General features: G+C 67.7%; 31 protein-coding genes. 13 read left to right on the top strand and 18 right to left on the bottom strand.

Annotated features, from left to right (window positions below):
- Positions 1-219 precede the first annotated feature (219 nt).
- The 6 genes from HFP89_RS10775 to HFP89_RS10750 all read right to left on the bottom strand — a co-directional run bounded on the left by HFP89_RS10775 (position 220) and on the right by HFP89_RS10750 (position 28,402).
- Entirely contained in the window at positions 220-1,323 is a 1,104-nt protein-coding gene (locus HFP89_RS10775; protein ID WP_168717670.1) for a hypothetical protein, read from the bottom strand.
- Positions 1,324-1,401: 78 nt separating this feature from the next.
- Positions 1,402-3,699, bottom strand: coding sequence for a beta-propeller fold lactonase family protein (locus tag HFP89_RS10770; protein WP_168717669.1), 2,298 nt, complete (start codon positions 3,697-3,699; stop codon positions 1,402-1,404).
- A gap of 2 nt (positions 3,700-3,701) precedes the next feature.
- A complete protein-coding gene (locus HFP89_RS10765; protein ID WP_168717668.1) occupies positions 3,702-12,083 on the bottom strand; it encodes a hypothetical protein in 8,382 nt (2,793 codons plus the stop codon).
- A 10-nt stretch (positions 12,084-12,093) separates the two neighbouring features.
- Positions 12,094-13,830: a hypothetical protein gene (locus HFP89_RS10760; protein ID WP_168717667.1), complete on the bottom strand. Its 1,737-nt coding sequence runs from the start codon at positions 13,828-13,830 to the stop codon at positions 12,094-12,096.
- Positions 13,827-14,825: a peptidyl-prolyl cis-trans isomerase gene (locus HFP89_RS10755; RefSeq protein ID WP_168717666.1), complete on the bottom strand. Its 999-nt coding sequence runs from the start codon at positions 14,823-14,825 to the stop codon at positions 13,827-13,829. The genes HFP89_RS10760 and HFP89_RS10755 overlap by 4 nt, the downstream gene beginning before the upstream one ends.
- 17 nt (positions 14,826-14,842) lie before the next feature.
- Positions 14,843-28,402, bottom strand: a complete 13,560-nt coding sequence (locus HFP89_RS10750; protein ID WP_168717665.1) for a beta-propeller fold lactonase family protein — start codon at positions 28,400-28,402, stop codon at positions 14,843-14,845.
- A gap of 462 nt (positions 28,403-28,864) precedes the next feature.
- On the opposite strand from HFP89_RS10750, the gene HFP89_RS10745 reads away from it, so the two are divergent.
- Positions 28,865-29,857, top strand: coding sequence for a serine/threonine protein kinase (locus tag HFP89_RS10745; protein ID WP_168717664.1), 993 nt, complete (start codon positions 28,865-28,867; stop codon positions 29,855-29,857).
- A gap of 634 nt (positions 29,858-30,491) precedes the next feature.
- On the opposite strand, the gene HFP89_RS10740 is transcribed toward HFP89_RS10745, so the two are convergent.
- The 5 genes from HFP89_RS10740 to HFP89_RS10720 form a co-directional block, all read right to left on the bottom strand.
- The gene (locus HFP89_RS10740) at positions 30,492-32,777 is read right to left on the bottom strand and encodes an NADP-dependent malic enzyme (protein ID WP_168717663.1); all 2,286 of its coding nucleotides are present in this window, start codon (positions 32,775-32,777) and stop codon (positions 30,492-30,494) included.
- 423 nt (positions 32,778-33,200) lie between these two features.
- A complete protein-coding gene (locus HFP89_RS10735) occupies positions 33,201-34,223 on the bottom strand; it encodes a class I fructose-bisphosphate aldolase (protein WP_168717662.1) in 1,023 nt (340 codons plus the stop codon).
- 94 nt (positions 34,224-34,317) lie between these two features.
- On the bottom strand, positions 34,318-35,787 hold the full coding sequence (gene pyk, locus HFP89_RS10730) for a pyruvate kinase (RefSeq protein WP_168717661.1): 1,470 nt from the start codon (positions 35,785-35,787) through the stop codon (positions 34,318-34,320).
- Between the two features lie 52 nt (positions 35,788-35,839).
- Complete coding sequence (locus HFP89_RS10725) at positions 35,840-36,883, bottom strand: M23 family metallopeptidase (RefSeq protein ID WP_240956325.1); 1,044 nt, start codon at positions 36,881-36,883, stop codon at positions 35,840-35,842.
- The gene (locus tag HFP89_RS10720) at positions 36,883-37,050 is read right to left on the bottom strand and encodes a hypothetical protein (RefSeq protein WP_168717659.1); all 168 of its coding nucleotides are present in this window, start codon (positions 37,048-37,050) and stop codon (positions 36,883-36,885) included. Before HFP89_RS10720 ends, HFP89_RS10725 begins: the two co-directional genes overlap by 1 nt.
- Positions 37,051-37,201: 151 nt before the next feature.
- Between HFP89_RS10720 and HFP89_RS10715 the strand changes: the two genes are divergently transcribed.
- Positions 37,202-39,568, top strand: a complete 2,367-nt coding sequence (locus HFP89_RS10715; RefSeq protein WP_168717658.1) for a serine/threonine-protein kinase — start codon at positions 37,202-37,204, stop codon at positions 39,566-39,568.
- 81 nt (positions 39,569-39,649) lie between these two features.
- Positions 39,650-40,546, top strand: coding sequence for a GGDEF domain-containing protein (locus HFP89_RS10710; protein WP_168717657.1), 897 nt, complete (start codon positions 39,650-39,652; stop codon positions 40,544-40,546).
- Between the two features lie 48 nt (positions 40,547-40,594).
- On the opposite strand, the gene HFP89_RS10705 is transcribed toward HFP89_RS10710, so the two are convergent.
- Positions 40,595-40,777, bottom strand: a complete 183-nt coding sequence (locus tag HFP89_RS10705) for a CBS domain-containing protein (protein ID WP_168717656.1) — start codon at positions 40,775-40,777, stop codon at positions 40,595-40,597.
- Between HFP89_RS10705 and HFP89_RS10700 the strand changes: the two genes are divergently transcribed.
- Entirely contained in the window at positions 40,776-40,931 is a 156-nt protein-coding gene (locus tag HFP89_RS10700) for a hypothetical protein (protein WP_168717655.1), read from the top strand. The two genes, HFP89_RS10705 and HFP89_RS10700, sit on opposite strands and share 2 nt — an antisense overlap.
- Positions 40,932-40,943: 12 nt before the next feature.
- Here the strand turns inward: HFP89_RS10700 and HFP89_RS10695 are convergent, their stop codons facing one another.
- Positions 40,944-41,333, bottom strand: coding sequence for an MAPEG family protein (locus tag HFP89_RS10695; RefSeq protein ID WP_168717654.1), 390 nt, complete (start codon positions 41,331-41,333; stop codon positions 40,944-40,946).
- A 1,081-nt stretch (positions 41,334-42,414) separates the two neighbouring features.
- On the opposite strand from HFP89_RS10695, the gene proB reads away from it, so the two are divergent.
- Both proB and HFP89_RS10685 read left to right on the top strand, forming a co-directional pair.
- On the top strand, positions 42,415-43,545 hold the full coding sequence (gene proB, locus HFP89_RS10690; protein ID WP_168717653.1) for a glutamate 5-kinase: 1,131 nt from the start codon (positions 42,415-42,417) through the stop codon (positions 43,543-43,545).
- Complete coding sequence (locus HFP89_RS10685; RefSeq protein ID WP_168717652.1) at positions 43,542-44,798, top strand: glutamate-5-semialdehyde dehydrogenase; 1,257 nt, start codon at positions 43,542-43,544, stop codon at positions 44,796-44,798. Before proB ends, HFP89_RS10685 begins: the two co-directional genes overlap by 4 nt.
- A gap of 96 nt (positions 44,799-44,894) precedes the next feature.
- Here the strand turns inward: HFP89_RS10685 and HFP89_RS10680 are convergent, their stop codons facing one another.
- Positions 44,895-45,812, bottom strand: a complete 918-nt coding sequence (locus tag HFP89_RS10680; protein ID WP_168717651.1) for a TraB/GumN family protein — start codon at positions 45,810-45,812, stop codon at positions 44,895-44,897.
- A 295-nt stretch (positions 45,813-46,107) separates the two neighbouring features.
- On the opposite strand from HFP89_RS10680, the gene HFP89_RS10675 reads away from it, so the two are divergent.
- Entirely contained in the window at positions 46,108-46,641 is a 534-nt protein-coding gene (locus HFP89_RS10675) for a phosphoribosyltransferase family protein (protein WP_168717650.1), read from the top strand.
- A 31-nt stretch (positions 46,642-46,672) separates the two neighbouring features.
- Here the strand turns inward: HFP89_RS10675 and HFP89_RS10670 are convergent, their stop codons facing one another.
- From HFP89_RS10670 to HFP89_RS10655, 4 genes are all read right to left on the bottom strand, one after another.
- Positions 46,673-46,900 carry a hypothetical protein gene (locus HFP89_RS10670; protein ID WP_168717649.1) on the bottom strand — a complete coding sequence of 76 codons (228 nt, stop codon included), beginning with the start codon at positions 46,898-46,900 and terminating at the stop codon, positions 46,673-46,675.
- 123 nt (positions 46,901-47,023) lie between these two features.
- Positions 47,024-47,359, bottom strand: a complete 336-nt coding sequence (locus HFP89_RS10665; RefSeq protein WP_168717648.1) for a YegP family protein — start codon at positions 47,357-47,359, stop codon at positions 47,024-47,026.
- Positions 47,360-47,518: 159 nt separating this feature from the next.
- Positions 47,519-47,869, bottom strand: a complete 351-nt coding sequence (locus tag HFP89_RS10660) for a hypothetical protein (protein ID WP_168717647.1) — start codon at positions 47,867-47,869, stop codon at positions 47,519-47,521.
- 111 nt (positions 47,870-47,980) lie between these two features.
- Positions 47,981-48,970 (bottom strand): class I SAM-dependent methyltransferase, encoded by a 990-nt coding sequence (locus HFP89_RS10655; protein ID WP_168717646.1) that lies wholly within the window; start codon positions 48,968-48,970, stop codon positions 47,981-47,983.
- 177 nt (positions 48,971-49,147) lie between these two features.
- Here HFP89_RS10655 and HFP89_RS10650 point away from each other — a divergent pair, with 177 nt between their 5' ends.
- From HFP89_RS10650 to HFP89_RS10625, 6 genes are all read left to right on the top strand, one after another.
- On the top strand, positions 49,148-49,705 hold the full coding sequence (locus HFP89_RS10650) for an ECF-type sigma factor (protein ID WP_168717645.1): 558 nt from the start codon (positions 49,148-49,150) through the stop codon (positions 49,703-49,705).
- Positions 49,702-52,176: a serine/threonine-protein kinase gene (locus HFP89_RS10645; protein WP_168717644.1), complete on the top strand. Its 2,475-nt coding sequence runs from the start codon at positions 49,702-49,704 to the stop codon at positions 52,174-52,176. Before HFP89_RS10650 ends, HFP89_RS10645 begins: the two co-directional genes overlap by 4 nt.
- Before the next feature lie 96 nt (positions 52,177-52,272).
- The gene (locus HFP89_RS10640; RefSeq protein ID WP_168717643.1) at positions 52,273-53,769 is read left to right on the top strand and encodes a right-handed parallel beta-helix repeat-containing protein; all 1,497 of its coding nucleotides are present in this window, start codon (positions 52,273-52,275) and stop codon (positions 53,767-53,769) included.
- A gap of 190 nt (positions 53,770-53,959) precedes the next feature.
- Positions 53,960-54,163, top strand: coding sequence for a DUF3185 family protein (locus HFP89_RS16335; protein ID WP_168717642.1), 204 nt, complete (start codon positions 53,960-53,962; stop codon positions 54,161-54,163).
- Positions 54,164-54,262: 99 nt separating this feature from the next.
- Positions 54,263-55,696: a hypothetical protein gene (locus HFP89_RS10630; protein WP_168717641.1), complete on the top strand. Its 1,434-nt coding sequence runs from the start codon at positions 54,263-54,265 to the stop codon at positions 55,694-55,696.
- Positions 55,697-56,026: 330 nt separating this feature from the next.
- Entirely contained in the window at positions 56,027-57,058 is a 1,032-nt protein-coding gene (locus HFP89_RS10625; RefSeq protein ID WP_168717640.1) for a zinc-binding dehydrogenase, read from the top strand.
- Positions 57,059-57,671: the final 613 nt, after the last annotated feature.

Here is a 57,671-nt window from a genome sequence, read left to right as displayed (position 1 = left end):
CGCGCCGGCAGAGTGGCGCCCGAAGGGCCGCCGCACAAGCACCGTGGGCTGCGTTCCGCTCGCTTGACTTGGCTACGGCCCGTCCTGCACTCGCGCGCCTTGCCCACCGCGCTTGTGCGGCGGCTGACTGGCACCGAACGATCCGCATGGCCCACTAGCGATCTTCGGTGCGCATCGTGGATCTCCGCGCCAGCCTGCTCCTCGAGTCCACCGCCAGGGTCATCGCCCGCGATAGTGATCCAGCGGCGCCTCGTCGCCCTGGCGCTCGGCGCGCTCGCGCCGGCTGACAGGATTCTCGAACTGGATCTCGAGGGTCAGGATCAGGCGCAGGTCGGATCGGCGCTCGCCGCGCTCCTCGTCGTAGGGCCAGGCGTATTCGGGCTGGATTTCGTAGAACAACCAGTCGCGCAGAAACGCGCGACGGTACCGGAAATTGATGAACAGTTCCTCGGCGCGGTACTCCGGCCGGGTGTAGCCGAACGCGCCGAGCTCGCTTCGGATCGCGGTCGTCCGGTTCAGCTGGCGGAAGCCGATCAGCCCGGCCCGCCAGTCGACGCCGTCGGAGACCTCCGAGAAGGTGCCCCGGCCGGTCAGACGAACCAGCGAAAGCGAATCGGGCAGCCACTCCCAGTCGGCCCGCGAGACCGTGCCGAAGCCGTCCTCGCGCTCCCAGAAGGCGGTCTGCGTGAAGCGTGCCAGCGTCGTGTCGCTGAGTCCCCAGGTGTGGCGACCCCGGGCCCGGACCCGGGGATTCAACCCCGAGGTGTTGACCTTGACCGTGCCGTCGAGGTCGAACTGCGTACGGCCGGTCTCCGACAGCAGGAATCGCAGGCCCAGCCGGGTCTGCTCGTCCTCGTCGCGCTGGACATCGGCGAAGCCCACGTCACCCTCGACCGAGTCGTCGCTGGCGATCAACAGTCGAATCCGGTCCGACACCCGCGGCAGGCTCAGGTTGGCCGACACCCGGATGTCGTGGCCGAAATTCTCGGTCTCGTCCCAGATCAGGGAATTGCGCAGGCGGAAGAAGCTGCCGACCGAGGTCTCCTCGGCGGCCCGCGGATCGCCGAAGAAGCCGTCGAACCAGGCCGCCGGCTCGCACAGCTTGCGGCTGAGGTAGGAATGGGTGCGATCCAGCCAGCTTTCCGGGCGGCCCTGCTCGTCGCGGCAGGAGGCCTCCATGATCTCCTCGATGTCCTCGCGGCGCTCCTCGGCGTCGCGTTCCCCCGATTCGTCCTCGGCCTGTGCCAGTGCGACGGTCAGAAACAGCACCGCGCCGAATGCGCATCGGATCGAGGTCGAGAACAGGCGTTGATCGGAGACCATGGCGAGAAACAGGATACCGCAGGACTTCGGCCCTGTCCGCGACGACGCGAACAGGGCCGATCGCCGGATCGGACCGTCTCAGCGGGTCTCGAAGCCGTCGAAGAAGATCACGTCCAGCGAAATCCGACGCAGCACCAGAATCGCGTTGTCCTCGTTGGCAACGACATAGACGTACTCGTTGTCTCCGCTGGCCTCGACGTCGGTGGGGCCGGCCATGAACAGCACCGAGCCCTGGTCGTCGAACATCGTCTGACGCACCACCAGGTCACCGGGCTCGAGGCCGTCTTCGGCCTCCGTAAGGCGCCGGAAGATGGTCAGACTGTCATCGCCGAAACCGGTGACGAAGACTTCCAGCCCGTCCGGCGCCATCGCGATGCCCTGCGGGCCAACCAGTCCGGGCACGTCCTGCGTAGCACCCTCGATGGTCGTCCGAAGGCTCAGCGCTCCGGAAGCATCGCGGTCGAAGATCGTGACTGCATTCTCGCTTTCGGCGCTGACGTAGAGCTGCTCCCCGCCAGGACTGAGCACCAGATCGAACGCACCGCGCAGGCCGCTGATTCCGTCCAGTCCGTCCCGAAGCGCGGTCACGTAACTGAGCCGTCCGAAGTCCTCGCTGCTGCTGTCGGTATCCCGAGCGAACACCTGCACCGCGTTACCGAGGCGCGACGCGACGTAGATCTGCGCGCCGTCCGGCGCTTCGACCAGGCCGGACGGGCCGGTCATGGCAACAACGGTGCCGCCGGAATCCTGCGGATCGTCGACACCGGTCACCTCCGCCTCGAGGAATTCCAGCGCGCCGGTCGTCCCGTCACGCGCGAAGACCGCCAGACCGTTCGAGGCCGCACCCACCGCGTAGACCTGTTCGCCGTCAGCCGAAACCAGCAGTTGGCGTACGCCGCGAAGACCCGCGTTCGGTACGGTGGATTCCGGCGTGCTCATTTCGGAATCGACCTGATTCTGAACGAAGCTCAGCGCACCCGTCGCCGGATTCCGCGCAAACACCGAAATCGCGTCGGCCGTGCGCGCGGCAACGTACACGTTCAGGCCGTCCGGGCTGACCACGACATCCAGCGCACCATCGAGCAACGCATCTTCGAAGCCGGTCGTGGCCGCGGAATACGAGGCGCTGAAGGCGAGCGCATCGGCGCCGCTGTTGCGTCGGAACACGGCCAGGGTATCCAGGCTTTCACTGACGACGTAGGCGTGTTCTCCGTCCGGCGAAAGCGCGATCGCGGTCGGATCGGCCAGGCCGGTGACGTCCCGGCCATTGACCACCTGCTGTTCCACCAGGGCCGCCGGACGGAAGGCCCGATCGATGATCAGCCCCAGGGCACGGTCATCGGTGACCGTCAGGTTGAACGGATTCTCGAAGATCATGTGGAAGCTGCGTGGGGGCAGCGCGCCCGGCGCGTTGAGAATCGGCACCGGCACCACGGCCTCCAGATCGCCGGCCGCGATCGATACCGTGCCCTGCACCGGGGTGTAGTCCACGCCGGGCACCGCGTTGAGCGGCTCGGTGCGATAGCTGATCCTCGCCTCGAAGTCGGAGTTCCTCGACAGGCGCGGTCGGAACACCGCCGCGGCCGTCTGACCGGACGACGGTTCGATCACCGAGACATCGGCAACACGCAGTTCGGGCACGTTGTCGTCATCGATGATCGTGGCCACGGCAGCGTCCCGTGACGGAACGCCGTTCTGGACACCGATGATGTCGAGGAAGAATCGCTCCAGCGGCTCGATCACGCTATCGCCGCAGACCTGAAGAGTGATCGTCTTCTGCATCTCGCCCGGTGAAAAAATGAGTTGCTGATCGTCCTCCGCGATGTAATCGACGCCGGGGCTGCACAGCGCTCCGCCGGTCGCGCCGTTGTCCCGGGTCCGCCAGAACAGGATGACGTCGTCCGGATCGGTGGTGTTGAGCGAAACATCGAACACCACCGGCGTCGTGCCACCGTTGCCCTCGAACACTTCGACATCGGTGATCTCGAGGCTGGGACCGGTGGCGAGATTCTGCGGATCCAGGTCCAGGCGAACGGCCCGACCTTCCGCGCCGATCGTCGTTTCGCCCGCCAGCGCATCGCCGATGAAGACCTTGATCGGATCGCCGGGCCGGCCGCGACCGGCCGGGCGCGGTTCGACGGTGTCCATCGGAATCCGCAATGCATACAAGCTCCCGAGCCGGTCGCTGGAGCCGAGTCGGTAGCGCGCCAGGACCTCCCCGGTGGAGACGAGCCGCAGCTCGATCAGCTGCCCTTCCGGAACCGGATTCCCGAACAGGCTCACCGAGCCGTAGAGCACGTGGTCCGGTGCCTCGATCTTGGCGCTGACACTGCCGACCGCGAGGCACATCACAAGAGACGTAAGGAGTCGTTTCATGATCACTGCCCCGAATATGCGTAGGTCTTGAAGAAGATCAGGATGTCGCTGACGCCCTGGCCGTCACGCTCGCCGCCTGGAATCTCGGTGCCGTTGATGAACGTCTCCAGGCCTTCGTTGGCATCGTTGAGGAACGTCCCTCCCGGAATGATCATCACCCACTTGGTATTCCAGACCGAGCGGCCGACCAGCCGGCTGTCGGATGTGACCTCCGCATCGTCGAAGTTCTGTTCGTCGAAATGGAAGGCCCGGAAGCGACCGTAGCGACGAATTTCCGCCGCCGACCCGGAAAGCGTGTCGGTCAGCGGCGACCAGTCGAAGCGCTCCAGGTCCTGGCTGCTGATCGGGAACGGCACCGGCATGACCTGCTCGACGATCTGCCACTCGCGCGTCCGGAAATCGAAGGCGTCGGGCGCACGCAGCACGTCGGCACCGACCGGGATCAGGTAGATCCGTGGATCATCGGCCAGCGGCAGCTCGGCATAGTTGCCGAACCACGAGCCCAGCGAGCGGATTCGCGTCGCGAACTGGCTGGAGTCGTAACTCGAATCGCCCGGCCCCAGCTCCCAGCCGAAGAAGTTCAACCCGAAGGTGACATTCGTCGGGAACTCGATGATCAGGCCCGGCTGCGGTCCTGCCGATTCGGGTGCGAACGGCCGCGCGTAGCGCCGGAAGTCGGAATAGTCCCAGATATTGTCGACGCGGAGCTCTTCGAGCTTGTCCCGCCATTCGGCGTCGCCCTCCGGTCCGGGTGGAATTCGGAACAACTCTTCTCTCAGTGAGAAGCGATTGGTCTCGACCTGCGGGTTGTTGAAGCCCATCTGGCCCTTGAGGACCTCGAAGTTGAGCCTCAGCTGGGCCAGCTGGCTGGCCAGGCCCGGAGACCCCGGCTGCGGCTGGCCGCCGATGACCGAACCCAGACTCCGCTCGCGAACGATGTCGGTCAGGAAGGACTGACCGGACTCGCCGTCGGTGCCGAGCAGGTTGGTCTCGTAATCGTAGGCCGAGGCCGCCAGGTAGACGTAGCGAGCCGCGAGGTCGAAGGCCGCACGGTACTTCTGCAGCGCGTCGTTGCGGAAGATGCGGAACGCCAGGTCCTGGTACCGATACTCCTGGACTTCCGCCGCGCCGTTCCGGCGGAAGCTCTTCAGCCGTTCCAGCACGCGCAGACCGCGGGCCAGGGTGGCCTTGTAGTCGTTCAGATGCTGCTTGATGGCCTCGGCGCGGGCAAACACTTCGGCCCGAAGGATCGGCTCTTCACGGATCATCTCGTCGATCTCGCCCTTGACGTTGAACAGGTTGAGCTCGGCGTCGTTGATCGCAGTCTCGATGCCCGTGACCTGGCTGACGTCTTCCTTGGCCGCATCGGTCGCATTGGACGCGATTTCCAGGCCGTCGGCGACGGTGTCCAGGGCCAGCTTCACGCCGTTGCCTGCCTGCTTGATGCCGCAGCGGATACCCGAGGTCATGTCCCCACCGGCGGCCAGGCCGGCGATGAACACCCGGGGAATACACTCGACCGTATCCCGGAACGTGAAATCGGTGAACTCACCGATCCGTTTGGCCACGATCGCGCTGTTCTTCATGACCTGGGTCGCAATCGTCAGGTCCTGCAGCTCGTTGCGCTGCTGGATCGTCAGGTTCAGGTTGTCCTGGGTGGTGTCGAAGGTGGCTTCGAGTTCGTCGATCTTGGCATCGATTTCCTGGCGGAGACGGTCGTAGGACACCAGCGACTGGCGCAGCGCGATCCGTGCCTGGAGCATGTTCTGCAGGATTTCCTGGAGCTGCCCGGGCGCCCGACGGGTCCCGGTCCAATCGGTCGGCTTGGTGAACCAGAACCCGAGATCCGGGGATTCGATGGTGGTGTAGGTGACATTGAGCAGGTTGTCGCCGTCCTCGTTCTCGGTCGCCAGATCGCCCAGCGCGCAACCTTCGGCCAGCGGCGAGATCGAGCAGAGCACGCCGTTGCTGCCTTCATACTCCTCGCCCTCGGCGATCGGCGTCCAGTTGAAGAAATCGATTCCGTTGCCGACCGGCGTGTACTGACCGTCGAAACTGTTGACCCGGAACGCGGATTCGCCATCCGCCAGATTCAGGCCGCCGTCGAAATCGAAGGCCGTACCGGCCAGCGCGGGAACGTCGATCAACATGTAGTTGTACAGGTCGGCTCCGTCGTACCCGGCCGGATAGTTCCCGGTCGGACCGATGTCGTCGGAATACGGCGTACCGAAGATCTCGATCAACTGGTTGGCGAAATCGGTCTCCTGGGCGCGCGAGTCGCGATTCAGGTCTTCGACTTCGTTCTGGTTGCGGCGCATCTGGTTGCTGAGTTCGTTGGCGAAATCCCAGACCTCGATGGCATTGGCCAGCGCGCTTTCGGCTCGCTCGAGCACCTGTTCGGTATTGGTCTTGTTGAAGCGGTCCAGCTGGCTGGGATCCATGTCGAAGACCAGCACGCCATCGGCCAGCCCCAGCGGGTTCAGGCCGGCGTCGGCCTCATCGACCTGCTCCTGGATCGTCGCGTACATCGCGCTGATCTCGTCGATCTCGGCGACCGTGCCGCGTTCGACGCGTTCGATGCCGACATGGGTCGGGTCCGGATCTTCCGACGGCAGGATCGAGTTGACCGTGACCCAGTCGAAGTAGGCCGCCATGCCGGATCTCGATCCCCATTCGGACAGCCCCCAGGCCCGGTCCGGGTCGGTGTCTTCATAGCCCTGGAACTGCCCGTTGGGATCCGCGACATATTCGCTGCGGTAGGTCAGATCGACGATCTCGGCACCGGTGCGGGCCTTGGCGGCCGCGGTTTCGGCGAACTGCCGTTCATCGAGAAAATCGACATTGATCGGCGCACCGGCGACGATCAGCGACTCGATCCGTGGATTCCAGCTGTAGAACTCCTCGTTCAGCAGGTTGTAGTAGACGTCGGTCGCGGTCAGGTAATGGCCCCAGGCATCGCCGTGCCCCTGCGGGAACAGGATTCGGGCGTCGTCCTCGTCGAGGAACCCATCGAAGTTCTGGTCGGAAATGTTGTAGCTCTGCGAATACGCGACTTCGCCGTCGCCGGTCGTGAAGTTCCAGAACAGGCGGTTGTAGACCGGCGCACCGGCCACGCCGCCCAGCGATTCGTCCCGCCCGCGCAGCAGGGTCAGCTCCTCTTCCAGCACCGTGGCCATCTGGTTCTGGAAGTTGAAGATCGTCGGGGCCAGCGAGAAATCGCCGTTGCTGGTGGTGATCCCGATGGTCGGATCCTGCGCGTCGGCAAACGCTTCGTTGCCGAGCAGGGTGTAGAAGTCGACGATCCGGGACGCGACCAGCAGGATGGCGTTGTTGGCCGGGCCGAAGTCGATCGGCGGCGTACCCTTGACCGACAGCGCCAGTGCCCGGTTCAACACCGTGGTGTAGGTCTCGATCAGGCCGAGCGAGTTCAGCACGTCGGGATCGTTGGTCAACGGCACCGGACCTTCGTAGCGTTCGCCGAGCTGGACCAGCATGCTGGCGTAGTTGTTGGTCGCGGCCTGGGCGAAATCGCTGACGCGGGCCTCGAACGGATTCAGTCGACCGAGCACACGCTTGACCCAGCCTTCGGCCAGCTGCGGCGACGGATCGACCGGCGTGGCGGTCGGATCGCCGGCGTAGATGCTCCAGTCGCTGTCGTTGGTGCAGGTCGGCAACCCCCGGTAGCGCGCGACGTACCAGTTGTCCGACAGCGTCTGGATGTTGGCGCCCTCGATGCTGATCTCCACCGCCCCCTGCGGATCGGGCGTCGGGAACTGGATCCAGCCGTTGAGCTGGCCGGTGGCCGGATCGGGCAGCGGCAGCGGTGGGTTGCCATCGACGTCGGGATGGAAGAACCACTGGAACTCCAGCGCATCGGGATTGCCACCGAAATCGCCGCTGTGGCGAAGCACGAGCTGTTCATCGAAGATGTTGTCCGGCTCGATGATCTGGATCTGCCCCTGGTACGGCTTGGTGAACGCGGGATTCTCGGAGACCAGGCAACCGACCCGGATGACCTGCAGACTGACCGGCAGCGGATTCAGCGACGCGTCATTGTTGAAGGCCACGGTCATGAACCCGGAGCCCTGCGAGAGTCCGGCGGTCAGCGCCGGCCGGACGCCGACGGCCTGGAACGGCTCCAGCAACCCGTCGTCGTTGCGGTCCTGTACACCGACCAGGACATCGTCGACGGTCACCGGGCGCGACGCATCGCAGGTGCGGATGCGGTTCTCGCCGATCGACGAGGACTCGCAGATCCGGTTGACGCCCTGCGGATTCCGCGACTGCCTGAACAGGGCCTCGATGGCCTGGTCCCAGCTGCAGGCATCGCCCGGGGTGGCGCAGGCGCCGTCGAAGTCGTTCTCGTTGCTGTCGTCACCGTCGTTGATTTCCTTCAACGCGGCCCGGTCGCGCTTCGACAGCACGTTCAGCAACAGGAAAGGTTCGCCGACCCCGCTTTCATCGAAGATTCCCTTGAGCATCAGGCGCCGGTTCAAGGGGTCGTAGGCGAGGCGCTGGCGCACCGAGGCCGGCAGCTTGGTCACCCCATCGGACGAGCCGAGGATCAGGCGGGTGCCATCGGTCTGCAGCGAACTGGCGACGGTGTCCGGCAGCGCGTCGAGGGCGACGGACCGGGGATTGAGCGGATCGATCAGCTGCGCCAGCGTTTCGTCCGGCAACGGATCGGGCCGAGTGTCCTGGATTTCGTCGAACACGACCTCGACGGCCGCCTGGTTGAAGATGTCCGGCAGACCGCGCTTGGGCGTCAGCAGGGTCTCTCCGCTGACCAGCAGCGGCGTGTCGCTCGGCCAGGTGATGTCGTAGCCGACGGTGATCGGATCGCGGGGACTGCCCGAGCCGCCCTGGTCGTTCGGCAGGCGGGCCAGCCACGGAACGCAGGCACCCGGCTCGAGGTCGTTGACGTCGTTGTTGTCGAGGTCCAACTGCCAGCCGGGCTGGGCCGGATAGAAATAGCGAACGTCGCCGCTGCCGGCGGACTTGGCCCACAGCTGGTTCTTGTAGTCCTGGAAGAACGGCGCCGGCGGTTGCGGATCGTTGGCCGCCTGACCCACCACGAAGGTCTCGGCACAGCCCGGCAGCAGGCTGACCGGATACGGCGGCGCGACGGTCGTGCCGGCGGTTCCGTTGAAGCGGAAACTGGTGAATCCGCCACCGATGGCCTCGACCGAATAGACGCGGAACTTCCATTCCGAATCGCCGGCATCGAAGTACTTGACCAGCACGTAGGGATCGGAGGCCGCACTCTGGTCGTCGGCGATCGCCGATCCGAAATCGGAACGCAGCGCGAACACGGCCTCGAACGGCGTACCGGTCGATGACGGCGCCATCAGCGCATGTTCATCATTCGGGTTGTAGCCCGGCAGGCTGCGATCGTTCTGCGAGTAGATCCGGGCCGACGGGAAGATCAGCGGATCCAGGGGCTGCTGGCCGAGCACTTCCCCGCCCTGCTGGCTGGCGATGATGATCCGGTCGGGGTCCAGCGGCCAGAACGGGTCGTAGCGAACGCCTTTTTCCGGCCAGAACACGCCCCTGGACTTGCCGTGGTACCAGGCCACGACCAGTTCGCGCCCCTGGTCCTGGGAACGGCCCGGGTTGATCCGGTTCACCGGGATGATCGCGCCGGTTCGCGACGACCGGCTGTAGGCGGCGTCGGGGCCGACACCATCGTAGTAGGCAAGCTCGTTGACCACGAACCCGGTTCGACCCAGTTCTTCATGGTACGGATCGGTGATCTTCTGGCCGATCTCGACCGGCACGCCGTCGGTGAACAACGGCGTGGACGTCGCCGGCAGCGTGCGAACGATCTCGATGCTGGTCGAATACTGGACCGGGTCCGGTTCCGGTCCGTTGACGTAGACCAGCACCGCCGTCCCGCTTCGCGAGGCATTGAAGACGCCCGAGTCCAGGGTCGGGCTGCTCGAACCCGATTCAGGGTCGACCAGTTCGAGCACGCGCCACTGGCCCGAAGCCGGCTCGGCATTGACCGGCGCGTCGATGATGTGCACCTGGTAGCAATCGATACTCTCGAGATCGCCGCAGGGCTGATTCGGCCAGCCGATGCCGCCCAGGCTGCTGATCCGTGCCGGGTCCTGGAGATCAAGGCCCTGCTGACGCCAGCGGACTTCGATTTCCGGGAACGGCTGGAGCGGAATCAGCCTGGCGTCTTCCCCATCGGCTTTCTGCCAGCTGAAGATCTTCTGGCCGATGGCGTCGAAGGGCTGGCCATTGACCCGGAAGTCCGGCGCGAAAACGACGTTGTCGACTTTCGCCTCCGGTGGTGGGATCAGCGGCACGCCGGCCGTCCACGATTTCTGCTCGAAGAACAGGCCGTCGAGGGTCAGACTGGCCAGGAAGGCATCGGTGCCGCCCAGGGCGGCCACCGTGACGTTCTCCCCGAAGGTCGCCACGTCGCTGAAGGCGCCGGCGACATAGATGTTACCGACGCCGTCGGTCGAAATGGCGGTGCCGCCATCCATGCCGAATCCGCCCGTGAACGCCGGAATCCCGTCGGTCTCATCGAAGAACCCGCCCCCGGTGGCCCAGCGCGGGTTCAGGGCATTGCCGGTGGCCGAGGGCTCCCAGGAGGCAATGAACACATCGTTCATGCCGGCCGCGCTCAGGCTCTCGCCGGCGATATCGAGCGTGCCGGAAAATTCACCGGTCACGTACACCCGACCCTGGTTGTCCAGGGTGATGCCGTTGGCGATCCCTCCCGCCGCACCGGTTGCCGCCTGGCAGGTCACGCCGCTGGTCGAAAGGCCCAGCCTGGCCACGTAGGCGCCGGCCGGCTGGCCCGCGCAGGGTGAGTAGGTCAACGGCGCACTGGTGGACCCGGCCACGTACAGCGACGATCCGTCGGCGCTCAAGGTCATGTCGTTCAGGGTCAGTGCTTCCGGAAGCTCGGTCTGATCGTCACTGACTCGCGGATCCAGCGACCTCAGGTTGCTGACGCTGAAGATCATCGGCACGGACACACCGGTCTTCTCGAACACCACATTGTCGAAGAACCACCAGTCGTACGCGACATTCCATGTAATCCCCCCCACCGTTCTCGTTCCGATTCCGTCGAAGCCTCGACCGGCGAAGCGGAGCTTGAAGCCGGGATGGAAGGCCCTCGGATCGGTGATCGCAAGCGACGAATCACCGGTCAGATCGAACTCCTCACGCGCATCGCCGCCACCCGGGAAGGTGTAGAGCCTATGCCACTGATCGTCCGAGCCCCACCACTCCAGGTATACGTCGTCGTTGGCGTCCGGATACTCCGAATAGATGCCGAACAGGCTCAAGCCGCCGATGCGGTCGTTGAATCCGCGCAGGCCTTCGAGCGAAACGCGGACCTGCTGCGAGTCGGAGGTATCGCGCACGGGAGACTCGACATCGACGTCACCGCCTCGAAGCGCCAGCGCGGGATCCAAGCCCGGGTTGAAGAAATCCGAAGTGATCGCGACCGGAGGGTCCGTCGCAAAACCGAACGAGAAGAGCGTATTCCGGACCGAACCGAACTGCGGATTGCTCGAGGTCCACGGAGAAAGACCATCGAAATTCTCCGAATTGAGGACCGTGGTTCCCCCCTGGGCGAACTGACCGGTGATCCACGCACGCCCGGCGTCATCGATCCGGATCCGGGTGGCCGACTCGATGCCGGTCGCCGTACCTGCCCGATCGACCGCCCACAATGCGTCGCCGGTATCCGAATACCGGGCGATGAACAGATCCCGGCCGGGGCAGTTGTCGTTGTTCAGCGACGGGACTCGCTGGTCTGGATCCGGCTCGACGTCCTGGAAGCTCGCGCTGCACTCGTAGAAGCCCACGGCGACGACGGAATCGGGGATCGGCGGAATCTGCGACCCATCCCCCGGCAAGGTATCCAGCGATGCCGCCCGGTCCGGCCCCGGTCCACCCATCCGCCGAGCCCAGCGCCAGTCGCCGACCGGATCGATCCGGGCGATGAAGCCGTCGACCTGGCCGGCCGAGACGATCTCGTTGCCGCCGAAGAAGCCGGAATCCTGGAAATCCCCGGCAATGAAGACATTGTCGCCGTCGTCGAGCACCAGGTCGTAGACCGTGTCGTCGAACTGGCTGCCGCCGCTGGCCACCCAGAGCAACCTCCCGGTGGCCGAGACCCGGGCGACGAAGATGTCGCGCTGGCCATTGCTCTGCAGCGTGCCGACCTCGGTCTCGATCGTTCCGCTGAAGTGGCCGGTCAGCAGTACGTCGCCGGTCGAGGCCGTGGCCGAAGCGATGACGACGTCATCGTTTGCGCTGCCGAAGCCGAGCGGCCACTCCGCCCGCGCCTGGGTGGCCGGAAGCGCGGCAAGCGCAAGGGTGGCCGCGGCCAGGATGGTTCGTGTTGGATGCGACATGTCGATGCCCCTACTGGTTCAGCACCGGCACATTGGAAATGCGCCGCATGCGAAACGATCCGGAAACGAAGATGGTGTTCTTGTGCAGGCCGGTCAGGGCCTCTTCGAAGGTGCCGCCCAGCAGCGTGCTGCCCCAACCCGGCGGGTCCAGGCCCAATGGATCGTCAACGGCGAACTCCAGGCTCAGTTCACGGATCACCTGGAAGGCTTCCTGCTGGAAGTTGATGAACTGGGCATCCAGGTTGTCGTGGTCGGGGTGGTACTTGTGGCGGAAGGGGTTGGTGGGAAAGTCCGGCTCCATCGTCAGCGTCACGGTGGAGCGATTGCCGGGACCGAAGGCGCCGTCCATTTCGATGTACTCGCCCTCGAAGTCGTAGGCCACCGTACTGACGCGCTGCCCGACCGACTGTCCATCGCGGTTCACCGAACCGGCGTAGAGCGGAATCAGCTGCTTGTTGGTGATGAGCACGTAGCGGCCCGGGGTTTCGACTTCCTGGAAGTCCGGGTTCTCGTCGCTGGGCGCCAGCGTGCCCTCTTCCCACATCAGGATGACGTCCTTGAGCAGGCGCGCCTGGCCGCCGGCGTCGACGTGGATCAGGAACCGCTGTTCGAACGGCTGACCGACCGGCGTCGGTTCGGTGCCGGCCAACTGCGCTTCGCTGACGGCGTCGATCTGAACGGCCGCACTCCACAATCCGGCCAGCGCCGGCGGTGTGCCCGATCCACGGGTCGAGCGGGTCGGCGCGACGAAGGGCTGAAGCGTATCGGCCGAGGCGTAGATCAGGATTCGACCACCGTGCTCGTCGGTGATCGAAAACGCCTGCTCCATTCGATCGGCGGTCATCTCCGACCGCCTCACCCCGAGCCTGAGAAACACCTCCGAGTTGGCGTCGACCTGCTGGACCAGGGTCTGCTGCAGCGTCGGCCAGGCGAACTCGCCGGTTTCCGGGTCCTCGATCTCGTAGCGCATCGGCAGCGAATCACCGTTGAGCCGTTCGATCAGGAAGCTGCCGGCCATATCGGTCCGATTTCTCAGCACGATCTGCAGTGAATCCGTGGTGCGCGCATACTCCAGCGCCTCGCCCTGGTCGAGAATCAGTTCGGTGGCGCCCTGGTAGGACGAATTGCCCTTGGTGAAGATCCAGTACGACCGGTTGCCGTCGATCCCGGTCGAGGCCGGCGATACGGTCGACCAGCGCCCGTCGCTGCCGAGCGTGTAGATCGGTTGCGCCTGGTGCGCACCGGAAAATTCGAAGAATTCGGAAAAGGTCGGCGGCATGTCGGTCGAGACCGGAAGCCCGGTCAGCGTGTAGCCGTTGCTTCTCCAGCGAAGCGAACGGAAGTCGGGACGGCCGGAAATCGTGATCTCGTGCGTTTCCGTGCCCTCGAGTTCCACCAGGTAGGCCGTATTGGCCGAGATGGTGAACAGATTCGAAAGAAAGGCTTCGGGCCGCGGCTCGGGGAACCAGCCGAACCAGCCTTCGAGGTTCTGCAGACCTTCGGCTGGATCGGTGACGAATTCCGCGCCGCGATCGTCGGGGATGAAGCGCCAGACGCTGCGCACCGGAAGGTCGGCAAACACGGTTTCGATGTCCGAGACTTCGGGATCCAGGCGGACGAAGATCGCGTTCCAGCCCGGCGACAGTTCGATCGTCTGCTCGAGCAGTTGGGCCGACCCGCTGCGGGGGGCGGCGAGCAGCAATCCGGTAAGCAACGCACACGCTGCGCCTGCAAGAATTCGGTTCATGATTCGTCCTCGGCACTCGTCGTCGGTCCGGTCGGCGGACCTCTGCGTTCGGGACCCGGTCCCGACAGGGGTTCGATTTCTGCCAATGCGTCTTCGTTGATCTCGGTCTCGACTTCGGCGAGCCGAGCGTCCAGAAACTCGTTTTCGACCTGCTTCAGTCGCTCGGCCAGCAGTCGCTGACGGATGCCCGCAGACAGTTCTTCCAGTGAACGTTCGCGCTGTGGCTCGTACTCCACCAGACGGACCAGGTACACGCCGTCGTCGCCGCGCACCGGCCCGACGATCGCCCCCGGCGATCGCAGGGACTCGGCGGCCGCCGCGACCGTTGGATTGAACCTGGGCCGCTCGCCGCCCTCGCTGATCCAGCCGATGACGCCACCGCGGTAGCGACTGCCCCGGTGGTCGGAGTGCTGCCGCGCGAGGTCACCGAAATGCGGCACACCCTGGTCCTGGTCGGAGACCATCGCCAGCACCTCCTCGGCGTCGGCCGTGGCCTGGTCCCAACGCTCGTCGTTGGCGCGCTCGGGCACGGCGAAGTGAATGATCGCGATCCTCTTGCGCGCCGGAACCACGTAGTCCCCCGCGTTCCTGTTGTAGAAGTCCTCGACGTCGGCATCGTCGATGCCGACCGAATCCCGCAAGGGCTGCAGACGATCCTGGCGGTAGCGATTGATGAGCACCGACTCCATGGCGCGCAACACCTCCGGCTGCATGTCGAAGGACTCCCGCTTCGCGGCATCGACCAGGGCGGCACGCACGATCATTTCGTTCAGCAACAGGCGCTTCTGGTCGAAGCTCTGGTAGGTCCCGGGTCGGCGGCCGCCGCGACGTGCCATTTCCTCGATGAATTCCGCCGGGCGGATCACGCGGTCGCCGACCTTGGCCACCCAGGGCCCGGTCGGCTCCGCGCCCTCGCTCACCGGCCGAAGCCAGAGCGCCGCGGCAACCGCACCGATCCCGATTCCGATTACCAGCGTCACGACCAGTCGTGTCATCGATCCTGCTCCTTCGTTCATTGCACGGCGCCCACGTTCCGGGGCCCTTCATCGCAGATTGCGGGGGTCTGCCGGGGCCGGTCATTGCCCGGCACGGGCTCCGACAGCCTCAAGGAAACGGGGCGATCGAACAAGCGCGCCGCCACCTCGACCGCGCGATCCCGCCCGCTGAGCAGCCAGGCCTCAAGGCCGTCGATCCTGAGAACGACATCCATGTCGGCCGGCGACCAGCGACGCCAGCCTTCGACGGCGACGTCGCCGTCACCGAGGAAGACCAGGCGAATCCAGTCTTCGGACCCGACTCGCGTGCGGTCCAGCCAGAACAGCGGCGAGCCGGAGGATGAAACGCCTTCGACCCGGACCACGGAGCCCTCGGTCACCGACGAAAGCGGCAGCTCCGTGCAGGCCGAAGGCAGCAGATAGTCATCGTTCGCAGCGCGTGTCGCCGCCTCGAAACCGTCGGCGAACATGGTCAGGCGCACCGGGTCGTCCTGGACCGAGAGGTTGTTGTCCGGATTGACGTCATCACCCGGGTTGGCCGACTCGGCCGAAGCGGTCACCAGCAACGACCGAGGTATCGACAGGTCGAGGTCGGGGTCGACCCGGCCGGTGATCGTCCACAGCGTACTGCCGCCGGACGGCATTCCGATCGTTTCCGCGATCGGACCGGCGCCGGAACCCGGGCAGTCGGCGCCGCCGCTGGCGAGGCAGGTCCAGGCCGCATCGAGCAGTTCGGGGCCGAAATCGACGGCCACGTCGACGACGCCGGCATCGACCGAACCGATGTTGCCGACCACAAGGGTGTAGGTCGTCGGCTCGTCGGGCGACAACCACGGCCGACCGTTGTCGATCGACACATCGAGATCGGGGCCGGTGCGCAGGGCCGTGACCGTGGAATCGCTGTTGTTGATCAGGTCCGGATCCGCGCCGTCGGTCTGGACCACGCCGTCGATCGCGAGATCGGCCGGCGCCGCGGGCAGGCCGAGGAACTCGAACTCGAAGATGCGCCGCTGTCCCGGCTCGAGCGGGGCGGTCAGACAGCGGATGGAATCCGAGGTCGGATTCACGCAGGCCGAGGTCTGCGGTGCGATCGATGCCGACAGCGCCAGGTCCAACTGGACTCCGCGCGCGGTGGACGGTCCGAGGTTGGTGATCGTGGCCCGGTAGGGCATGCCGATCGGACCGGCCGGATCGAAGGGATCCAGTGGATCCTCGAGCACCAGCTGCAGATCGGGCACCACCGAGATCGGATCGCTGGTCGTCGCCGTGTCGCTGCCGGGGTCCGGATCGACGACCGGCGCCTGGGCCCGAGCCGTGAAGAGATTCTCCAGCGTTCCGGTGGCCTCGGGAGCGAGATCGGCCACGACCAGGACCACCACCGAGCCGCCGACCGGCAACTGGGCGTTCAGGACGGGCGAACCGGTGCCGGCGGTCGGACAACCGGCACCGTCCGCTCCAGTGCAGGTCCAGGTCGCATTCCGGAGCACGGCCGGTAGATTGTCGATCAACTCGACCGTCGGCGCGTCGCTCGGCCCGGCATTGGTTGCAGTCAGGCGGTATTCGACCGGCTGACCGGCCACCACGGGATCGGTCAGCGTCATCTTGGTGGCCACGACGTCAGCTCGCGCAACCACCGTGGTCACGGCCGTGTCGTCGAGATCACCCGGCGCAGGATCCGTGGAATCGACTTCGGGAACGACGTCGACCCGGTTCGTGATCGACCCGATGAAGGCCGGATCGATTCGCCCGGTGACGACGATATCGAGGCGGCCGCCCACTCGAACCGTCGCGGCAATGGATGGCTGCCCGATCCCCGATACCGGGCAGGACGAACCGGGACTCGGCGCGCAGCTCCATTCGACGTCGGAGAGCTCCGGCGGCAGGGTGTCGATGACCTGGATATCGAGCGCGTCACTCGGGCCGGCATTGGTGACCACGATGTCATAGCTGATCCGCTCACCGGCCACGGCCTCGGCCGGCCCCGTCTTGCCGACCGCAAGATCGGACACCGCGTCGATGACGGTGCTGTCCTGACCGGCATTGTCTCCCGGTGCGTCGTCCATGCCGTTTGCCGAGGTCAGTTCGGCCAGGTTGGTCAACACGCCGCGGGCCGCCGGATGCACCGTGGCCTGGTAGACGAGCTGGCCGAAACCGACCGGACCGCCCCGCGGATTCCGCGCGCCAAGATCGATATCGATCACGACCTCGTCGCTATCCCCCGAATCGGTCAGGCAGCGCGACAGCGGCAGTTCATCGAAGCGATTCAGGGCGCCGCCCGGAGTGATCGAATACAACCCCGCGGGAGCGTCCAGCGCTGCAATCGAGCTCGGATTCATCGCAGCGGAGGCTGCAACCTCGCGGTACTCCAGTTCACCATCCAGCCAGTCGCGAACGAAGACATGGATTTCGCCACTGGCCGTGGCCGCGTACAGGCGCGATCCGGACGCATCGATCGCGAGGGCTTCCGGCATCACGAACGCGGCATCGCCGCGCAGCGACGAAAAGCCCGGAAGGCCGGTGGCTGCATCGACCTGCAGCGTCACCACGGCGCCGGCGTCGCGACCCAGCACGTACAGCTGCTCGTCGCCGGGCCCGGCAACCAGGTCCCAGACACCGTCGAGACCGGCAACCCCGGGGTCGCCGGACTGCAGCGCGCCGAGGTAGGTCAGCGTGCCGGCGTCGGTATCGATGGCGAAGGTCGCGATGGAATTCGAGTCCGGGGCGACGGCGTAGAGGTGCTCGCCATCGAAGGCGGCGTGCAGCCGTCGGACGCCGCGAATGACATTGCTGTCCGGGGTGATCGTGCCGAAACCGTCACGGACCCGCTCGACGAAGGTCAACAGCCCGGTCTCTTCGTCGCGCGCGAAGACCGTGATGGCGTCGCCGCCGGGCGCTGCCACGTAGACGAATCGCTGGTCGCGGGTCAGCACGATGTCCTGGGGGCCCAGCAGACCGCTGACGCCGTCGACACCCGACTGGAAACGCTGCCGGAAGGCCCAGTCGCCTTCATCGTCGCGTCCGATCACGACCAGGCTGTTGGCCGCTGCGGCGACGGCGTACAGGGTCCGTCCGTCGGCAGACGCAATGACGTCCGTTGCCCCGACCAGGCCTTCGATGGCATCGCCCGGGTCCGGGCCCAGTGCCTGGCCTTCGGTAAAGGTCTCGATCAGCGACAGTTCGCCGTTGACCGGATCGATCGCCAGCACCAGCAAGGCGTCGAGCTCCGGATTGGCTGCATAAAGGCGGGTCCGGTCGCGCGACAGGCTCAGCGACACCGCGCCGGCAAGCTCGACGATATCGCCGATGCCCAGCGCCTGGCCCGCCTCGAGCGACGGGTTGGCGGAGCACGACCAGGTTGCGCTTCCGGACAGCAACCCGGCGTTGTCGCCCGTGAAGATCGGTGCCAAGTCGGTCAGGGTCGCGGCCACGGCATCGCTCGGGCCGACGTTGTCCATATCGACGATGTATTCGATCGGCGTTCCGGCCACGATTCGGTCACGCCCATCGGTCTTCGTGACGCGGAGATCCGGTAGCGGTTCGAGCAGGTTGTCGTCCACGCCGACGTTGTCGCTGGGATCCAGTTCCCGCTCGAGGAACCGACTGTTGGCTTCGACCGTGTAGACCAATCTGCCGGTTGCATTCGGCTGGACAATGCCGGAGACAAGGAATTCGACTTTGCCTTCCGGAGCGATCTCGACGGCCTGGACACCGAGCTCCTGCGCGCCGGACAGTTCGCAGAACGAACCGCGACGACGTGCCAGCACCGATATGTCACCGGTATCGGCAAGCGCATACAGCGGTCCGTCGATCGGCAGGACGACGCGGTCGAGACCCGCCAGGGTCGGAATCTCGTCGACGCTGTACCGGGCCAGCCGTTCCGGCGATTCCGCGCGGAGGCTGAAGAGGTGAACGGTATCGCTGCCCGCGGCCGCGACGTACAGGCGCTGCTGCCGTTCGGAATAGCTCAGGGAAACCGGTTCGATCAGGTCCGTGATCCCGTCGACGCCGTTTTCGACCATCCGGACGAATTCCAGCACGGTCGGTTCCCCGACCTCCCGGGACGGGACAAAGCGGAACTCGGACAGCGCATTGCCGTCTCTGGCCGCCACGAACAGGCGCGAATCGAGCGCAAGGATGTCGCTGGGACCGTTCAGCGGCGCCGGCGGATTCGGCGGCCCCAGTTCGAAGTTCTGCACGATCGCCACCTGGCTCAGCAGACCGGTCGAAGGGGAGGGCTCGAAGGCCGCCAGCGAAGCATTCTCGTCGGCCACCACCACCAGGTGGTCGTTGCTCCACGCCAGGCCGGTGACCCCGTTGAGACCATCCACGCCATCGACGCCCTGAACGGTCCGCCCGAGATAGTCGAGCTGTCCGCTCGCCGGGTCGATGAAGAACACCGCGATCGCGTCGTCCAGTCGGCCGGCGGCATAGAGGAAAATGCCGTTCGGCTCGATCAGGAGTTCGCTGACGCCGCCGAGGCCATCCACGCCGTTTTGGCCGTCGCGTTCCAGATCGATCGGCGTCAACAGGCCCGATACGGCATCGCGCTCGAACACGGCGATCGCATCGGAATCGGCGCCGGCCGCATAGAGATAGCGACCGTTCACCGAAAGCTCGAGATCGCTGACACCCTGCAATCCGTCGATGACGGCGCCATCGTCGAGCACGTCGCCCTGGACGACGGTTTCCAGGCGCCGCAGCGAACCGCTGACCGGATCGCGCAGGAAGACCTCGATCGCGCCGTTGCCCATGTCCGTTCCCGCCGCGTAGGCGAACAGGCCGTCGGCCGTGGCCACGAGATCGCTTGCCGTGTCGAGCTCGCTGGGGCTGCCGATGGGCAGAACCGGCGGCACGTAACTCAGTTCACCTTCGACCGGCGTGGCCGCGCAGGCCCAGGCCACATCGAACAGCGCCGGCGGGATCATGTCGACGACCCGCACATCGGTGGCGAAGGAATCGCCGGCATTGGTCACCTGGACCCGATAGTCGATCGGCGTGCCCGGGGTCGCCCGGGTGATCCCGCCGTCGTCCACATCGACGACCAGATTGATGCTCGGCGACAGAACGGTGTCGTCGTCGGTGGCCGTGTTGTTGGCCAGGACGGGATCCAGGAGGTTGGCACCGGTGACCGTAGCGGTGTTGATCAGACGACCGGTCGCGTCTTCGCGAACCGTCGCCACCGCCGTGTAGGTCACCCTCGCACCGGCGGGCAGGATGACCGAACTGTCGTTGATCGAGCCCGACCCGCCCGGGTCGCACTGCGCTTCCGGCTCGGCGCTCGGAATGCAGGTCCAGGTGACGTTCGAAAAGGTATCGGCGAAATCGTCGACCACCGTGACGTCGGGAACATCGCTGGGGCCGAGGTTGTCGACGACGATCCGGTAGATCACAGCCGACCCCGGCGCGACGCCGCCGAGGCCGTCGATCACGGCGTCGGCATAGGTCAGCAGACCGCTCATGTCACGGTCCAGTGTCACCAGCGCGTTCGACACCGAGCTGACCGCATACAGCTGGTTGCCGTCCGGCGAGGGAAACACATCGGCAACCCCGTCGAGCCCCAGCACCTGGCCACTTCCTGCCAGCGGATCGCCATTGGCCACCCGGTCGATGAAGCTCAGCGACGCATCGCTCAGGACGTTGAAACGAACCACGGAATCACTGGCCGTCCCGGCGACGTAGAGTTGCTCCCCCCCGACGCCCAGCGTCATCGACGTACTGCCGGTCAGGCCGGTGACCCCGGAAAAGCCGTCCTGCTTGAAGTTGACGAAGGTCAGTTCACCGGTGCCGGGATCCCGGTCGAACCAGGCCACGGTGCCGTTGGTGGCACCGAGGACATAGAGTGTGGTGCCGTCGGTCGAAAGCTGCAGATCGATCGCGCCGTCCAGACCGGCAACGCCAGCGATGTTCTGGGACTGACTTTCGACATAGCTCAGCGACCCGAAGGCCGAGCTGCCCGGGTTCGGGTTTCGCTGGAAGACGACAACGCTGTTGTCCACGCTGGACACCGCGTAGAGGTGCAGGCCGTCGGGGGATACGGCCAGGGCCCGTGGCTCGGTCAGATTGCTTACCCCGCCGGTCGCGTTCTGCACGCTGCCCTGGAACGACAGTCGTCCATGACTCGGCGATTGGTCGTCCGCGTCACGACGGAAGATCGCGATCGAGTTGTCGAGCCGACCGGCGACATACACGTGTTCGTCGTCGGGCGACAGCGTCACCGCCGACGCGCCGCCGATGCCGTTGATGCCCAGCGTTCCGTTCTGCTGGACGTCGGCAAAGTTCAGCTGCGCGTTGGCCGATGCGCGGTCGAAGGTGACCAGGGTGTTGCCCGCCGCGCCCGTTGCATACAGCTGGGCGCCGTCGGCGGACAAGGCCAGGTCGCTGACATCGGTCAGCCCGGAGACACCGTCCTCACCGTTGCGCTCGACCTCGAGGAAGGACACCACGCCGGTGCCGCTGGCGCGACGGAATACACCGATCGCGTCGTCGTCGCTGCCGGCCGAGTACACCGCCCGGGCGTCACCGACCACGGCCACCGCGCCGGCCAGGCCGTCGAATTCGGCCCGGTCATCGGTCTTCGAAATCTGCAGATCGGCGATCCGTTCGACCTGGTCGATATCGGACTGCTCGTTGTTGGCCGGATCGGTATCGACGCCCGGATCGGCCGTGACCGTAGCGGAATTCTCCACCTCGCCGTCCGTGGTCGCGGCCACGTTCACCGTCAGCTCGAAGATCACGTTGCCGCCGGCTGCGATATCGACGCCGACGCCGCCTTCGAGTTCATCGGTCCCCGAGGCCGGGCACGAGGAGTCGTTGCTTCGGGCGAACCGTGCGATCGCCGAACCGGTCGAACCCGCGACGTAGAGCTGGTTGAGCGGATCGTCGATCGACACGTCGTCGAGCAGAAGATCCGTGGCACCGCCGAGGCCGGTGACGAAACTGCTTTCGTTGCTGATGACCCCGCCGAAGTTCAGCGAGCCATCGCCGGGGTCGCGACCGAACCATGTCGCCGAACCGCTGACCTCCGAGGCCGCATAGACATGGCGCCCGTCCCGGCTGACGACCAGGCCGCGCGGCCCGAGCAGGCCGCTGACGCCGCGTTCCCCCTGCACCACTTCCTCGACGACCGTCAACTCGCCGAAGCTGCTGCTCGTTGCGTCGGCATCGCGCGAGAAGACCACGATCCGGTCCGCGTTCCGGGCGCTGACGTAGAGATTCGAACCGCTGGCGTCGAGCGCGGCACCGGCGGCACCGGAAAGATCGACGTCCAGGCTCGTGGCATCGTCGACGGCGGCCCACGACAGTCGGCCGCCGGCCTCGATATCGAAGCGGGCGACGGCCCGGTCGGTCGCCGCTACGGCATACAGATGCGCCCCGTCCGGGCTCAACACCAACCGCGTCACTCCGTCGATCCCGTCGACCACGCCGCCGGGGTCGGTGCCGTCATCGACGCCGTTGCGCTCCGATTCCAGATAGGTCAGGACGCCGTCCGAGGCATCGCGCTCGAACACCGCGATCGCATCGTCGTTGGGGCCGGCGACGTAGACGGTGTCGCCGGACGCGTTCATGACCAGGTGCGACGCCTGATCGAGGCCCTGGATACCGGTCCGGGTCTCGACCAGGGCCAGCGCCACGCTACCGGTGTCTTCGATGATCTCCAGGACGGTGATCGCGTCGTCGATGCGGCTGGCAACGTACAGGAACCGGCCGTCCGGACTGGCCGCGATGGAATTCGCGCCTGCCAGCCGATCGACCGGGACGCCATCGAGCAGATCGCCATCCGACACCGTCAACACGTGCAGCAACGAGCCGTCACTGTTCTGTTCGAACAGGCTGACGGCGTCATCGACGACCGATGCGGTGGCCAGGTACGTACCGAGCGGCCCGATCCCATCGGAATCCCGGACGAGAACCAGCGACGACACGCCTTCGAGGCCGAGGTCCGGATCGTCCTCCTCGGACCCCTCGACCACGCTATCGAGGAAGCCCAGCGCGCCCGAACTGCTCGCGACACAACTCCAGGCTGCCGACGAGACATCGAAATCGGTGATGTCCAGCATGTCGGTCACGACGACATTGCTGGTCTCGAACCGCACGTTGCTGGGACCGAGATTCGACACCTGGATCCGATAGGTCACCGGCTGGCCGGACACCACGGAGATCTGCTCGTTGGTCTTGGTCAGGACGAGATCGGCCCGCGGCGTCAGCGTGGTCGTATCCGACGAACTGCGACTCGGATTGTCGACGCCGGGCTGAGTCGGATCCGTCACATTGTCCGGAAGCGTCACGGTCGCCGTGTTGACCAGCTCGCCTTCGGCGTCCGGTCGAATGTCGGCAACGACCCGGTACTGCACGAAGCCGCCGACGCCGAGCGTAACGAGGTCGTCGATCGTGCCGCTGCCGCCGCCGGTGCAGACCGAACCGATGCCGAGCACGAAGGACGAAATCGCGCGATCGCCGAAACCGGCCGCATAGACGTTGTCGGAATCCGGGCTGACCGCGAGCGCATAGATGCCGTCGATGCCGTCGACTCCATCGACATCGTCGCGGCTGACCGCGACCGGCGCCAGCGCACCGAAGTTGCCGCCGGTTCGGTTCAGGTCGCGATCGAAGACCAGCACGCTGGAGTCGAACTGCGCGGCGACGTACACGCGCTTGCCGTCGGGGCTGACGGCCAGGTCGCGCGGTCCGTTCATGAACTCGATGCCGTCATCGAGATTGAACTGCTGACGCCCGCTGGCCAGCGTCCCGAAGGCCTCTCCACTGGTCACGATGCGGCGGAACACGCTGATCGAATCGCTGTTCTGGGACGCCACGTAGACGTGATCGCCGTCGCCCGGCGAAACCTCGACCGCCATCGGACGATCGCCGACGCCGGCGGTCACGGCCTGCAGGAAGGACAGGCGGCCGTCGTCCTCGCGCGCCATGGCCACCAGGGCATCGTCGACGTCCGAAACGGCATAGACCTGCAATCCGTCCGGGCTGACGGCCACGTCCCGCACGCCGGTCAGGTTGTTGAATCCGACCCCGTTCCGGGCCTGATCGATCCATTCGAACTCGAAGCTGGCGTTTCGTTGGAAGATCGCCACCGACGCATCGAAGCCTCCGGCGACGTACAGGTGGGTCGACATCGGGTCCATGGCCATGCCGCGAGCACCGGCCAGCCCGTCGACGCCGCCGACGCCGTCGAACAAGGCCTGTTTGAACTCCAGCGTACCGTCCGGGTTGCGGCGGAACACCGCCAGCGAATCGCCATCCTGGCTGGAAACGACGACGCTGAGCCCGTCGGGGCTGATCGTGAGGTACTCCGGCCGGCTCATTCCGGCGATGGTCAGTCCGCCGGCCGTGATGTCGCCTTCGGACCAGTCGCGGACGAACACCAGGTGCCCGCCGGCGGTGAGCTCCGTCAGCCCGGCATCTTCGTTGCGTTCATACAGCGCGATCGAGCCTTGCGACAAGCTGATCGCATAGACATGGTCCCCGTCCGGGCTGATCGCGATATCGGCCGGCGACTCGAGATCCGGACCGTCGATGTCCTGGGGCGTTCCGGGATCGGTGTCGCGATCGACCTCGATCAGCGCGAACAGCGGATCGGGTGCGCGCCGCGTGTACACGCTCAGGATCGGCGCCGAACCGCCCTCCGAACCGGCCAGCATCACGTGTCGGCCGTCGCTGGTCACCAGGACGTCCACCGGCGCCGCGACGGTGCACTGGTCGAGACAGGTCGGCGGCGAGGCGCCGTCGAAACTCCGCGCCAGGCTCCTCCGTTCGTCCAGCGTACCGTTGACCACGTCGCGTCGGAACCAGGTCAGCGTGTCACTGGACGGGCTGACGATCAACACGTGCTCACCGTCGGGCGAGATCGACGAGGCCGCCGGGCCCGCGACCGGGTACGACGCGGTGATGGCCGGATCGGGAACGGTATCGCTGTCGCCGTCCACGTAGCGAACGGCGACCAGGTTGCCGCTGCCCGCCGCGGTCACGTACAGATCGTCGGACGACGCGAACAGATCGAGATCGGACACGCCGGCCAGCGTGCCGGCCGTCAGGTCCCGGTCCAGCCAGGTCAATCGACCGATCGGGTCGCCGGCCGTGTCGTCATCGTTGACCGAGAACACGCTCAGCTGCGAACCCGTGCCCGATGCAGCGAACAGCAGCCCGTCGGCAGCGTCCAGCGCCAGCGCGGCCGGGTCGGCGGGCACGTTCTGCGTCCGGGTCTCGACGAAGGACGCCAGACCGGTCGTGTCCGCTCTTGCATAGATCGAAATCGAGCCGGCGTCGCCGGCCACGAACAGGTTGTCGCTTCCGGCGACCAGCGCACGCGGTTCGACCGGAATCCCCTCGGTGGCCGACCCGGCAAACGACAGCGTTCCGAAGTCCTCGGAGGCCGGGTTCACGTCACGACTGAACACCACGATCGCGTTCTCGGCCTCGCTGTCGACCGCGGCCCGGGACAACACGTAGACGTGCCGTCCATCGGGACTGATCGCGAGGTCGATCGGCCCCTCCATGTTCTCGACGGTCTGACCGGCGTCGGCGCTGTCGTTCTCGCCCTGGGTCTCGAATTCCAGTTCGTTCATCGCACCGAAATCGAGGCCCGGGACGCTGTTGCGCGCATAGACATACAGCCGGTTCAGATCCGGCGCAAGCTGGTAGACGTGCCGACCGTCGGCACTGGCCACGATCGCCCCGCCCGGCGTGCCGCTGGGCCCGACCGGATCGAATTCTTCGAGGTCGCCCGGGATCGGCGTGATCGCGTCACAGGACCACGCCACGTTCTCGAGTTCCGGCGGAAATTCATTCCGCACCGCGGCATCGAACACGGCCTCGTCACCGACGTTCTGGATCGTCACGGTGTATCCCGTGGGCGTGCCCGGAACGGCCTCCTCCACACCGTCGGTCACCGTGATGTCGAGCTCGCCTTCGGCAATCAGGTTCGAAGTGATGGTTGCCGTGGCGCTGCCGCCCTCCGACGTTGCCGTCGCGGTGTTGACGACCTGCAGCGGTTCGTCCGGATTCTCCACGGTCAGGACGTCGACCGTATAGCGAACCTTGGTGCCCACATCGAGATCGACGGTGACACGAGGCTCGGACATGGCATCCCGGTCCAGCGGCCCGGTGCCGCTGCCGCAGCTGACCGGCGGGTCGGTCGGTCCCGGCGCACCCGGACCTTCGATCACCGAACAGGTCCAGGAGGCGGGCCGGGTCGCATTGTCCGGATCCAGATTGGCGTCGGACAGCGTGTCGACCACGCCGACGTCTTCGGCAAAGCTGGGTCCCAGGTTGCTGATGTCGATCCGGTAGCGGAGCAGCGAGGCACCGCTGGGCTGGGCATCGATCGACAGCAGGTTCTTGGCAAGACGAAGCAGGGACTCCGGCACCAGGCTGGTTTCATCCTGGATATCCGTATTGTCCGACGGATCGATTTCATTGATGCCCGTCGGCAGCGTGGCCGACGCCGTGCCCCTGGCAGTACCCCGTGCGCGAGGATCCAGTTCGCCGGTGAAGGTGAACTCGAGGCGCCCCTGGCCCGGAAGGTCGACCAGGCGATCCTGGAGCTCGCCCGAACCGATCACCGGCGCGGTGGTGCCGCACTCTCCCGCGCCTGCCGGACTGCTGCAGCACGCGCCGTTGAACGCACGACAGGCCCACTGCACGTCGCCGTTCAGGAACGGCGAGGCCGCCGGATCGGAGGCCAGGGAAAAGTCGACATCGACATCGACGCCGGCAGCGGCCTGGTTTCCGCTGTTGGTGACGATCACGTCGTAGGACGCCGACTCACCGGGCGTGGCCTCCATGGCGCCATCGTCGATGGTGACCACGAGGTCGGCGGCCACTTCGATCGAAACCGGGACCGAATCCTCGTTGCCGAGCGTCGGATCGAGCTCCGTGACGGCATCGCCCGGATCGATCCGGACGGACGCGGTGTTGACGATCTCTGCGACATCGGTCGCGGTGCCCGACACGCTGACGAACAGCTTCACTTCGGTCGAACTTCCGGCCGAAAGCCGCAGCGCGTTCTGCTCGGGGTCTTCCATGGTGGCCACCAGGTCGCCGCGAACCTCTCTAGGCTCGACCGGGCAGACCGCGCTGTCGATGGTCAGCGCGCTGTTGGCGACCCCTTCGTCCGACGGACAGAACAGGAAGCACGGCGCCGAAGACTCGGCGGCACAACGAATTTCGCCGGGATCGCCGAGCAGGTCGCCCGATACGTCATCGATGACCCGCACACCGCTCTCGCCGGGCCCGTTGCCGAGATCACTGGGACCCAGGTTGGTGACCGTGATGGTGTATTCGTAGGCATCGCCGGGATTGGCGATGGATGCACTGGCGACTTTCGTGACCTGAACATCGGCCTGACGGTCGATCGCCTGACTGATCGTTGCGGCATTGTCGGTCCCGTCCGATTCGGTGTCGGCCATGGCCGGGGACGCCGTTGCGACGACCTCCAGCGGGTCGGCCAGCGCGCCGCTGTCGTAATCGATCGCCGTCAGCGCGACGGCCACCGAATCGGAAGCCGGGACATCCATCTGGATCGAAACGGTGTCGCCGCCGGCGGCCGTTGCGCTCATCGGCGCGCAGGACGCGCCCGCCGGGCAGGCCCAGTCGAGGCTGTCGATCTCGACGGGCACATCGAACGAGAACTCGGCGCCGAACGCATCCGAGGGGCCCGCATTCGAGACGGTCAAGGTGGCGGAATTCCCGGTCGTACCCGGCACGTAGGTCGTCGCAGCGCTGGTCACGGCGGTCTGCAGGTCGACGAACGCGGTGCGGGTGACACTGGCGGACGCCGAGTTGGCGTTGCTGCCGGAGGTGCCGATATCGGCAGAAACCTCGACCTCGTTGGTCAACGTGGCCGCTGTCAGGCTGCTCGGGTAGTCCAGCGTCAGGGTGAAATCCAGGCTGCCGGCGGCAACCAGATCGAAGGTCTGGGTCGCGCCGGCGCCCAGGACCGGGCAGCTGGCGCCACCCGATGCGCTGCAGCTCCAATCGTCGATCGAGGTGCCGGGCGGAATCGTATCGGTCAGCGTGACGCCGGCGGCGTCACTGGGTCCGGTGTTGGTCACGATGATCGAGAACGTGCCGGTCTGGCCGGGGACATACGTGCTGTCGTCGGCCGTCTTGGTCACCCCGAGGTCGCTTTCCGGGGCCAGGGTGCTGCCGATGGCGCAGCTGCCCGACGGGCAACTGTCGGCACCGTCGCCGCTGAAGGTCGCTCCGGCATCGACCACCAGCACGTCGAAATCGAGCGGATCGGCCACCAGGGCCGAGTCGAAGTCCACGCTCAACCGGAACTCGATGAACCCGCCGGCCCCGATGTCGCTGTTGTTCGATGCCAGGTTGCCGTCGGTGATGGTCCGGTCACAGGACGTGACGCCCCCCTGATCGTTCGGGCAGGTCGCCGAAGTCACGGTCGCGCCGTCCGGAAACGAGGTCGTGATATCGACGTCGGTCGCCGGGTCCGATCCGGTGTTGACGATCCGGATCCTGTACTCGATGCCGGTATCCCCCGGCGTGTAGGTCGCCGGCGCGATGAAGTCGGTCTGAAGGTTGACGGCAGCGGCCGCCGGCGAAGACATCATCGCTCCCAGCATCAGGGAAGCGACGACGAATCCGCGCGAGAATGCGCGGACCAGAGGAATATCGGCAATCAAACCCAGCTCCCTGTTCAGGATGGAGAGCGCGACGCAGGGTCGCCTCGACCTCCATCCGCCTTATCGACCGCGGGTCGAAAAGGTCCTCCCTCGAACCGGTCCGACCTGCGCAACGGCGCGGACCGCACAAAATGACGCTGATCCGATCCACTGCGGTTCGAATGTCCCGTCCCCGTTCGCCCCAGCGCACAGCCCTCGAATTGCGACCCGACGATGGCAGGAGTTTGGCCACCACGATCGTCGTTCTGTCGGCGAAGGCGTGCGCGTGGACTTTGTGAACCGTATCACACTTCTTTCGCCCTCTCAATTCAGGCGCCGGACCGATGCCCCCGTGAATTTCCCGACGGGCGCTCCGGTCGGACACCGGTTGCCCTCAGAATAGAGACCATGGATTCAAGAACCGATGCCCACCCTTTCGCAGCGCTCACGCCGGACGCCGTTCTGGAAGCCGCTGAATCTGCCGGACTTTCTACCGATGGCCGCCTGCTCGCGCTCAACAGCTACGAGAACCGCGTCTGGCAGATCGGCATCGAGGACGGGGTGCCGGTGATCGGCAAGTTCTATCGGCCGGACCGATGGAACGAACCGGCCATTCTCGAAGAACATGCATTCGCCGCCGAACTCGCCGCGGCGGGTCTTTCGGTGGTGGCGCCGATGGCCTTCGACGGAAAAACCCTGCTCGAGCACGCCGGCTTCCGCTACGCGCTGTTTCCGCGCCAGGGCGGGCATGCGCCGGAGCCGGAGCACGAGGACACGCTGAAGGCGATCGGTCACGCGCTGGGCCGGATGCACGCCGTCGGTGCGGCGCGGCCGTTCGAGCACCGCGAGACCCTGACGCCCGATGCACTCGGCCGCGAGCCGCGCGACTGGCTGCTGGACCACGACTGGATTCCGATGCACCTCGAATCGGCGTTCAAGTCCCTGACCGACGACGCGCTGGCCCACGTCGAGTCGGCCTGGTCGCGGATCGGCGAGATCCCTTCGATCCGCCTGCACGGCGACTGCCACCCGGGCAACATCCTGTGGCGCGACGCGCCGCACTTCGTCGACCTCGACGACTGCCGGATGGGCCCGGCGGTCCAGGACCTGTGGATGCTGATCTCGGGCGAGCGCGAGTGGCGCGAGCGCCAGTGGGGCTGGCTGCTCGACGAGTACTCGGTGTTCATGGACTTCGACGCGCGCGAACTCGCACTGATCGAGCCGCTGCGGGTGCTCAGGATGATCCACTACCAGGCCTGGCTGGCCCGGCGCTGGGACGATCCGGCCTTCCCGATGGCCTTCCCGTGGTTCGAGGACGATCGGCACTGGGAGACGGTGATCACCCAGCTGCGCGAACAGCTGTCCGAACTGCAGGAACCGGCGGTGACCTGGCACCGCTGAGCGCCTACTTGCTACCCCCCCCCCTTCTTTTGGTACCGTCTTTTGTGCTGGCTCGCCCAGCAATTGGCAAACAACAGTAGGTGAGCATCAATGATGTCGAAACTTTTCTATGTTTTGCTATTTAGCACTCTTGCATTTTCATCTCACGGTGACTTCAGAGCTCAAGAGGCTAAAATCGAATCTTTCTGTTCGCCCGCGTGCACTGAAGCACGGCTTTCAGATGGCCATTGGGCATTGATCACGACCGACGCTTCGGGCAAAGTACTCGACTTTCATCAAACGCGGATTCCAGAGTCGGAACCATTCGACTTCTGGCTCGAATCACAATCGACCGATACGCAGCGAAAGACTGGAGACGCGCCAAACCCTCCACCAGGGGGCACGGGAACAGTTACAGAATCGGGCAGCAATTACGGAATGGGGCCAGGCCCGAATGGGCAGCAAGTCTGGGGCATATGGTTCTGGAGCACTGCGTACATTTTCGTAGACGGTGTGCTTGTTGATGTCCAACATTCAACACACTTCCACCGGCTTCCTATTCCGCCCCCCGGCGACGATCAAATGAACTGACCCCCAGGAAGTCCGACTGAGAGTGAAACTGACTTCGGGCGGCCCAAGCAAGTGCCGCCCGAAGTCATTTCTGAACCTGACTTGCTACTTCCATCTGCGCATCGAACACCGCGATCGCGGTCATGTTGACCACCCGCCGCACGGTGGCCGACGGCGTCAGCACGTGAGCCGGGCGACCGGCGCCCATCAGGATCGGGCCGACGTTGACGCCCTTGCCGATCACGCGCGCCATGTTGAAGGCGATGTGCGCCGCGTCCTGGTCGGGCATGACGAACAGGTTCGCCTGGCCGGTCAGCATCGAGTTCGGAAACACGCGCTCGCGCACCTTCGGCATCAGTGCGGCGTCGGCGCGCATCTCGCCCTCGATTTCCAGCTCCGGCGCGCGCTCGCGAACCAGCTGCAGCACCCGGCGCATCTTCGAGGCCTGGGCATTGACGTGGCTGCCGAAGGACGAGTGCGACAGCAGCGCGACCTTCGGCGTGATGCCGAACATCCGGACCTTCTCGGCCGCCATCAATGTGATATCCGCCAGCTGCTCGGCGGTCGGGTCCGGGTTCACGTGCGTGTCGCAGACGAAGTAGGTGCCCGATTCGTTGGTCATCGCCGACAGCGCACCGAGCGTGGCGCAGTCCTCGCGCAGGCCGAGCACCTCGGTGACGTACTGCAGCTTCTTCTGGTAGCGCCCGACCACGCCGCAGATCAGCGCGTCGGCCTCGTTGCGGTAGACCATGATCGCGGCGATCACCGTGTTGCGCGTACGCACGATCGCCTTGGCCGAGTCCGGCGTCACGCCTCTTCGCTCGGTGATCCGGTGGAAGGTCTGCCAGTAGTCCTTGAAGCGTGGATCCGATTCCGGATTCACCAGCTCGAAGTGCTCGCCGGCGCGGATGCGCAGACCGGCGCGCTCGATCCGCATGTCGACCACGGACGGACGCCCGACCAGGATCGGCCGGGCCAGACCGTCGTCGACGATCGTCTGCACCGCGCGCAGCACGGTCTCTTCCTCGCCCTCGGCGAAGACCACGCGCTTCGGGTCCTTGCGCGCGGCGTCGAAGACCGGCTTCATCAGCAGGCCGGTGCGGAACACGTACTGGCTCAGCCGCTCGCGGTAGGCCTCGAGGTCCTCGATCGGCCGGGTCGCCACGCCGGAGTCCATCGCCGCCTTCGCCACCGCCGGCGCCAGCTGGACCAGCAGGCGCGGATCGAAGGGCTGCGGGATCAGGTAGTCGGGGCCGAACTTCGTCGCTTCTCCTCCATAGGCGGCCGCGGCCACGTCGCTGGCTTCCATCCGGGCCAGTTCGGCGATGGCGTGGACGCAGGCCATCTTCATCTCGTCGTTGATCACCGTCGCCCCGACGTCCAGCGCGCCGCGGAAGATGTAGGGAAAGCACAGCACGTTGTTGACCTGGTTCGGGAAGTCCGAGCGGCCCGTGGCGATCAGTGCGTCGGGCCGCGCCTCGCGGGCGACGTCGGGCATGATCTCCGGCACCGGGTTGGCCAGCGCCAGGATGATCGGCTTCTTCGCCATCCGCTCGACCATCGAAGGTTTCAGCACGCCCGGCGCCGAGACGCCGAGAAAGATGTCGGCCTTGCCGATCACGTCGTCGAGCGTGCGCGCATCGGTGTCGATCGCGTAGCCGGCCTTGCGGTCGTCCATGTCGATCTCGCGGCCGGTGTAGACCACGCCCTCGCGGTCGCAGACGACGATGTTCTCCTTGTTCAGGCCCATCGTCACCAGCAGGTCCAGGCAGGCCATGCCGGCGGCCCCGGCGCCGGAGGCGACCAGCCGGACCTTCTCGATCTTCTTGCCGACCAGCTGCAGACCGTTGACGATGGCCGCGGCGGTGATGATCGCCGTGCCGTGCTGGTCGTCGTGGAACACCGGGATGTTCATGCGCTCCTTCAGCGATTCCTCGACGTGGAAGCACTCCGGCGCCTTGATGTCCTCGAGATTGATGCCGCCGAAGGTCGGCTCGAGGCTGGCGACGATGTCGATCAGCTTGTCCGGGTCCTGCTCGTCGATCTCGATGTCGAACACATCGATATCGGCGAACTTCTTGAACAGCACCGCCTTGCCTTCCATCACCGGCTTGGCCGCCAGCGGCCCGATGTTGCCCAGGCCGAGCACCGCCGTGCCGTTGGAGATCACCGCGACCAGGTTGCCGCGCGACGTCACCTCGCGCGCGGCCAGCGGATCATCGACGATCGCCCGACAGGCCGCGGCCACGCCCGGCGAATAGGCCAGCGCCAGGTCCTTCTGGGTGGTCAGGGCCTTGGTCGCGACGATCTTGATCTTGCCCGGCGTCGGGTAGCGGTGATAGTCGAGGGCCTGTTCGTCGAAGTCGGACATGGGTAAATAGGCAGGGGAAAGGGGAGAGGGAAAAGGGGCGAGTGGGGTCGGGTTTCAGTTTTCAGTTTTCAGTTTTCAGTTTTCAGTTTCCGGTTTCCGGTTTCCGGTTTCCGGTTTCCGGTTTCCGGTTTCCGGTTTCCGGTTTCAGGTTTCAGGTTTCAGGTTTCAGGTTTCAGGTTTCAGGTTTCAGGTTTCAGGTTTCAGGCGACAGGGTGGCGGCTACAGATGATGAGGTGCGTTCGAACGCTTTCTTTGGCTCTGGCCTAATTTTCTCATCCCATCCGCCTTTATCTGTGTTCATCCGTGTTCATCTGTGTTCATCTGCGGACAAAACGCTTTTCCCGGACTCGCCCCGAACGCCGAACACCGAGCCCCGGAGCCGGGCTTCCGGAAGTCGGAAACCCGAACCCGGAAACCGTCATTTCAGCCCTCGTCGGCCTCGTTCCACTCGCCCATCGCGGCCAGGCCGTTCATGCGGGCGCGGTGGTGGAGGATCTTCTGGGCGCTGGCGCGGTTGCCCTTCGGGTCGGCGGCCCACTCGGTCAGGGCGCCGTGCTGCAGGGCGCGGCCGTAGGAGAACGACAGCGGCCACGGCAGGTCGCCGAGGTTGTTCATCGCATTGAGGTGCGCGGTGGCCTCGACTTCGGTCTGGCCGCCGGACAGGAACACGATGCCGGCGACCGAAGCGGGCACGGCGTTGAGCAGGCAGTCGACGGTGGCCTCGGCGACCTCTTCGACGCTGGCCCGATTGTCGGCCTCGCTGCCGGAGATCACCATCGAGGCCTTCAGCACCGTGCCTTCGAGCAGCACGTTGTGCTCGTAGAGCTGGTTGAACAGGGCCTTCAGCGTGGCCTCGGTCACATCGAAGCTGGTGTCCAGGTCGTGCGTGCCGTCCATCAGCACCTCCGGCTCGACGATCGGCACCAGGCCGGCTTCCTGGCACAGCGCGGCGTAGCGGGCCAGCGCGTGGGCGTTGGCCTCGATGCAGGTGCGCGACGGAATGTCGTCGCCGATCGTGATCACGGCGCGCCACTTGCAGAACGTCGCGCCCAGTTCGACGTACTCCGAAAGCCGCTCGCGCAGGCCGTCCAGGCCTTCGGTGACCTTCTCGTCGTCGAAGCCGGCCAGCGGCTTGGCGCCGGTGTCGACCTTGATGCCGGGCAGGATGCCGGCCTCGTTCATGACCTCGACGATGCGCTTGCCGTCCGGCGTCTTCTGGCGGATCGTCTCGTCGTACAGGATGGCGCCGGAGATGTAGTCGCCGAGCCCCTGGGTGGTCAGCAGCATCGAGCGGTAGTCGATGCGGTGCTCCTCGGTGTTCTCGACCTTGACCGACGCCAGCCGCTTGGCGATCGTGCCGGTCGATTCATCGATGGCGAGAATGCCCTTGCCCGGGGCGACCATGGCCTGGGCGGTGGTGACGAGTTGTTCCAGAAAATCGCTCATGTTCGGCTCCTCGAAACGACGCGATGCGACCCTGCGGCCGCGTGAAATAGGGAGTGCGCGGTATTGTAGCGGAAGCGCCGGCGGCGCCGCCCGGTCACAGGTTCTCGAACTCGCCCTGGCGATCACCGTCGCCGCCACGCTGGCCGACCGTGACGATCTTCATCGTGTTGGTGCCGCCCTCCAGTCCCATCTCGTCGCCGAGGGTGAGGATCACCCGGTCGCCCGGATCGACCAGGCCGGCCCGCAGCACGTGATCGACGGCCTGCCGGCCGGACTCGGTGCCATCGGCGGCCTCGGTGGCGAAGAACAGCGGAAAGACGTGCTGGTAGAGCCGCATCCGACGCAGGCTGGCGCGGTTCGGCGACAGCGCGATGATCGGCACCGGCGAGCGCACGCGGCTGAGCCAGCGGGCGGTCGAACCGGACTCGGTCAACGCAACGATCGCGCGCACCGGCACGTTGGCCGCGGTGATCATCGCTGCCATCGCGATCGCCTGGTCGGTGCGCTCGGGCTTCACGATCAACCGGCGCTGCGGGATCGTCGCCTGGACGTGGCGCTCGGCGCCCTCGCAGATCCGCGCCATCGCCTCGATGACCCGGGCCGGGTGACGTCCGACCGCGGTCTCGGCCGACAGCATCACCGCGTCGGTGCCGTCGATCACGGCGTTGGCCACGTCCAGCACCTCGGCGCGGGTCGGCACCGGACTTTCGACCATCGACTGCATCATCTGGGTCGCCGTGATCACCGGCCGGTTCAGCGCCAGCGAGGTCGCGATGATCTTCTTCTGCAGCCCGGGCAGCTCGGCCTCGCCGATCTCCACGCCGAGGTCGCCGCGCGCGACCAGCACCGCGTCGGAGGCCTCGATGACCTCGTCGAGATTGTCGATCGCCTCGGTGCGCTCGATCTTCGAGACGATGTGGGCCTCGCCGCCGGCGCGCCGGAGCAGCGTTCGGGCCTGCTCGATGTCGGCGGCCGAACGCGGAAACGACACCGCCAGGTAGTCGACCTGCCAGTCCGCCGCGCGCCGGATGTCGGCCTCGTCGGCCTTCGACACGCCCGGCAGCGACAGCCCGCCGCCACGCAGGTTCAGGCCCTTGCGGTCGTACAGCCGCCCGGCGGTCAGCACGGTGCAATGGATCCGCGTGCCGGCCACGCGCTCGACCTGCATCGCGATCAGCCCGTCGTCGAGCAGCAGTTCCGAGCCCGGCTTCACGTCACCGGGCAGGTCCAGGTAGGCCACGCCGACCCCGGTCCGGTCGCCGGGCGGCGGCGGGTCCTCGGCGATCAGCGTGAAGGCCTGGCCCTTCTCGAGCTCCACGGCGCCGTCGCGAAAGCGGTCGATCCGGATCTTCGGGCCGGCCAGGTCGGCCAGCACGGCCACATCGGTGTCGAGCTCGCGGGCCGCGGCGCGGACCATCCGGATGCGCCGCGAGTGGGTCTCGGGGTCGCCGTGCGAGAAATTGATCCGGACCACGTCGCAGCCGGCCCGGATCAGCGCCTCCAGCGCCTGCGGATCGTCGGTGGAGGGGCCCAGCGTGGCCACGATCTTGGTGCGTCGATTCATGACGCCAGTGTAGCGCGCGGCGATGTCGCTTCGACGACGACGCGCGGGCCCGTCAGCAAGGCGCCGACGAACGCTGCAGGGGACGCGACGAAGCGTCGGCCACGACGCGCGTGATGGCGACCGTGGACTGCAGGCGCTGGCCGGCCGTCGGCATCTGCCCGTCCTCGATCGATCGCCCGTCGATCGTGCAGTCGCGGAAGCGGATCGGCCGCCCCATGCCGCCGAACAACTCGGCGGCGTCCTGGACGTGGAAGTGCAGGTGCGGCTCGGTGCTGTGACCACTGTGGCCGCAGCGGCCGATCCGCTGGCCACAGCGCACCCGCTGGCCGACCGCCACCGGCACGCTGCCGCGGACCAGGTGGGCATACAGCGCGTACTCGCCCTCGGCGTGCCGGATCAGCACGTGGTTGCCGATGAAACTGCGCGCGGTGACGTCGCACACGCCCCAGCCGACCAGCGGCGCATCCCCGATGCGCTGCTCGACGGCCACGACCTCACCGTCGGCCGCGGCCACGATGTCGCAGCCGTAGGCGAGGTAGTCGGTCACCCTGGTGCCGCGCCCGACGTGCCGCCGGCCTTCGGCATCGGCGACCACGAAATCCAGCGCGAACCGCTGGCCGAGCACGTCCCAGGAATGCGAGGTCTTCGGCGTCGGGCCGCCGTTGCAGAGCAGCCACTCGCCGTCGAACGGCAACCGGTAGCGGACCTCGGTGGGCCGATCGCGGCCGTCGCTGCCGGTCGCGCGCTCGCGCCGCTGCAGCGCGGCGTTGCCGAACCATTGGCGAGTGACCTGGACCAGCTGGAAGGGGTTGAAGAGCAGCAGCATCTGGGTCGTGAAGAACAACGCGACCAGCCCGCGCCGACCCAGCCGACCGATCGGTCCGGAAATCGGCAGTTCGGGGGCCAAGATCGCCTCGTCGTCGTCGCCATCCCCGGCCACCGCCTTCGGCGCGGCGGCCCAGGGACCGACCTGCCCGAGCAGCGCATGCAGCGCGAAATAGCCGACCACCGGCGTCCAGCCGGGCAGCGGCCACGCCAGACCACGTGCGATCAGGGCCAGCACAGCCACGCCGGCCAGCGCCACGAGGATGCGCATCACGGCCTGCCGCCGAAGCCGCGGCGCAGCGCCGGGACCGAGCCCAGCGCCGTCCAGGCCAGCAGGAACAGTCCGGCCACGACCGCGGCCGGCAGATCGCCGTCGAGACGAAGCTCCAGCATCAGGCCGGCCGTCCAGGCCAGCAGCAAGGCAATCAGGATCCGCATGTCGGGTTCTCACACTATCGGGTGTACTGGTTAGGACGCCGGAACCGCCGTTTTTTTACATCGCCGCTTGCCGGACGGATGGCCGCATCCCGGCCGGCGCTCGGTTCGCGGCCGACCTGCTACGATTTCGCCCGATTCCGAGGGAAACCGCATGACGCATCCGTCCGACGACGACCGCACCCACGTCGAGATCACCGGATTCCGCGACCCCGACGGCGGCGCGGCCGAGCGCGATGCCGAAGCACTGGCGCGAATCGGCGGCTACCGGCTGATCGAGCTGCTCGGCCAGGGCGGCATGGGGTCGGTCTGGCTGGCCGAGCAGCTCGAACCGGTCCGGCGCAAGGTCGCGCTGAAACTGATCCACGGCTCGGCGCTGGACGGCCTCGGGCGGGCGCTGTTCGAGGTCGAGCGCCAGATGCTCGCCCAGATGGCCCACCCGTGCATCGCCCAGGTCTTCGACGCCGGCTCGACCGACGACGGTCGGCCGTGGTTCGCCATGGAGTGGGTCCCCGGGCAGCCGGTCACCGACCACGCCGAAGCGCAGGGGCTGGACACCGCGGCGCGCCTGCGGCTGTTCATCCGGATCTGCCAGGGGGTCCAGCACGCCCACGAGCGAGGCATCATCCACCGCGACCTGAAGCCGGCCAACGTGCTGGTCTGCACGGTCGACGGCGAGCCGCTGCCCAAGATCATCGACTTCGGCGTGGCCACCAGCGTGTCCGACCAGGGCGGCCAGCACCGGGCCAACAGTTCCGACCGCGCCGGCACGCGGGCCTACATGAGCCCGGAACAGTACACCGACGACGTGCGCCGGATCGACACCCGCAGCGACGTTTACGCGCTCGGCGTGATGCTGTTCGAACTGTTGACCGGCGCGCGCCCGCCGTCGACCGCCGACCGGGATGCGCTCGATACCTTCCACACGGCGCTGGGCCGCGGCGCCGCATCCCGGATCGACGGCGCCGCGACGCCGGTCGAGGCGCTGACCGCCGCCCGCGGACTCGACCGCGAGCTGCGCTGCATCCTGGCTCGCGCGCTGGCCCCGGCGCGCGAACAGCGCTATCCGTCGGCCGCCGAGCTGGCCCGCGACCTGGAACGGCAACTGGCCGGCGACGTGGTCGAAGCGGTGCCACCGACGCGCCGCTACCGCTGGAGCAAGTTCGTGCGCCGCAATCGGCTCGCGCTGGGCGTCGGCTCGCTGGTCCTGGCGGCGCTGGTCGGCGGCCTCGCGCTGGCGCTGTGGGGCCTGGTCCAGGCCCAGGCCGAACGGGACCGCGCCCAGCTCGCGGCGGCACGCGCCGAGCAGACTGCCGATTTCGTCGTCCGCATGCTCGACTCGATCGACCCGGCCTACGCCAGCGGCGCCGACACCGCCCTGATGCGGCGGGTCCTCGACGACGCCGCGCTGCGCGCCGAGAACGAGCTGGCCGACCAGCCGGACATCCTGGCCGAGATCGCACTGACCATCGGCAGCGCCTACCTCGCGATCGGCGCCGACACGGAGGCCACCGAGCACATCGAGCGCGCCGAGCGGCTCGCCGCGGATCGCGGCGACCTCGAGCGGCTGGCCCTGCGCGCGGCCCGGCAGCGCATCGCACTGGCGGTCCGCCTCGGTGAGGGCGAACAGGCGCTGAGCCGCGCCCGCGCGCTCGTCGAGCACACCGACGCGCTCGGCCCGGCCGACGAGCTGCTGCGGCTCGAGGCCCGGTCGATGCTCGCCCACGCGCTGCAGCATGTCGGCGATCCCGACGCGGCCGAATCGGTGATCGTCGACGTCATCGAAACCGCCGCCGGCGCGGACGACCCGGCCATCGTCGACCTGCGGCTGGAGGCCATGCGAACGCTGGCCCAGCTGCATTCCGACCGCATGCAGCTGGAACGGGCCCACGCGGTCTACGCGCAGATGCTCGACGAACTGGCCGGCCGCGACGACCCGGCCGCGCGCATCCAGCGCCTGTGGACGCTGAACGACCACGCGGTCGTCTTCCTGCGCGAGCAGCGCTACGCCGAGGCCGAACCGCTGCTGCGCGAAACCCTGGCGAGCCAGCGCGAGCTGTTCGGCGACGAGCACCCGATGACCCTGGCGGCGGTCAGCAACCTGGCCGGCAGCCTGCGCCAGCAGGGCCGGCCCGACGAAGCGCTACCGTTCTATCGGGAGACGCTGGACGGGTTCCTCGACCTCTACGGCGAGCGGCACTCGCGCAGCCTGATCGCCCGGCACAACCTCGGCAACTGCCTGCTCGACCTCGGCCGCCCGGACGAGTCCGCGGCGCTGCACCGCGAGGCCCTCGTCCTCGGTCGCGAAGAACTGCCCGACAACGACTTCGTTCTCGGCATGTTCGAACTCGGTCTCGGCAAGAGCGAACTGGCCCGCGGCAACCCAGCAGCGGCCGTGCCGCTGCTCGAGAGCGCCGAGGCGCGGATCGCCGCCGCGGCCGGCGCCGATCACTACCGCGCCGACGAAGCCCGCGATCGGCTCGCGCAGGCGCGCGCCGCGATCGAGCACGACCGGGGCTAGCGGACCGAGCTACCGGATCGGCCGCACGATCCACTAGACTGTCGACTCTGCCGTTGCCGGGATCCACCGCGCCCGCATCCGATGGACGACGACACCGATCGCACCAACGCCGCCGATCAACGGACCGAACTGCTGGGCACCCAGCGCGGCGCCGAAGGCGGTCAGGAAGCCTGCCTGGTGGTGATCCGGGGCGCCCGTCTCGGCGCACGGATCGTGCCCGGCCGGGACGCGGTGGTGATCGGCCGGGACGTCGATGCCGATTTCCAGATCGCCGAGCGCAGCGTGTCGCGCCGTCACTGCCGGATCGTGTTCGACGAGGGTCGGCACTGGGTGGAGGACCTCGGCTCGACCAACCGGACCTTCGTCAACGACGAGCCGGTCGACCGCGCCCCGCTGCGCGACGGCGACCACCTGCGGATCTGCGAAACCACGCTGAAGTTCGTCGGCGAAGGCAACATCGAGGCCGAATACCACTCCGAACTGCACGAGCACAGCATCCGCGATGCGCTGACCGGTCTGTTCAATCGGCGCCATGCGATGGCGGTGCTGGCGACGGAAACGGCCCGGGCGCAGCGCAACGCCAACCACCGGCTGTCCGTCGCGCTGCTGGACATCGACTTCTTCAAGCCGATCAACGACGAGCATGGCCACCTGGCCGGCGACCGGGTGCTGCGCCAGCTCGGCGAACGCATCCTCGCGCGCATCCGCGGCGGCGATACGGCCGCCCGGATCGGCGGCGAGGAATTCCTCGTCGTGATGCCCGATTCCGGTCCGGACGACGCGCTGGAACTGGCCGAATCGCTGCGCCGGGCCGTCGAAGAACGGCCCTTCGACCTCGGCGCGTCGGACCAGCGGATCACGATCTCCGGCGGTGTCGCCGTCTGGCAGCCGGGGATGGACGGCACCAGCGACCTGCTGCGCGCGGCCGATCACCGGCTCTACGCAGCCAAGGAATCCGGCCGCAACCGGATTCGCTGAGCGCGGACACCGGCCGGCCGCGGTCGGCCGGCCGGGACCGCGTGAGGTTCACGCCGCTTCGGCGATGTGTCGGGCCGTGTGCGTGGCGAGGTCCTCCCGGCCCTCGCGCAGGAGATCGCCGAGGCTGACGACGCCGACCCGCTTCTTGTTGTCGCGATCGTCCAGCACCAGCAGCCGGTAGACCCGCTGCCGCGCCATCGATTCGGCGGCGTGCCGTACCTCGTCGTTCATGAAGCAGTACAGCGTCGCATCGGTGCAGACCTGCCCGGCGTTCGCGCGGCGCTTCCACGACGCGCTCCGGGCGCGTGCCGGCGACGCCCTGCCCGCCCTGCCGGGGTGGCCGGCCGGACCCTCGGCGACGCAGGTGCCACTGTTTCCCGAATGATCCGGGACCGGCTCAGAACAACGCCATGCCCATCAGGCCGAGCGAGGCGCCGTAGCCGATCACCCAGAACGCGCTGCGCAGCGTCGGCAGGTCGGCCCAGTAGCAGATCGAATAGACGATCCGCGCGCCGACGAAGGTCAGCGCCAGGCCGGGCAGCCAGGTGCCGGTCGCGCCGCTGATCAACGCCACCAGCACGCCGGCGGCGAAGATCGGAAAGGCCTCGATCATGTTCTGGTGGGCGGCCAGCGCACGGGCGCCGAAGCCGGTCAGCCCCGCCTGCTGCCGGCGCGGGTTGCGGTTGTCGTAGCCGCGCTCGTCCTTGGCCATCTGCATGGCCAGCGGCACCTTGGTCAGGACCACCATCAGGGCGGAAAACAGCAGGCAGGCAATCGCGATCTGCATCGGCACACTCCTCGGGTTCGGGGTCGGTCGAAACCTTACTCGATCACCGCGCCCTGCGCCGGACCGATGGCCTGTTGGAGACCGGCCGTGCCCAGCGGAGTGCGACCCGTTCGCGCGCAAGCGCCCTCCAACAGGTGGACCGGCGATGGCGTCGGACCGAAACCCTGTTGGAGGCCGCTCGCGGACGAAGGGTGGCCCGACCCATTCGCGAGCAAGCGCCCTCCAACAGGCGAATCAGCGCCGGCGCCGGATCGAAGGCCTGTTGGAGGCCGCTTGCGGGCGAAGGGTGGTACGACCGGTTCGCGAGCAAGCTCCCTCCAACAGACGAAAAGAGCGCCGAGGCCGGATCGAAGGCCTGTTGGAGGCCGCTTGCGGGCGAAGGGTGGCCCGACCGGTTCGCGCGCAAGCGCCCTCCAACAGGCGAAGCCAGCGCAACGCCCGAACGAAGGCCTGTTGGAGGCCGCTTGCGGGCGAAGGGCGGCCCGACCGGTTCGCGAGCAAGCTCCCTCCAACAGGCGAATCAGCGCAACGCCCGACCAAAGGCCTGTTGGAGGCCGCTTGCGGGCGAAGGGTGGCCCGGCCGGTTCGCGCGCAAGCGCCCTCCAACAGGCGAAGCCAGCGGACCGCCCGATCGAAGGCCTGTTGGAGGCCGCTCGCGGGCGAAGGGTGGCCCGACCGGTTCGCGCGCAAGCGCCCTCCAACAGGCGAATCAGCGCCGAGGCCCGACCGAAGGCCTGTTGGAGGCCGCTTGCGGGCGAAGGGTGGTACGACCGGTTCGCGAGCAAGCTCCCTCCAACAGGCGAATCAGCGCAACGCCCGACCGAAGGCCTGTTGGAGGCCGCTTGGAGGCGAAGGGTGGCCGGGCCGGTTCGCGCGCAAGCGCCCTCCAACAGGCGAAGTCAGCGGACCGCCCGATCGAAGGCCTGTTGGAGGCCGCTTGCGGGCGAAGGGTGGCCCGAGCGGTTCGCGAGCAAGCGCCCTCCAACAGGTGAATCAGCGATGGCGCCGGATCGATGGCCTGTTGGAGCGACCGCAGGGCGACAAGACCCTCCCCATCGATCAAGCTGGCTAGACTGACGGCATGAACGAACAGGCCCTGCTCCACGGCGACCGCCCGCTGGTCGTCAAGATCGGTTCGTCGATCCTGATCGACGACGCCGGCCGCGCGCGCCGCGACTGGATGGCCGCGCTGGTCGGTGCGCTGACCGGGCGGCCCGGGCCGGTCGTGGTCGTCTCGTCAGGCGCGATCGGACTGGGCCGGCGACCGCTCGGCCTGACCGGTCGGCCGACCTCGCTGGCCGACGCCCAGGCCGCCGCGGCGGTCGGCCAGATCGAGCTGGCCCGGACCTGGGCCGACCTGTGGTCTGCCGGCGGGCGGACCGCCGCCCAGGTGCTGCTGACGCTCGGCGACCTCGAGGACCGCGGCCGTTACCTGAACGCCCGCAACACCTTCGAGACGCTGCTCGAACGGGGCGTCGTACCGATCGTCAACGAGAACGACACGGTGGCCACCGGCGAGATCCGCTTCGGCGACAACGACCGGCTGGCGGCACGCACCGCCCAGCTGGTCGGCGCGGAGCTGCTGGTGCTGCTCAGCGACGTCGACGGCCTGTACGACGCCGATCCGGGCACCACGCCGCACGCGCGTCGGATTCCGTTCGTCGAGCACATCGACGCCGAGATCGAAGCGCTGGCCGGCACCGCCGCGTCCACCGGCTTCGGCACCGGCGGCATGGTGACCAAGATCGAGGCGGCGAAGATCGCCACGGCCGCTGGCTGCCCGGTGCTGCTGACCAGCGGACGGCACGACGAACCGTTCGACGGCCTCGACGAGGGCCGCCGCGGCACCTGGTTCGCGGCCCGCCAGCGCCCGCTGGCGGCGCGCAAGCAGTGGCTGCGCGGCCTGCAGCAGCACGAGGGCCGATTGACGCTCGACGCCGGTGCGGCCGGCGCCCTGAAGCGCGGCGCCAGCCTGCTGGCGCGCGGCCTGGTCGACGTCGACGGCGACTTCCCGCGTGGCGCGCTGGTTCGGCTCGACGGGCCCGACGGCGCCATCGGCCAGGGCCTCAGCGGCTATGCTTCGGACGACGTCCGCGCGATCCGGGGCGCGCACAGCGAGCGTTTCCACGCCCTGCTCGGCTATTCCGGCCGCGGCCCGGTGATCCATCGCGACGACCTCGTGCTGTTCGAACCCGACGAGATGCCGCCATGACCGACGCCCACCCCGTAATCGACCGCCTCGGCCGCGCCGCCCGCGCGGCCGCCGCCGACCTGGCCGCCACCGACCGCGCCGCGCGCGACCGTGGGCTGACGCTGGCCGCCGAGTACGTCCGCGACGAGCGCGCCGCGCTGCTCGACGCCAACGCCCGCGATCTCGATGCCGCGCGCGATCGAGGCCTGGCCGGCGCCATGCTCGACCGGCTGATGCTCGACGACGAGCGCATCGCCGCCATCGCCGCCGGCCTCGAGGCGGTCGCGGCTCTGCCCGATCCGCTGGGCCGCGAACTGGCCCGCTGGTCGAGGCCGAACGGGCTCGACATCGCCCGTGTCGCCGTGCCGATCGGCGTGATCGGCGTGATCTACGAAAGCCGCCCGAACGTCACCGCCGACGCCGCCGCGCTGTGCCTGAAGTCCGGCAACGCGGTGATCCTGCGCGGCGGCAGCGAGGCCGTGCACAGCAACCGCGCGCTGTACCGCACGCTGGCCGAGGCGATCGAAGTGTCCGAGCTGCCGGCCGGCGCGGTGCAGATGATTCCCGACCAGGACCACGCGCTGGTCGGCGCGCTGCTGGCCGCCCATGACTACGTCGACGTCATCGTGCCGCGCGGCGGCAAGCGCCTGGTCGAGCGGGTCCGCAGCGACGCCCGGGTGCCGGTGTTCGCCCACCTCGACGGCAACAACCACCTGTACTGGCACGCCTCGGCCGACCCGGCCATGGCCCGTGCGGTCGTCATCAACGCCAAGCTGCGCCGGCCCGGCATCTGCGGGGCGGTGGAAACGCTGCTGGTCGACGCCGGCGCCGTGGACGAGCTGCCGGCGCTGGTCGACGAACTGACCGAGCGCGGCTGCGAGCTGCGCGGCGACGAGCACGCACGCGCCGCCGACGGCCGCATCGGCGAAGCCTCCGAAGCCGACTGGGACACCGAATACCTGGCGCAGATCCTTGCCGTGGCCGTGGTCGACGACCTCGACGCCGCCGTCGCCCACATCGCCCGGCACGGTTCGGGGCACACCGACGGCATCCTCGCCGCAGATGCCGAGATTGCCGAGGCCTTCCTGGCCCGCGTCGACTCGGCGATCGTCACCCACAACGCCTCGACCCAGTTCGCCGACGGCGGCGAGTTCGGCTTCGGCGCCGAGATCGGGATCGCCACCGGCCGCCTGCACGCCCGCGGCCCGGTCGGGCTGGAGCAGCTCACGACGTTCAAGTACCTGGTTCGGGGATCGGGACAGACGAGGGCCTGAACAGGAGGGACGAGGAGCGAGTGGGCAGCGGCCATGCCACCCTTCGCCCGGCACGGCCGGCCTCCCGGAGTGATTCGATCCGGCGGATCGCTCAGGTCATTCGACGGCCTCGCCGTCGAACCGTTCGACGGTCCAGCCGCGCTTGCGCAGCATCGCGATCACGCTGTCGTCGCCGAGCAGGTGACCGGCACCTACGGCAATGAAATCGCTGCCCGATCCGGCCAGCTCGCGCTCGATGATCGCCACCCAGTTCGCGTTGCGACGGGTGAACACCACCTCGTAGAGCTCCGGATACTCGGCCGCCATTTCCTCGACCAGCAGCCGCTCCATGTCGGCCACGTCGCCCTGCGCCCAGTCCTCGGCCAGTGCGCGCAGCTCGTCGGCAAAGTCGTCGATCTCATCGAAGGTACTTTCCAGCAGTTCGATCTGCAGCGCTTCGGGCAGGTCGGCAAGCAGCCCGAGCTGCTCCTCGACGGTTTCGAGCTGGCGCAGTGCCTGGCCGTCGATCCGCGTGCGAAGCCGCGCCTCGACGCCGGCGCCGGAATCGAAGCCGGACTGCCTCATCGCCATGCTGGTCAAGGTCACCGAGGCCAGCCACGGGCGCATCGGCTCGAGCTGGGCAACCGGCAGGCCAAGCGAATCGGCCACCGTTTCGAGACGCGCGAACTGGTCCCGGTCGAGCACGGCCGACAGCGGCCGTGACAGATCCATGCCCTTTTCCATGACCAGCCGCTGCACCGCCGCACCCCGGGCTTCGGCCGGGTCGATCTCGAACCAGACCTCCTCGGCCTCGGCGAACTGTTCGAGCAGGCGCTCGGTCGTCCACTCCAGGTCGCCCGGCAGCGCGTGGATGGTCGGAAACAGCACCAACTCGCTGTCGGCGTCGCGCACCACCCAGTGCGGCGGCTCGGCGCGCGCGTCGAGCTGAAAGGCGATCGCGGCAACCAGCAGCACCGTCGGCAGCCACGCCGCCCACCCCTGGGACTTGCAGCAGAACATTCGATTCCGGTTCATTCTCGTCACTCCTTGCGGTTCGGGAATCTCAGTGCCGATCGCGCTCGCAGCTGACCGCAATCCGCTCGACCCGCCCGGCGTGCTCGCCCACTGCGGCCTCGAATCGAGGATCACGGGCCGGATCGGACGCACGGATCACGGCAGAAGATACCTGATCGGAGGAAGATCCCATCAACGACACCAGTCGCCGGTGGCGGCGATTCCTTGCAACGCTACGCGACGGTCCGGACGAAGCGGCCCTGCCGGCCGGATGCAGCGCTATGATCGGGGCAATTCAGCCACCCGGAAACACCGCATGTCCGATGCCCGCAAGCAGTTGATCGCCGAAGCCGCCGACGTCGAGCGCCTGTACGACGACATGGCCGTGCAGCTGGCGCCGAAGATCGCCGACGACACGCTGCTGGTCGGGCTGCGCCGCCGCGGCGTGCCGATCGCCGAGGCGCTGGCCGCGCGGCTGGACCCGACGCCGACCGTCGGCGAGCTCGGCCTGAAGCGCTACGGCGACGATCTGTCGCTGCTGCACGACATCCCGCAGGTCGACGAGGAATCACTGACGGTGGACGTGCGCGACCGCCACGTGGTCGTCGTCGACGACGTGCTCTACACGGGAGAATCGCTGCTGCGCGCGACCTGCTTCCTGCGCGCTGCGGGTGCCGTGAAGATCCAGGTCGCGGTGCTGTGCGAGCGCGCCGGCCGGACGATGCCGGTGGCCGCCGACGTCGTCGGCTGCCGGCTCGAGGTGATGCCGGACTGGGTCATCCACTGCCTGGTCCCGCCCTTTGAGGAGGCGCTCGGCATCGAGGTGGTGCACGCCGAGGACGTGCATTGAGCGCAGCGCCCGGTGCGAGCAGGCGGTATCGCTAGCGCGCCGATGCGTCGCGGCCGAAGCGCCAGCCCAGCAGCCCGCTGCCGATCGCGATCCCGGCGATCGGCAGCACGATGCCGACCGGCGAGGTGCTGTCGAGCTGCACCAGGACGAGCGCCATCAGCAGGCCCGAAAGCAGCAGCAGCGTCGGTGCCACGTACCCGACAAGGACATCGATCCACGCTTCGGCGCGATCGTCGGTAAGACTCCAGCGTTCATTCATGCTTCGATCTCCTGCGCCGGAACGAAAACGGCGCATTCACTGCCCCTTGGAATTCTACGCGCGCCCCCGGCGCGATCCCTCGAGGCCGGCGAGCGGCTCGCCGGCCGATCGGTACGGTACTGCTCAGGCGGTCTGGTCGTCGACCGTGGCGTTGGCCGACTGCGTGGCCACGCTCTTCATGCCGTTCTTGCAGCCCGATTCCGAGCTGTAGGTCTGGCTGGTGCCGATGACCTGGCCGTTGGTGGCCTTCAGCTTGAATGTCCACTTGCCGGTCGGCGTCTTGTGGCACTCGAAGCGCGCTTCGTTCTGCGCGTTCTTCTTGACCGATTCCACCCCGTTCATGCAGCTGGCCTTCTTCGCATAGCCTTCGCTGCCCAGGATGTTCTGGCCGTTACCGGCCTTGAGTCGGAAGCGGTACTCGCCCGCCTTGTCCTTGTAGATTTCGAACTTGCCAGCCATGTCGTCTCCCTGATGATGTCGTCGAGGTGGTTCGGACCGGGGCACCCGGAAACCGCGCCCGAGTGCAATATACCGCGAGTCGCCGACGATGCAAATCGCGGCATCGAGGCGTCGGGCGCCCCGATCGACATCACGGCGCGACCATGGCCGGGCGCCCATTCAAACCGCGGACCCCTGGCCGAACACCGAGCCGACCAGCCGGTAGGACGCAAGAAACGTCCCCGCCAGCGCCAGCGTCGACAGCACCGCGCCGGCGACGCGGACCGCAACGCGATCGTAGTCGTCGCGTCGGGCGAACGCCCGGTCCATGACCACGGTGGCCAGCACCACCCCGCCGATACCGACGAGCAGCGAGCCCGCCAGGCCGGCAGCGGCCATGGTCGCGGCCAGGCGAGCCGGAAAATAGACCGATGGGCGGCGGACGATCGCAGCGTAGAACAGCCCGCCGAGCCAGAAGCCGAGGAAGGCGAACAGGTAGATCATCAACAGCAGCAGCGCGATCTTGATCATCGATGCAGGTGGCTCCGCCGGTGAACTCCGCGATCCATTGTCTCCCGGTCGTCGGCCCGGCGCATCGACCTCCGGATCGACGCCCCTTCACCGGCCGGGCTCACGCGCGAATCAGTCGCCCGGCTTGCGGAACCGCAGCGTCATCCGGTTCGACTCGCCGACGGCCTCCAAGGCGGCCCGTTCTTCCGAGCCTTCCTCGCTGGTCCCCAGTGCCGGCGGCAGCCGCCAGACCACGTCGCCGGCGACCGGCCGATCGGCCGGATTGGCGTTGATGTCGCTGGCCGCCTCGAGCTCGAACCCGGCGGCCTCGGCCCGAGCGACCACGAAGGCCTGCGTCAGGTAGCCGGCCGCGCCGGTGGTCCAGCCGTCGTCGGCGTCGTCGGGCGCGGCGTGCTGGACGATACCGAGCACGCCGCCGGGCTTCAGCACGGCCAGGGCGTCGGCGAAGGCCTGGTCGAGAAAATCGTCCACGCCTTCGTTCTGGAACCGCGCCATGTTGTGCAGTGCGCGGATGAACAGCACCGCGTCGGCCGTGCCGTCGAGCTCGGCCGGCCGGTCGCCGAGGAAGAACGCCCCGACCGAGGCGCAATCGCCGCTGCACCATTCGGTCGCGTCGGTCGGGAAATCCTCGACCCAGGTGGCCAGGTCGGCCATGAACTCCTCGGTGGCGAAGCCGAAGTTCTCGAACAGCTTCGGCGGATAGTTCGCGCCGATCAGCCGGCCCTCGGAGCCGAGGTAGGGCAGCAGCACGCGCGAGTACCAGCCGCCGCTCGGCAGCGCCTCGACCACCGTCATGCCCGGTTCGATGCCGAAGAACAACAGGGTCTCGGCCGGGTTGCGCGCAGCGTGACGCGCCTTGTGCGCCTCGGGCTGCGCGGCGAGGATGCCGGCCAGCTTCTGCGCGTTCGGGGTGACGGCCGTCTCGAAGCCGGCCTGCTCGATCAGGTCCTGCGGCGCATCGTCCGAGGCATGGTCCTGCGCATCGACCGCAGCTTCGGTCTCCGCCGTCGCGTTCGACTCGGCCGGCTCGGGCGCCGGCTCGTCGGCCGAACGGCAGCCGACCAGCGCCACCAGCAAGGCGGCAATCAGAATTCGAATCATGGCTGCTCTCCGGAAGGATTCGGGAAGCGTCGATTATCAACCGATCGCCCGGCGATTTCATCCTCCGGTGATCCGAGCGCAGGGGGGGGTCGGGGTTCGGATCCCGGCAACGACCCGGGCTGCCGGTCGGCGGGCCGCGTGCTATATTTTTCCGGCCAATGCGTGGGAGCCAGCCCGATGTCGAGTTCCGACCGACCCGTTGATCCGGACCCGGATGGTCGTACCGTCAACGACGGTCAGGAAGGCGTCGAACGCTATCACCAGGATCTCTACCGCATCGCGCGGCGCGAGCTCCAGCGCATGATGCGCGGCGGCACCATCGACACCGTCGCCCTGGTCAACGAGGCCTACCTGCGCGTGCAGCGCGGCGACCGCCGCTGGAACGACCGCGCGCACTTCCTGGCCAGCATGACCACCATCATCCGGCACGTCCTCATCGACTACGCGCGCGAGCGCAACGCCCAGCGGCGCGGCGGCGACTGGCAGCAGGTCACGGCCTCGGTGCTGGACCGGGTGCCGGGGCCCGAGGCGCCGATCGACCTGCTCGCGCTGGAATCGGCGCTTTCGAAACTCGGGGAACGCTCACCGCGGATGGAGAAGGTCGTCGAGCTGCGCGTGTTCGGCGGCCTGACCAGCCAGGAAATCGCCGAAGCCCTGGACACCTCCACCGCCACCGTCACCCGCGACATCCGGCTGGCCTCGGCGTTCCTGGCCAAGGCCCTGGCCGAGACATGAGTCACGACGACTGGGCGCAGGTCCAGGCGTTGTTCGACGCGGTCTGCGACCTGCCCCCCGCCGAACGCGATGCCGCACTGTCGGCACCCGACGTCCTGCCTGGAGTCCGGCGCGAAGTCGAGGAACTGCTGGCCCACGACGGCGCGGCCGGCCTCGATCGCTTCGCCGACCAGGTCCGTTCGACCGCCGAAGCGCTGGACCACGCCGCGCTGGCCGGTACCGAGATCGGTCCGTGGCGACTGCTGCGTCGGCTCGGGTCCGGCGGCATGGGCGATGTGTTCCTGGCCGAACGCGCCGACGGCCGCTTCGAGGCTCGCGCCGCGATCAAGTTCGTCGCCGGCGGCGGTGAGGGCGCAGTCCGCCTGTTCGAGCGCGAGCGCCGGATCCTGGCCCGCATGGACCACCCGGCCATCGCCCGGATGTTCGACGCCGGCGAGCACCCGCAGCTGGGCGCCTACCTGGTCATGGAATACATCGACGGCCGGCCGCTCGACCAGCACGTGGCGGTCGAACGACTCGACCCGCTGGCCGTGGTCCGGTGGGTCGCGCGGGTGGCCGAAGTGCTGGCCCATGCCCACGGGCGCTTGATCCTGCACCGCGACCTGAAGCCGGCCCACCTGCTGGTCACGCCCGACGATCAGCTCAAGGTGCTGGATTTCGGCATTGCCGGGTTGCTCGAGACCGACGACGGCACGACCACCGCACCCGGCAGCTACACCCCGCGCTACGCCTCGCCGGAACAGATCCTGCACCAGGCCACGACCATGCGCACCGACCTGTTCGCGGTCGGCCTGTTGCTGCATGAACTGCTGGCCGACGGCCGGTCGCCGTTCGGCGACGACTGCGAACAGTGGTCGGCGCGCAAACTCGCCGGTCAGCGCGACCCGCTGCCGCGACCGCCGGGCGTCGGCCGCCGCCGCTGGCGCGACCTCGATGCCATCCTCGGGCGATGCCTTGCCCCGCCCGAAGCGCCGGGCTACGCATCGGTCAGCGACCTGGAAACCGACCTGCAGGCCGTCCTCGACGACCGCCCCGTCCGGGCCCGATCGACCGGGACGCTTGAAGCCATGCTGCGCTGGATCGGTCGCTATCGACTGGCCAGCGCTTCGATCGCCGTTGCGCTGTCTGCGGTCCTGGTCGGCTCCGGCGTGTCGCTGTGGTTCGCCCGCCAGGCCCAGGCCGAGCGCGATCTGGCGGTGATCGAAGCCGAGAAAGCGCGCCAGATCACCGCCTTTCTCGAAGCGGTGTTCACCACCGCCACGCCCGGCGTCGGCAAGGGTCCCGACACGCCGGTCCGCGTGCTGCTCGATGAAGGTGCCGAACGCATCGGCCGCGACCTCGACGACCAGCCCGACATCGCGGCCTACCTGGAACTGGCGATTGCGCGCAGTTACATGTTCCTCGGACTCTACGACCAGGCCCATGCACTGCTCGATCGCCCGGAGCCGGATCCGCCGACCGGGGATCCGGCCACCTGGACCGAACGCGGCATCGTCATGGCCCGGATCGACCTCCTGCGCGGCCGCTATGCCGAAGCGCTCGCGCGGCTCGATGCATTACGCGACCGACCGATGGACGACATCGTCCGGGCCCGGCTCGAACTGCGCCGCGCCGAGTCGCTGGTCAACACCGGCGACACCGCCGGCGCGAGCGACGCCGCCGAACGCATCCTGACGCTGGCCGACGACACGCCGGCCGGGCTCACCCAGCGCGCCGGCGCGCTGAACATGCTCGGCGTCATCGCCTACAACCTGGGCGACTACGAAGAAGCCCAGGCGCGCTTCGAACAGATGCTCGAGGTGCATCTGGACCACTACGGCGAGGTCCACGGCACGACCTCGATGACGCTGTTCAATCTCGGCGGCGTGGCGCTGGCCCGGGGCGAGGTCGACGACGCATTGGGCTACTACCAGCGCGCCGTGGCCGCGTTCGAGACCCTGTTCGAAGTCGACAATCGCACCGTGGCCATCGGCCACCGCGCGCTCGGCATCGCCCACCAGCGCGCCGGCGATGCCGCAGCCGCCGAGCGCCACCTGGTCCGCGCGCTGACCGCACTGGAGCACTGGAACGGCCGTGAAAACCCGGCCTGGCAGGAGGCCGGACTGAAACTGGTGGAACTGCAGCTGCTGAGGGGCCGCACCGACGATGCGCTTCAACTGCTGGCCGAACTGCCCAACCGCGCCGTCGACGAGCTGGCCAGCCACCAGCAGGTCGCCTGCCGCACCGAGCGCCTCCAGGCCCTGCTCGGGCTCATTCCTCCACCCGGGACCGACTGCACCGCCGGCCGCCTGCTGCCGGCATTCTCGCGCGCCCTCGAACACCTGGTCGAAGCCCGCAGCGCCCGAACCACCGACCCCGCCACCTTCACCCGCGCCCGCACCGCCGGTCGCACCGCCGTGGCCGAACTCACCGTCCCCGAACCCCTCCTCGAAGCCGCCTACGACGACCTCGACCGTACCCCCGAGCCCTGAACCCCGAAACGCTCGACCCCCGAAGCCCACCCGTTGATCGACGCCCGGGCTCGATTCCGTGATGTTCAGAAGACCCTTGACTGAACAGGACACGCCATGACGATTCACAACCGCACCGCAGCCCGCTTGGCCCCGTCGCCTCAGCGAACGCTGCTGGTCACATCGCTGACGGCCGCGCTGGCCGCGGTGTCGGGTGCCGCGATCGCGGCCGACTTCCCCGTCAGCTCCTCGGCCGATGCCGGCCCCGGCAGCCTGCGAGAAGCCATCGCCCAGGCCAATACGAACCCGGGAGCCGACACCATCAGCTTCTCCGGCGTGTCCAGCATCACGCTGACCTCGGGCCAGATCGACATCACCGACGATCTGACCGTCAACGGACCGGTCGACGGGGTCGTCATCAGCGGTAACAACACGTCTCGCATCTTCGGTGTGACCCAACAGGGCACCAGCCTCGATCTCGACCGGGTGGTCCTGGTCGACGGCCGGGCCGAAGACGCCGGCGGCCTCGGCAACTGCACCGAAGACACCTGGCGCGGGGGTGCGATCTGCGCGCTGGGGCCGCTCGGCCTGCGCGACTCACGCATCCTCGACAGCGAGGCGGTCGACAGTCGAGGCGGCGCGATCTTCGTGGCCACCGATGGCCTGGTCGCCCTGGAGGACTGCGCATTGATCGGCAACACGGCCTTTCGCCAGGGCGGCGCTGCCAGCATCGGTGCCGGCAACCTGATCGTCAGCAACTGCACCATCAGCAGCAACGCGACAAGCAACACCTCCGCCTACGGTGGCGCGCTGTACGTCGACGGCCCTGCGACCATCGACGGTTCGACCTTCAGCGGCAACGCGACCCAGGGGCAGAACGGAGACGGAGCAGCGCTGTGGCTGCGCGGCGACACGCAGATTCTCAACAGTACCCTTTCCGGAAATGTCACCACCGGCCTGTCCGCCCAGGGCGCGGCAATCATGAGCCGCGAGGGCAACCTCACGCTGCGTTCGGTCACCGTCACCGACAACGTCTCGGCCGCCGGGGGCGCGATCAGTTTCGAAGACAACCTGCCGCGCACGTTCGACCTGGTCAGTACCGTTCTTTCGGGCAACACCGGCCCGGAGGGCAACCTGCAGGCCTTCGCCGACGTCGATGGACCGATCACGGTCAACGCCCAGGTCTCGCTGTTCGGCGACCCCATCAATGAAATCGACGGCACCAGTTTCGGCAACCAGTACCTCGACGACCCGGTGCTCGGACCGCTGACCGACAACGGTTGTGCGGTGCCGTCGGGCGTGTCCGGTCTCGGCATCGTGCCGGCAGCGGGCTGCGCGCCGACCCACCTGCCGCAGCTCGGAAGCCCGGTGATCGACGCCGGCGAGAATGGCCTCGACGCATTCGACCAGCGGGGCAGCGGGTTCCCGCGCCAGCTCTTCGACGGGGTCGACATCGGCGCGGTCGAGTTCGAAGGCGCGATCGTCGGCCCACCGCTGCCGCCGGCCACACCGGTTCCGACCCTGAGCAACTGGACACTGGCGCTGCTGGGTGCCCTGATGGGCGGGCTCGGTGTGATCGCGTCGCGCCGACGCCGGGTCCTTGCACAGCGCTGAGGCGCGCTCGATTCGTGCCGACGGCCTCATCGGGCCGGCCCGGGCAAGCCGCCGGGTCGGCTCGTTTCGTTCGCCCGGCACCGCCCCACCGGACCGCTCGAACCGCGAACCCGACCGCCCATCCCCGGAACGGGCGCGGCTCGACGGAAGCGGGTATGCTCGACGAACCATCCCGCGGAGGGATCCCGTCGTGCCGAAGAACCGCTTTCTCGGAGTGCTCCTGCTGGCCGGCGGCCTCTACCTGCTGTGGATGGCGCTGCAGGTGGCCGACCGGACCGGCGGCGGTTGGTACAGCCAGGTCATGACCGGCGCGATCAGCGACCAGGCGCTGCTCTACGGCGTCGCCGGGATCGTGCTGTCGGCGGTCGGACTGGCGATGGCCCGGCGACGCTGACGCCGGCCCGATTCCGCGCCGGCGGCCTGCGGGGTGCATCGATCGGGCCGCTCGGGCACAATGACCGGCGTCCGTTCCGTCTTCGTCAGGATTCCCGCCATGCACCGTCTCTTCTTTCTGTTGGCCGGCCTGTGGGCCGCTCCGCTGATCGCCTCCGAGCCTTCTCCGGAATTCGACGTGGTCGAAGGCCACCTTGAAATCGTCTGGGGCGATCCGCTGGCCGGTTCGGGCGCGCCGGCCCTGAAACAGTTCTCCCTGGCCGGTGACGACGGCAGCCGGATTCCGCTGACCGTCAGCCGGGAGCTCGCCGCCGCGCACGGCGGATTCCTCGACTGGTTCGGCCAACGCGTTCGTGTGCACCTGGATCCCGAGCCGGTCGAAACGGCCCGCGATGCTCGACGCGGCGTCCGGCGGGCCCGCGCGCTGACGCTGCTCGAAGGCCGCGATGCCGCCCGCGGCGGGATCACCGGCTCGCAGCCCTGGGTCTCGATCCTGTGCAGGTTTTCCGACATCGCCGCCGAGCCGAACGACCTGGCCTACTTCGAAGGCATGTACGGTACGAACTTCGGTGAACTCGACGACTACTGGCGCAAGCAGTCCTACGGCGCCATCGACATCGTCGGCAGCATCGCGGTGGACTGGGTCACACTGCCCCGACCGCAGTCGTTCTACGCGCCGACACCGGGTAGCGGATTCGACGCCGACAAGGGCGCGCTGTTCGACGACTGCAGCGAGGCGGCCGACCCGTTCGTCGACTTCTCCAACGGCGGCACCGGCGGCTTCGCCGGCATCAACCAGATGTTCAACGACGTGCTGGACTGCTGCGCCTGGGGCGGTGGTCGGTTCGCCTCGCTGGACGGCGTCAGCAAGGTCTGGCGGGTCACCTGGAACCCGCCCTGGGCCCAGAACGCGGCGGTCATCGCCCACGAGATGGGCCATGGCTTCGGACTGCCCCACGCCAACAACTTCGACGGCGACGGCGACCCCTACGACAGCCCCTGGGACGTGATGAGCTCGGCCTTCCTGAACGCGGTCGACACCGGTCCGTACGGCATCCAGGGCAAGCACCACACGGCCTACCACAAGTCCCGGCTGGGCTGGCTCGCGCCCGGCGAGGTGCTGGTCGTCAACGAGGGCGATGCGGTCACGGCCATCGTCGATCACATGGCGCTGCCGAGCACCACGAACCTGCGCGCGGTCGAAATCCCGATTCCCGGCACCGACGACTGGTACACCGTGGAGGTGCGCGACCGGGTCGGTTACGACGGCCAGCTGCCCGGCAACGCCGTGATCATCTCGCAGGTCGACACCGGACGCCCCGAACCGGCCTGGGCCATCGACACCGACGATCCACCGGCGAACTTCGGCAGCAACGAGGGCACCATGTTCCGGGTCGGCGAGGTCTTCGAAGACCCCGCCGTCGGCATCCGCGTGGCGGTCATCGCGGCCACCGCCGAAGGCTTCGAACTCGACATCGAATCGATCCTGTCCGACGACGTCTTCCTCGACGGCTTCGAGATCGCCGGTCCGTAGCCGCGGCGTCACACCCGGCCAGGCCGGGCGAAGGGTGATGCCACCGACGATTTCGCCGTCGTTCCGGGGCACCGAGGGCGAACCGGCAACCTCCATGCCCCAGCCATCATCCCGGGGCACCGAGGGCGAACCCGGGATCTCCGCGCCCCACCCGTCATCCCGGGACGGCGGGGACCACAGAGCCGAGTCCGCCGGCCGCGTCCATAGCCGACCCGGACCGAGGATCCGGACCAACCGGTATCGAAGCGCAACGCTGCGGACACCATCCGGTCGTTGGCCAGACGCCGCCGATCGTGCAGAATGCCGTCGGACCCCGGAAGGCAGGCGCCCATGCACCGCATCCTGATCGACAAGCCCGGCGGCTTCGATGCCTTGAGGCTGATCGAAGAACCCGATCCCGTGCCCGGGCCGTGCGAGGTGGTGATCGCCGTCCAGGCCGCCGGGGTCAACTACGCCGACGGCATCATCCGCATGGGCCTGTACGAGTCGGCAAAGACACTGCATGGCTATCCGATCACCCCCGGGTTCGAAGTCGCCGGCACGATCGCGGCCGTCGGCGACGACGTCGACGGCTGGTCGGTCGGCGACGAGGTCATCGGGCTGACGCTGTTCAACGGCTACGCCACCCGGCTGAAGATCCGCGCCGACGGTGTATTCGCCAAACCCCGGCAACTGGACATGGCCGAAGCGGCAACGATCCCGACGGTGTTCCTGACCGCCGACTGGATGGTCCATCGGCAGGTCCACCCGGAGCCGGGCGACACCTGGCTGGTCCACTCGGCGGCCGGCGGGGTCGGCTCGGCGCTGGTCCAGCTCGGTCGGCGGGCCGGCGTGCGCGTGGTCGGCGTGGTCGGGCGCAGCCACAAGGTCGAGTACGTGAACGGCATGGGCGCCGAGGCCGTGATCGATGCGGCGACCGACGACCTGTGGTCGCGCGCGGCAGACCTCGCGCCGGACGGCTACCACGCCATCTTCGACGCCAACGGGGTCAAGACGCTCAAGCAGAGCTACGACCACCTCGCCCCCACCGGCAAGCTGGTCGTCTACGGCTTCGCCTCGATGCTGCCGCGCAACGGTCGATTGAACTGGCTCCGGCTGGCCCGCGACTGGCTGCGCACCCCGCGCTTCAACCCGATGGACATGACGAAATCGAACAAGAGCGTCATGGCCGCGAACCTCAGCTTCCTGCAGTCGCACGCCCCGATGCTGCGGGCGCACATGCTGCGGCTGCTCGAACAATTCGAGCAGGGCGCACTGACGCCGCTGCCGGTCGAAACCCATCGGCTGGCCGATGCGGCCGAAGCGCAGCGGCGGATCGAATCCGGCGAGACCCTCGGCAAGCTGGCGCTGACCTGCGCTTGAGCCCGGGAACGTCCGAACCGGCGTTCGCGAGCACGCGCCCTCCCACAGGCAACTCGGGCGGAATGGCCGTGGGAGGCCGACTGTGCCGGCCGAAAAGTGGCCGGACCGGTTCGCGCGGAGACCCGCCCTCGCACCGTCGAAACGAACCGAGCGCGCTCTCCACACCTCCGTCGTCCCGGGGCGCCGAGGGCGAACCCGGAACCTGTTCCACACCTCTGTCGTCCCGGGGCGCCGAAAGCGAACCCGGGACCTGTTCCACACCTCCGTCGTCCCCGGGGCGCCGAGGGCGAACCCGGGACCTGTTCTACACCTCCGTCGTTCCGGGGCGCCGAAGGCGAACCCGGGACCTCGTGACGGAATCGCCCATCGAACCGAAGCGCCGGCATCGGGAGGTTCCGGGTTCGCCTGCTCGGCGCCCCGGAACGACGGGAATACCTTCGCGCGGAACCCCCCTTCCCAACGCAGAAACGAGCCGAGCGCGCTCTCCACACCTCCGTCGACCCGGGGCGCCGAAGGCGAACCCGGGACCTGTTCCACAGCTCCGTCGTCCCGGGGCGCCGAAGGCGAACCCGGGACCTCGTGACGAAATCGCCCATCGAACCGAAGCGCCGGC

Source organism: Wenzhouxiangella sp. XN79A (genome assembly GCF_012272825.1).
In the GTDB taxonomy this organism is placed as follows: domain Bacteria; phylum Pseudomonadota; class Gammaproteobacteria; order Xanthomonadales; family Wenzhouxiangellaceae.
This window is presented reverse-complemented; position numbering and strand designations above follow the sequence as displayed.

Bases quoted from the DNA above. Each gene is read 5' to 3' on its own strand.
- HFP89_RS10775 (WP_168717670.1), bottom strand. From the start codon at position 1,323: ATGGTCTCCGATCAACGCCTGTTCTCGACCTCGATCCGATGCGCATTC.
- HFP89_RS10770 (WP_168717669.1), bottom strand. From the start codon at position 3,699: ATGAAACGACTCCTTACGTCTCTTGTGATGTGCCTCGCGGTCGGCAGT.
- HFP89_RS10765 (WP_168717668.1), bottom strand. From the start codon at position 12,083: ATGTCGCATCCAACACGAACCATCCTGGCCGCGGCCACCCTTGCGCTT.
- HFP89_RS10760 (WP_168717667.1), bottom strand. From the start codon at position 13,830: ATGAACCGAATTCTTGCAGGCGCAGCGTGTGCGTTGCTTACCGGATTG.
- HFP89_RS10755 (WP_168717666.1), bottom strand. From the start codon at position 14,825: ATGACACGACTGGTCGTGACGCTGGTAATCGGAATCGGGATCGGTGCG.
- HFP89_RS10750 (WP_168717665.1), bottom strand. From the start codon at position 28,402: ATGTCTTCGCCGGCGGCCGCTGCCGTCAACCTTCAGACCGACTTCATC.
- HFP89_RS10745 (WP_168717664.1), top strand. From the start codon at position 28,865: ATGGATTCAAGAACCGATGCCCACCCTTTCGCAGCGCTCACGCCGGAC.
- HFP89_RS10740 (WP_168717663.1), bottom strand. From the start codon at position 32,777: ATGTCCGACTTCGACGAACAGGCCCTCGACTATCACCGCTACCCGACG.
- HFP89_RS10735 (WP_168717662.1), bottom strand. From the start codon at position 34,223: ATGAGCGATTTTCTGGAACAACTCGTCACCACCGCCCAGGCCATGGTC.
- pyk (WP_168717661.1), bottom strand. From the start codon at position 35,787: ATGAATCGACGCACCAAGATCGTGGCCACGCTGGGCCCCTCCACCGAC.
- HFP89_RS10725 (WP_240956325.1), bottom strand. From the start codon at position 36,883: ATGCGCATCCTCGTGGCGCTGGCCGGCGTGGCTGTGCTGGCCCTGATC.
- HFP89_RS10720 (WP_168717659.1), bottom strand. From the start codon at position 37,050: ATGCGGATCCTGATTGCCTTGCTGCTGGCCTGGACGGCCGGCCTGATG.
- HFP89_RS10715 (WP_168717658.1), top strand. From the start codon at position 37,202: ATGACGCATCCGTCCGACGACGACCGCACCCACGTCGAGATCACCGGA.
- HFP89_RS10710 (WP_168717657.1), top strand. From the start codon at position 39,650: ATGGACGACGACACCGATCGCACCAACGCCGCCGATCAACGGACCGAA.
- HFP89_RS10700 (WP_168717655.1), top strand. From the start codon at position 40,776: ATGAAGCAGTACAGCGTCGCATCGGTGCAGACCTGCCCGGCGTTCGCG.
- HFP89_RS10705 (WP_168717656.1), bottom strand. From the start codon at position 40,777: ATGAACGACGAGGTACGGCACGCCGCCGAATCGATGGCGCGGCAGCGG.
- HFP89_RS10695 (WP_168717654.1), bottom strand. From the start codon at position 41,333: ATGCAGATCGCGATTGCCTGCCTGCTGTTTTCCGCCCTGATGGTGGTC.
- proB (WP_168717653.1), top strand. From the start codon at position 42,415: ATGAACGAACAGGCCCTGCTCCACGGCGACCGCCCGCTGGTCGTCAAG.
- HFP89_RS10685 (WP_168717652.1), top strand. From the start codon at position 43,542: ATGACCGACGCCCACCCCGTAATCGACCGCCTCGGCCGCGCCGCCCGC.
- HFP89_RS10680 (WP_168717651.1), bottom strand. From the start codon at position 45,812: ATGAACCGGAATCGAATGTTCTGCTGCAAGTCCCAGGGGTGGGCGGCG.
- HFP89_RS10675 (WP_168717650.1), top strand. From the start codon at position 46,108: ATGTCCGATGCCCGCAAGCAGTTGATCGCCGAAGCCGCCGACGTCGAG.
- HFP89_RS10670 (WP_168717649.1), bottom strand. From the start codon at position 46,900: ATGAATGAACGCTGGAGTCTTACCGACGATCGCGCCGAAGCGTGGATC.
- HFP89_RS10665 (WP_168717648.1), bottom strand. From the start codon at position 47,359: ATGGCTGGCAAGTTCGAAATCTACAAGGACAAGGCGGGCGAGTACCGC.
- HFP89_RS10660 (WP_168717647.1), bottom strand. From the start codon at position 47,869: ATGATCAAGATCGCGCTGCTGCTGTTGATGATCTACCTGTTCGCCTTC.
- HFP89_RS10655 (WP_168717646.1), bottom strand. From the start codon at position 48,970: ATGATTCGAATTCTGATTGCCGCCTTGCTGGTGGCGCTGGTCGGCTGC.
- HFP89_RS10650 (WP_168717645.1), top strand. From the start codon at position 49,148: ATGTCGAGTTCCGACCGACCCGTTGATCCGGACCCGGATGGTCGTACC.
- HFP89_RS10645 (WP_168717644.1), top strand. From the start codon at position 49,702: ATGAGTCACGACGACTGGGCGCAGGTCCAGGCGTTGTTCGACGCGGTC.
- HFP89_RS10640 (WP_168717643.1), top strand. From the start codon at position 52,273: ATGACGATTCACAACCGCACCGCAGCCCGCTTGGCCCCGTCGCCTCAG.
- HFP89_RS10630 (WP_168717641.1), top strand. From the start codon at position 54,263: ATGCACCGTCTCTTCTTTCTGTTGGCCGGCCTGTGGGCCGCTCCGCTG.
- HFP89_RS10625 (WP_168717640.1), top strand. From the start codon at position 56,027: ATGCACCGCATCCTGATCGACAAGCCCGGCGGCTTCGATGCCTTGAGG.